The 57,671-nt window shown below is 67.4% G+C and carries 49 protein-coding genes (2 of these 49 cut by a window edge); 36 read left to right on the top strand and 13 right to left on the bottom strand.

The features are described from left to right. The 4 genes from ASE02_RS06385 to ASE02_RS06400 form a co-directional block, all read left to right on the top strand. Window positions 1–72, top strand: the 3' end of a protein-coding gene (locus ASE02_RS06385) for an NAD-dependent succinate-semialdehyde dehydrogenase (RefSeq protein ID WP_304438353.1). The gene continues 1,410 nt to the left of window position 1, outside the view; only the last 72 of its 1,482 coding nucleotides appear in the window; its start codon lies off the left edge, out of view; its stop codon occupies window positions 70–72. Window positions 73–189: 117 nt separating this feature from the next. After that, window positions 190–2,088, top strand: a complete 1,899-nt coding sequence (locus ASE02_RS06390; protein ID WP_200957619.1) for an NAD(P)/FAD-dependent oxidoreductase — start codon at window positions 190–192, stop codon at window positions 2,086–2,088. Window positions 2,089–2,282: 194 nt separating this feature from the next. Next, window positions 2,283–3,671, top strand: coding sequence for an amino acid permease (locus ASE02_RS06395; protein ID WP_056732313.1), 1,389 nt, complete (start codon window positions 2,283–2,285; stop codon window positions 3,669–3,671). Window positions 3,672–4,057: 386 nt separating this feature from the next. Further along, window positions 4,058–6,682: a TonB-dependent siderophore receptor gene (locus ASE02_RS06400; protein ID WP_200957620.1), complete on the top strand. Its 2,625-nt coding sequence runs from the start codon at window positions 4,058–4,060 to the stop codon at window positions 6,680–6,682. Between the two features lie 110 nt (window positions 6,683–6,792). Here the strand turns inward: ASE02_RS06400 and ASE02_RS06405 are convergent, their stop codons facing one another. After that, window positions 6,793–7,827, bottom strand: coding sequence for a LysR substrate-binding domain-containing protein (locus ASE02_RS06405; protein WP_056732317.1), 1,035 nt, complete (start codon window positions 7,825–7,827; stop codon window positions 6,793–6,795). Window positions 7,828–8,182: 355 nt separating this feature from the next. Between ASE02_RS06405 and ASE02_RS06410 the strand changes: the two genes are divergently transcribed. The 10 genes from ASE02_RS06410 (at window position 8,183) to ASE02_RS06455 (ending at window position 20,415) form a co-directional block, all read left to right on the top strand. Continuing rightward, window positions 8,183–9,496, top strand: a complete 1,314-nt coding sequence (locus tag ASE02_RS06410) for an aspartate aminotransferase family protein (protein WP_056732319.1) — start codon at window positions 8,183–8,185, stop codon at window positions 9,494–9,496. Between the two features lie 149 nt (window positions 9,497–9,645). Further along, on the top strand, window positions 9,646–11,601 hold the full coding sequence (locus ASE02_RS06415) for an FAD/NAD(P)-binding protein (RefSeq protein WP_056732762.1): 1,956 nt from the start codon (window positions 9,646–9,648) through the stop codon (window positions 11,599–11,601). A 160-nt stretch (window positions 11,602–11,761) separates the two neighbouring features. Next, window positions 11,762–12,877, top strand: a complete 1,116-nt coding sequence (gene ald / locus ASE02_RS06420; protein WP_056732321.1) for an alanine dehydrogenase — start codon at window positions 11,762–11,764, stop codon at window positions 12,875–12,877. A gap of 26 nt (window positions 12,878–12,903) precedes the next feature. Next, on the top strand, window positions 12,904–13,440 hold the full coding sequence (locus ASE02_RS06425; protein ID WP_056732322.1) for a hypothetical protein: 537 nt from the start codon (window positions 12,904–12,906) through the stop codon (window positions 13,438–13,440). A 61-nt stretch (window positions 13,441–13,501) separates the two neighbouring features. Beyond that, window positions 13,502–15,001 carry a CoA-acylating methylmalonate-semialdehyde dehydrogenase gene (locus tag ASE02_RS06430; protein WP_056732324.1) on the top strand — a complete coding sequence of 500 codons (1,500 nt, stop codon included), beginning with the start codon at window positions 13,502–13,504 and terminating at the stop codon, window positions 14,999–15,001. A 225-nt stretch (window positions 15,002–15,226) separates the two neighbouring features. Continuing rightward, window positions 15,227–16,642 carry an aldehyde dehydrogenase family protein gene (locus tag ASE02_RS06435; protein ID WP_056732764.1) on the top strand — a complete coding sequence of 472 codons (1,416 nt, stop codon included), beginning with the start codon at window positions 15,227–15,229 and terminating at the stop codon, window positions 16,640–16,642. A gap of 104 nt (window positions 16,643–16,746) precedes the next feature. Then, on the top strand, window positions 16,747–18,453 hold the full coding sequence (locus tag ASE02_RS06440) for an MFS transporter (RefSeq protein ID WP_056732765.1): 1,707 nt from the start codon (window positions 16,747–16,749) through the stop codon (window positions 18,451–18,453). 262 nt (window positions 18,454–18,715) lie between these two features. After that, on the top strand, window positions 18,716–19,300 hold the full coding sequence (locus ASE02_RS06445; RefSeq protein ID WP_156405933.1) for a TetR/AcrR family transcriptional regulator: 585 nt from the start codon (window positions 18,716–18,718) through the stop codon (window positions 19,298–19,300). 64 nt (window positions 19,301–19,364) lie between these two features. Next, on the top strand, window positions 19,365–19,763 hold the full coding sequence (locus tag ASE02_RS06450; protein ID WP_056732328.1) for a hypothetical protein: 399 nt from the start codon (window positions 19,365–19,367) through the stop codon (window positions 19,761–19,763). A gap of 10 nt (window positions 19,764–19,773) precedes the next feature. After that, complete coding sequence (locus ASE02_RS06455; RefSeq protein WP_056732330.1) at window positions 19,774–20,415, top strand: histidine phosphatase family protein; 642 nt, start codon at window positions 19,774–19,776, stop codon at window positions 20,413–20,415. 19 nt (window positions 20,416–20,434) lie between these two features. Here ASE02_RS06455 and ASE02_RS06460 read toward each other — a convergent pair whose 3' ends face one another. The 3 genes from ASE02_RS06460 to ASE02_RS06470 all read right to left on the bottom strand — a co-directional run bounded on the left by ASE02_RS06460 (window position 20,435) and on the right by ASE02_RS06470 (window position 23,445). Next, on the bottom strand, window positions 20,435–21,718 hold the full coding sequence (locus ASE02_RS06460; protein ID WP_056732768.1) for a D-serine ammonia-lyase: 1,284 nt from the start codon (window positions 21,716–21,718) through the stop codon (window positions 20,435–20,437). Window positions 21,719–21,823: 105 nt separating this feature from the next. Further along, window positions 21,824–22,171 (bottom strand): hypothetical protein, encoded by a 348-nt coding sequence (locus tag ASE02_RS06465; protein WP_156405935.1) that lies wholly within the window; start codon window positions 22,169–22,171, stop codon window positions 21,824–21,826. A 383-nt stretch (window positions 22,172–22,554) separates the two neighbouring features. Further along, window positions 22,555–23,445 (bottom strand): LysR family transcriptional regulator, encoded by an 891-nt coding sequence (locus tag ASE02_RS06470; protein ID WP_056732333.1) that lies wholly within the window; start codon window positions 23,443–23,445, stop codon window positions 22,555–22,557. A gap of 116 nt (window positions 23,446–23,561) precedes the next feature. Here ASE02_RS06470 and ASE02_RS06475 point away from each other — a divergent pair, with 116 nt between their 5' ends. Genes ASE02_RS06475 through ASE02_RS06490 form a run of 4 tightly spaced genes read left to right on the top strand, consistent with a single transcriptional unit; the run spans window position 23,562 to window position 26,628 of the window. Then, the gene (locus tag ASE02_RS06475) at window positions 23,562–24,554 is read left to right on the top strand and encodes an aldo/keto reductase (protein WP_056732335.1); all 993 of its coding nucleotides are present in this window, start codon (window positions 23,562–23,564) and stop codon (window positions 24,552–24,554) included. A 4-nt stretch (window positions 24,555–24,558) separates the two neighbouring features. Further along, entirely contained in the window at window positions 24,559–25,656 is a 1,098-nt protein-coding gene (locus ASE02_RS06480; RefSeq protein ID WP_056732770.1) for an alpha/beta fold hydrolase, read from the top strand. After that, entirely contained in the window at window positions 25,649–26,134 is a 486-nt protein-coding gene (locus ASE02_RS22250; RefSeq protein ID WP_200957621.1) for a carboxymuconolactone decarboxylase family protein, read from the top strand. The genes ASE02_RS06480 and ASE02_RS22250 overlap by 8 nt, the downstream gene beginning before the upstream one ends. Further along, window positions 26,131–26,628, top strand: coding sequence for a cupin domain-containing protein (locus ASE02_RS06490; RefSeq protein ID WP_056732337.1), 498 nt, complete (start codon window positions 26,131–26,133; stop codon window positions 26,626–26,628). Before ASE02_RS22250 ends, ASE02_RS06490 begins: the two co-directional genes overlap by 4 nt. 3 nt (window positions 26,629–26,631) lie before the next feature. Here the strand turns inward: ASE02_RS06490 and ASE02_RS06495 are convergent, their stop codons facing one another. Beyond that, complete coding sequence (locus tag ASE02_RS06495) at window positions 26,632–27,501, bottom strand: DUF2189 domain-containing protein (protein WP_056732339.1); 870 nt, start codon at window positions 27,499–27,501, stop codon at window positions 26,632–26,634. 267 nt (window positions 27,502–27,768) lie between these two features. On the opposite strand from ASE02_RS06495, the gene ASE02_RS06500 reads away from it, so the two are divergent. The 3 genes from ASE02_RS06500 (at window position 27,769) to pobA (ending at window position 33,826) form a co-directional block, all read left to right on the top strand. Then, a complete protein-coding gene (locus ASE02_RS06500; protein WP_056732342.1) occupies window positions 27,769–30,303 on the top strand; it encodes a TonB-dependent receptor in 2,535 nt (844 codons plus the stop codon). Window positions 30,304–30,442: 139 nt separating this feature from the next. Continuing rightward, a complete protein-coding gene (locus ASE02_RS06505) occupies window positions 30,443–32,200 on the top strand; it encodes an amidohydrolase (RefSeq protein WP_056732344.1) in 1,758 nt (585 codons plus the stop codon). Between the two features lie 423 nt (window positions 32,201–32,623). After that, window positions 32,624–33,826, top strand: coding sequence for a 4-hydroxybenzoate 3-monooxygenase (pobA, locus tag ASE02_RS06510; protein WP_056732345.1), 1,203 nt, complete (start codon window positions 32,624–32,626; stop codon window positions 33,824–33,826). A 5-nt stretch (window positions 33,827–33,831) separates the two neighbouring features. Here pobA and mhpT read toward each other — a convergent pair whose 3' ends face one another. After that, window positions 33,832–35,073 carry a 3-(3-hydroxy-phenyl)propionate transporter MhpT gene (gene mhpT / locus ASE02_RS06515; protein ID WP_082601900.1) on the bottom strand — a complete coding sequence of 414 codons (1,242 nt, stop codon included), beginning with the start codon at window positions 35,071–35,073 and terminating at the stop codon, window positions 33,832–33,834. 244 nt (window positions 35,074–35,317) lie between these two features. Here mhpT and ASE02_RS06520 point away from each other — a divergent pair, with 244 nt between their 5' ends. Then, window positions 35,318–36,133 carry a helix-turn-helix transcriptional regulator gene (locus ASE02_RS06520; protein WP_056732347.1) on the top strand — a complete coding sequence of 272 codons (816 nt, stop codon included), beginning with the start codon at window positions 35,318–35,320 and terminating at the stop codon, window positions 36,131–36,133. Between the two features lie 42 nt (window positions 36,134–36,175). Here the strand turns inward: ASE02_RS06520 and ASE02_RS06525 are convergent, their stop codons facing one another. Then, window positions 36,176–37,060: a helix-turn-helix domain-containing protein gene (locus ASE02_RS06525; protein ID WP_056732349.1), complete on the bottom strand. Its 885-nt coding sequence runs from the start codon at window positions 37,058–37,060 to the stop codon at window positions 36,176–36,178. Window positions 37,061–37,286: 226 nt separating this feature from the next. On the opposite strand from ASE02_RS06525, the gene ASE02_RS06530 reads away from it, so the two are divergent. The 9 genes from ASE02_RS06530 (at window position 37,287) to ASE02_RS06560 (ending at window position 44,003) form a co-directional block, all read left to right on the top strand. After that, entirely contained in the window at window positions 37,287–38,228 is a 942-nt protein-coding gene (locus ASE02_RS06530; protein WP_056732351.1) for a Gfo/Idh/MocA family oxidoreductase, read from the top strand. Beyond that, complete coding sequence (locus ASE02_RS06535) at window positions 38,228–38,926, top strand: 4-carboxy-4-hydroxy-2-oxoadipate aldolase/oxaloacetate decarboxylase (RefSeq protein WP_056732353.1); 699 nt, start codon at window positions 38,228–38,230, stop codon at window positions 38,924–38,926. The genes ASE02_RS06530 and ASE02_RS06535 overlap by 1 nt, the downstream gene beginning before the upstream one ends. Beyond that, entirely contained in the window at window positions 38,923–40,017 is a 1,095-nt protein-coding gene (locus ASE02_RS06540) for a 4-oxalomesaconate tautomerase (RefSeq protein ID WP_056732355.1), read from the top strand. Before ASE02_RS06535 ends, ASE02_RS06540 begins: the two co-directional genes overlap by 4 nt. Beyond that, window positions 40,014–40,626 (top strand): NAD(P)-binding domain-containing protein (locus tag ASE02_RS21950; RefSeq protein ID WP_235536629.1); only part of this gene is annotated, 613 nt, incomplete at its 3' end. The genes ASE02_RS06540 and ASE02_RS21950, both read left to right, overlap by 4 nt. A 24-nt stretch (window positions 40,627–40,650) precedes the next feature. Beyond that, window positions 40,651–40,866 (top strand): DUF1932 domain-containing protein, encoded by a 216-nt coding sequence (locus ASE02_RS22895; protein WP_235536637.1) that lies wholly within the window; start codon window positions 40,651–40,653, stop codon window positions 40,864–40,866. Next, entirely contained in the window at window positions 40,863–41,885 is a 1,023-nt protein-coding gene (locus ASE02_RS06545; RefSeq protein WP_056732777.1) for an amidohydrolase family protein, read from the top strand. Before ASE02_RS22895 ends, ASE02_RS06545 begins: the two co-directional genes overlap by 4 nt. Continuing rightward, window positions 41,882–42,775: an amidohydrolase family protein gene (locus ASE02_RS06550; RefSeq protein ID WP_056732357.1), complete on the top strand. Its 894-nt coding sequence runs from the start codon at window positions 41,882–41,884 to the stop codon at window positions 42,773–42,775. Before ASE02_RS06545 ends, ASE02_RS06550 begins: the two co-directional genes overlap by 4 nt. Next, a complete protein-coding gene (gene ligA / locus ASE02_RS06555) occupies window positions 42,772–43,158 on the top strand; it encodes a protocatechuate 4,5-dioxygenase subunit alpha (protein ID WP_056732358.1) in 387 nt (128 codons plus the stop codon). Before ASE02_RS06550 ends, ligA begins: the two co-directional genes overlap by 4 nt. After that, entirely contained in the window at window positions 43,158–44,003 is an 846-nt protein-coding gene (locus tag ASE02_RS06560) for a class III extradiol dioxygenase subunit beta (RefSeq protein WP_056732360.1), read from the top strand. The genes ligA and ASE02_RS06560 overlap by 1 nt, the downstream gene beginning before the upstream one ends. Before the next feature lie 194 nt (window positions 44,004–44,197). On the opposite strand, the gene ASE02_RS06565 is transcribed toward ASE02_RS06560, so the two are convergent. Together ASE02_RS06565 and ASE02_RS06570 are read right to left on the bottom strand one after the other, a co-directional pair. Next, complete coding sequence (locus ASE02_RS06565; RefSeq protein WP_056732362.1) at window positions 44,198–48,232, bottom strand: hypothetical protein; 4,035 nt, start codon at window positions 48,230–48,232, stop codon at window positions 44,198–44,200. A 10-nt stretch (window positions 48,233–48,242) separates the two neighbouring features. Continuing rightward, on the bottom strand, window positions 48,243–51,674 hold the full coding sequence (locus ASE02_RS06570) for a hypothetical protein (protein WP_056732364.1): 3,432 nt from the start codon (window positions 51,672–51,674) through the stop codon (window positions 48,243–48,245). Window positions 51,675–51,757: 83 nt separating this feature from the next. Between ASE02_RS06570 and ASE02_RS22255 the strand changes: the two genes are divergently transcribed. Both ASE02_RS22255 and dusA read left to right on the top strand, forming a co-directional pair. After that, window positions 51,758–52,033 carry a hypothetical protein gene (locus ASE02_RS22255; RefSeq protein ID WP_156405937.1) on the top strand — a complete coding sequence of 92 codons (276 nt, stop codon included), beginning with the start codon at window positions 51,758–51,760 and terminating at the stop codon, window positions 52,031–52,033. Window positions 52,034–52,217: 184 nt separating this feature from the next. Beyond that, window positions 52,218–53,246 carry a tRNA dihydrouridine(20/20a) synthase DusA gene (gene dusA / locus ASE02_RS06575; RefSeq protein WP_056732366.1) on the top strand — a complete coding sequence of 343 codons (1,029 nt, stop codon included), beginning with the start codon at window positions 52,218–52,220 and terminating at the stop codon, window positions 53,244–53,246. On the opposite strand, the gene ASE02_RS06580 is transcribed toward dusA, so the two are convergent. The 3 genes from ASE02_RS06580 to ASE02_RS06590 all read right to left on the bottom strand — a co-directional run bounded on the left by ASE02_RS06580 (window position 53,190) and on the right by ASE02_RS06590 (window position 54,470). Then, the gene (locus ASE02_RS06580; RefSeq protein WP_056732368.1) at window positions 53,190–53,696 is read right to left on the bottom strand and encodes a TIGR02281 family clan AA aspartic protease; all 507 of its coding nucleotides are present in this window, start codon (window positions 53,694–53,696) and stop codon (window positions 53,190–53,192) included. The two genes, dusA and ASE02_RS06580, sit on opposite strands and share 57 nt — an antisense overlap. Window positions 53,697–53,826: 130 nt before the next feature. Continuing rightward, the gene (locus tag ASE02_RS06585; protein ID WP_056732370.1) at window positions 53,827–54,045 is read right to left on the bottom strand and encodes a DUF1289 domain-containing protein; all 219 of its coding nucleotides are present in this window, start codon (window positions 54,043–54,045) and stop codon (window positions 53,827–53,829) included. Between the two features lie 2 nt (window positions 54,046–54,047). Then, a complete protein-coding gene (locus ASE02_RS06590) occupies window positions 54,048–54,470 on the bottom strand; it encodes a PaaI family thioesterase (protein ID WP_056732372.1) in 423 nt (140 codons plus the stop codon). Between the two features lie 174 nt (window positions 54,471–54,644). Between ASE02_RS06590 and ASE02_RS06595 the strand changes: the two genes are divergently transcribed. Next, entirely contained in the window at window positions 54,645–54,962 is a 318-nt protein-coding gene (locus tag ASE02_RS06595) for a hypothetical protein (protein WP_056732375.1), read from the top strand. Between the two features lie 160 nt (window positions 54,963–55,122). Next, window positions 55,123–56,580, top strand: a complete 1,458-nt coding sequence (locus ASE02_RS06600; protein ID WP_056732380.1) for a phospholipase D-like domain-containing protein — start codon at window positions 55,123–55,125, stop codon at window positions 56,578–56,580. On the opposite strand, the gene ASE02_RS06605 is transcribed toward ASE02_RS06600, so the two are convergent. Further along, window positions 56,567–57,298: an endonuclease/exonuclease/phosphatase family protein gene (locus ASE02_RS06605; protein ID WP_056732383.1), complete on the bottom strand. Its 732-nt coding sequence runs from the start codon at window positions 57,296–57,298 to the stop codon at window positions 56,567–56,569. The genes ASE02_RS06600 and ASE02_RS06605 overlap by 14 nt on opposite strands. A gap of 129 nt (window positions 57,299–57,427) precedes the next feature. Here ASE02_RS06605 and ASE02_RS23305 point away from each other — a divergent pair, with 129 nt between their 5' ends. After that, window positions 57,428–57,671: the 5' portion of a TonB family protein gene (locus ASE02_RS23305; protein ID WP_369818528.1), read on the top strand. 137 nt of this gene lie beyond the right edge of the window; 244 of the gene's 381 nt are visible here — the first part of the coding sequence; its start codon is at window positions 57,428–57,430; the stop codon falls past the right edge of the window.

The following is a 57,671-nucleotide window of genomic DNA, read 5'->3' on the forward strand; positions in this document are numbered from 1 at the left end:
GAAGGCTCGCTGTTCGGCATCCGCGACTATCTCGACACCAAGACGGTCTGCATCGAGGTGGAGCCGGGCTGAACGGTCAGGCCATCGGCCTGCTGAAGAATTGGCGTGTTGCCTGCGGCGCCGACCGCGACGGCTTTCGCATCTGCTCGCCGGCGTGGGGCCGCCGAGGTTGCTTTTGGGGTGATGACGATGAAACGAGACGACAAGAACCTTGGAATGGACCGGCCGATCGCGCGGCGGGACTTTCTGGCCGGCGCGGCGGTGGCCGTGGCGGCCTCGACGACGTTCCAGCCCGGATCGGCCGCGGCCCAGGTCGCCGGCGGGGCTGGCGCTCCGGCCGGCGGTCCTGATCCGGCCTATTATCCTCCCAAGCTGACCGGCTTGCGCGGCCAGCATGTCGGCTCGTTCGAACAGGCGCACCAGGCGCGCGACGGCGGGTTTTCGCCGGGCGCCGCGGCCGCCGACACCGGCGAGAGCTATGATCTGGTCGTCGTTGGCGGTGGGATCTCGGGCCTGTCGGCCGCCTATTTCTATCGCGAGATGATGGGCGAGAACGCCAGGATCCTGATCCTCGACAACCACGACGATTTCGGCGGTCACGCCAAGCGCAACGAGTTCCGTCACGAGGGCCGGGTCTATCTCGGCTACGGCGGCACGATGAGCATCGAGACGCCCTATCCCTACAGCTTCACGGCGCGGTCGCTGATCAAGGACCTGGGGATCGATGTCCCGGCCATGCAGCGCAAGGTCAACAAGGACCTCTACAAAGGCCTGGGGCGCGGCACCTTCTTCGACAAGGAGCACTTCGGCGTCGACCGTCTGGTGGTCGGGCAGGGGGTCAAGCCGTGGCCGGTCTTCCTGAAGGAAGCGCCGCTGAGCGCCAAGGTGCGGGCCGATCTGCTGCGCCTCCACACCGACAAGATCGACTACATGCCCAGCCTCGACCCGAAGGGGAAGGCGGCCGCCCTGAAGGCGATCAGCTACCAGCAGTTCCTGATCGACCATGTGGGGATTACGCCGGCGGCGCTGCCCTTCTTCGCCGGCCAGGGTTTCCGCAACAACATGCGGGTCGACACCTGCCCGGCCTATATCGCCTCCAGGTCGCGGGCCCCGGGCTTCGCCGGCATGGTGATCGACGGCGAGCCGGCCTTCGAGACCGAGTATGACGCCCACTTCCCGGACGGCAACGCCACCATTGCGCGTCTGCTGGTCAACCGGCTGGTCCCGGAGGCGCTGCCAGGAGTCCTGGACGCCGACAGCGTGGCGACCGCGCGGGTCGACTACGCCAAGCTCGACCGCGCGAACCAGCCTGTCCGCATCCGGCTGAACAGCACCGTGGTCCTGGCCGAGCATGAGGGCGACCCCGCCACCGCCCGATCGGTGAAGGTGGTCTATTCGACCAATGGCGAACTGCGCAGCGTGCGCGGGGCCAATGTGGTGATGGCCTGCTTCAACAATATCATCCGCTTCATCGTGCCTGGCTTGCCGGAGCCCCAGAAGCAGGCCCTGGCCTACGCCTCCAAGGTGCCGATGCAGTACACCAACGTGTTCCTGCGGAACTGGAAGGCGTTCAAGGCGCTGGGCATCCAGAGCGTCTCGGCCCCGACCGGCTATCACAGTAATTTCGGCCTCGACATCCCGGTCTCGATGAAGGGCTACGACTTCGCCTCGAACCCCGATCAGCCGATCGTCGTCCACATGGGGCGCAACCCCAACACCCCCGGATTGCCGCGCAAGGAGCAGCACCGGCTCGGGCGGATGGACATGCTGGCCACGCCGTTCGAGACCATCGAACGGGAGATCCGCTCGCAGATGGCGCGCAGCCTGGCTGGCGGCGGTTTCGATCCGGGCCGGGACATCCTGGGGATCACCGTCAACCGCTGGCCGCACGGCTATTCCTACACCTACGACACCCTGGGCGATCCGGCCTTCGCCGAACACGAACGGCCGCACGTCATTGGGCGCAAGGCTTTTGGACGGATCGCCATCGCCAACGCCGACGCCGGCGCCGCGGCCTTCACCAATGAGGCAATCGACCAGGCGCAACGCGCGGTTCACGACTGCCTCTACAGTCGCGGCCTTGTCTAAAGCTTGGGCCCCGCTGACGGCGCCGCCGGATTGATCAGTTCAGGTCGGTGGCGCCCAGGCGGCGCGCTGGTGACGGTCGGTCACCGGGACGCTTGCAATTTGGCGTCTTGGGCCAGCCGGCGGCCTTGTCATGAATAGGATCGACCATCTGGCCGTAGTGGGGACCGGAGGCGACCCGACGGAGGAATTGCGTGATGAGCGGCTCGATCAAACCTGAGGAGGGGGACGGCCTCGGCCGTTCGCTGAAATCGCGGCACGTCTCCATGATCGCCATCGGCGGGATCATCGGCGCGGGTCTCTTCGTCGGCAGCAGCACCTCGATCGCGACGGTCGGTCCGGCGGTGGTGATCAGCTATGCGATCGCCGGGCTGCTGGTCCTGCTGGTCATGCGGATCCTCAGCGAGATGGCCATCTCCGAGCCGGGCGTCGGCTCGTTCACCGAGTTCGTGCGCCTGGGCCTCGGGGACTGGGGCGGGTTCGTCACCGGTTGGCTCTATTGGTATTTCTGGGTGGTGGTCGTCGCCATCGAGGCGATCGCCGGCGCGGTCATCTTGCGGCAATGGCTGCCGTTCGAGACCTGGCAGATCGGGCTGGTCCTGCTGACCGCGCTGACCGCGGTGAACCTGACCTCCACACGGTCCTATGGCGAGTTCGAGTTCTGGCTCTCCTCACTCAAGGTCGCCGGCATCATCGCCTTCATCGCCATCGCCGGCGCCTACGCCTTCGGTCTCAACGGGACCGGCGCCATGACCTTCTCCAACCTCATCGCCCACGGCGGGTTCGCGCCCTCCGGCCCGGTGGCCGTCCTGGCCGGCGTCACCAGCGTGATCTTCGCGCTGACCGGCGCCGAGATCGCCACCATCGCCGCGGCCGAGGCCGATGAGCCGGAGAAGACCATCGCGCGCATCACCAGCTCGGTCGCCGCGCGGATCCTGCTGTTCTATGTGGTCTCGATCTTCCTGATCGTCTCGGTGGTGCCGTGGACCTCGATCCAGGCGGGGATCTCACCCTTCACCACGGCGCTGGAAGGCATGAACATCCCGGGCGCGGGCGTGATCATGAGCGTGATCGTCCTGATCGCCGTGCTGTCCTGCCTCAACTCCGGCCTCTATGTGACCTCGCGGGTCCTGTTCGTCCTGGCCTCGCGAGGCGACGCGCCGCAGTTCCTGGTCGATGTGAACAGCCGCCGCGTCCCGGTCCGCGCGATCCTGGTCGGCAGCCTGTTCGGGTATCTGGCGCTGGGCGCCTCGGTGCTCTCTCCGCAGGTGGTGTTCAGCTTCCTGGTCAACGCCTCGGGCGCGATCATGCTGTTTATCTATGTCCTGCTGTGCCTGGCCTATCTCAAGCGCCGCAAGCTGCTGGATCAGGCCGGCGTCGCGCCGCCGGCGATCAGGATGTGGTTCCATCCCTGGTCGACCTACGGCGTCATCCTGGGCATCGGCGGGGTGCTGCTGGCCATGGCCGGCACGCCGGAACTCGCCAGCCAACTCTATTCCAGCCTGTTCGTCATGGCCCTGGTCGTGGCGTGCTACCTGGTGGTTCGGCGGCGCAGGGCCCGGTTGACGGCGCTCGCCAGTCGCTGACGCAGCGCGGTCAGGCCGGCCCTTTGACCTTGGCCTGACCGCCGCTCCTGAGATCGGAAGCTCCCGCGTCATGGCGTTCGCGCCGTGATGAGGGCGCCTGCGGCCTCGCGGGCCGTTCCTCGCGCCAAAGCTGTCTGCGCGGCCAAGTAGAGTGGTGACGACATAGCACCGTCCAGCCCTCTTTTTGGCTCCTTCTCATAAAGTTACAGGACGGCAACAGTCTAAAAGCCAACGACGTGGCGTGTCTTGAATTGATCCGCGTCGAGGTTGGGGACCGTAAGCTTAAAAACTGTGCGATGTCGCGCCGGACGGCTGCCGATTGGGCGCCGCGCGTCGGTCTAACACTGTATTGGCTTTTCCATATGCTCAAAAACTGGGGGATCGATTTGCGCAATTATAGAAACACATCCTGCTATCTGGCCTTGGCCACGGCCTTGATGTTCGCCGACAGCGCATCTGCGCAGCAGGCGTCGAACGCGGCCGGGGGTGAGACCGACGTCGAGACCCTGATCGTCACCGGCACGCGCCGGACCGACCGCTCGGTCGCCGACAGCGCGGTTCCGATCGACGTCCTGTCGGCCAGCGACCTGGCCCAGCAGCCGTCTGGCGACATGAACGTGATGCTCCGCAACCTGGTGCCGTCGTTCAACGTCGGTCGCTTCGTCGGGATCAATTCCGACGGCTCGGCCTTCGTGCGACCGCCCACCCTGCGCGGCCTGCCGCCGGACCAGATCCTGGTGCTGGTGAACGGCAAGCGCCGTCACCGCTCGGCCCTGGTGCAGATCAACGGCGGCGCGCTGGCCAGCGGCGCCCAGGCCGTCGACCTGGCGCAGATCCCGTCCATGGCTATTGAGCGTGTCGAAGTGCTGCGTGACGGCGCCTCGGCCCAGTACGGCTCGGACGCCATCGCCGGGGTGATCAACTACAGCCTCAAGCGCAACAACAGCGGCGTCGAGATGGCTGCGAAGTATGGTGAATATTACAAGGGCGACGGGGGCTCGACCCAGCTGTCGGCCAATATCGGCCTGCCGATCACCGACCGGGGCTTCATCAGCGTCAGCGGCGAATATCTGCGCAGCCTGGAGACCAGCCGCGGCGGCGACCGGCCCGGCGTCCTGGCTCTGCGGGGCACCCGGCCCGACATCGCCTCGCACATCAAGGATCCCGCCCAGCGGATCGGTGATCCGGACGTCGAAGCCGGCCGCGTCTTCATCAACAGCGCCTTCGAGATCTCCGAGGCCGCCGAGCTCTACGCCTTCGGCAACTACGGCAAGAGCCACCAGGAGTCGGAGTTCAACTTCCGCCAACCCTATTCGGCGGTCGGCGTCGCCCAGAGCGGCGTCGGAACTCAGCTCTATCCGGCCTCGTCGGTGTTCAACACCATCTATCTCGACCAGCTGCCGAACGGCACATACGACGTCTCGGGCAAGACCTTCAGCTTCCTGTCGGTCTTCCCCTACGGGTACAATCCGCGCTTCATCGGCGACATCAAGGACATGTCCCTGGCGGGCGGGATCCGGGGCACGCTCGGCTCGGGCCTGCGCTACGACATCAGCGCCAGCCGTGGGCGCAGCGAGGTCGTCTATCACATCAACAACACGCTGAACCTGTCGCTCGGCCCCAACTCGCCGACCAGCTTCTACGCCGGCAAGCTGGTCGAGGAAGACACCAGCTTCAACGCCGACTTCTCCTATCCGCTGGAGATCGGGCTCGCGAGCCCGGTGACCCTGGCGGCCGGGACGGAGTACCGCAAGGAGCGCTACATCATCGGCGTCGGCGATCCGGCGTCCTATGCGGTCGGACCCTACGCCTTCCAGCGGCTGAGCAACGGCGGCACCGCCACCCAGGCGCCTTCGTCCAACGGCTTCCCGGGCTTCGCGCCGAAGTTCACCACCGACAGTTCGCGCGACAGCTACGCCATCTACGGCGACGCTGAAGGCGACATCACCGATGCGTTCTCGCTCGGCGTCGCCGTCCGTTACGAGCACTTCTCCGACTTCGGCGGCACCACCAACGCCAAGGTGTCGGGCCGCTACGAGTTGAGCGACACCTTCGCGGTTCGCGGCGCGGCCAGCACCGGCTTCCGGGCGCCGACCGCCGGGCAGCTCTACACCGCCGCCGGCGTCACCGGCTTCGTGGGGCCGAACCCAACGGAGAACGTGACGCTGCCGCCCACCGACCCGGCCTCGATCTTCTTCGGCGCCAAGCCGCTGACGCCTGAGAAGTCGGTCAACCTCAGCGGCGGCATGGTGTGGCAGCCGTTCCCCTCGGTGACGGTGACGATCGACTACTACAACATCAAGGTCACCGACCGTCTGGGCCGCTCGCAGCAGTTCCAGATCATCAACACCGCCAACCCGGCGGCGGAGGCGGCCACGCGTGAGAAACTGCGCGAGCTGGGGGTCACCAACTGGCAGACCATCGGCAATCTGGCTTACTTCACCAACGCCTTCGCCACCCGCACCCAGGGCCTGGACGTGGTCGCCAGCCATCGGCTGACGACCGACTTCGGGCGGTTCAACACCACGCTCACCGCCAACTACAACCAGACCAAGGTGATCGAGCGTAATCCCCTGATCATCAACGACGTCTCCAAGGGCAACCTGGAGAATTCGCTGCCCACGCTGCGGGGGTCGCTGACCGAGAACTGGAGCAATGGGCCGCTGTCGATCACGGCGCGGGCCAACTACTACGGCTCGTACGTCAACTACGCGCTGCCGGTGAACGGCGGGGTCCTGAAGTTCGGCGAGGAGATCACCCTCGACCTCGAGGCCCGCTACGAATTCGCCAATCACTACTCGGTGGCCATGGGCGTCGAGAACCTGCTCGACAACTATCCCGACCGGAACGCCAGGGCGCGGGGCTTCTATGCGCCGCAACCGGCCGGCGCGGCGGTGTCCAACTGGTACGAAAGCACCCAGTCGGCCGTCGACGGCGCGCGCTACTCCGACTCCGCGCCCTTCGGGTACAACGGCGGCTTCTGGTACGCCCGGGTGACCGCGAAGTTCTGACGCCTAGTCTCCGGGGCGACGCCCCGGAGACACTACAAGTCATGCGAACAGGGGCCTTTTCAGGCCCCTGTTTTGCGTTCTGAAGGCGCCGTCTTCGCGGCCGGCGCCGGCTACTGGACGGAGAGGGCCGCGTGCGCCAGGACGGCGCGCTCAATCGGCGGCTCGGCCATCTCCCGATCCTGCAGGAACGCCCCGGCCCGGGCCGCGAGCCAGTCGCGGAACTTGCGCATAGCCGGGCGGGCGACGGCGTCCTCGCGGGTGGCGAACACATAGGCGCCGATCTTCGCGCCGACCTCGCGGCCAGGCTGCTGGCCGACGACTTTCAGGAAGCCTTCGGAGATGTCGTCGGCGATCAGGAACGGATTGGCCAGGGCCACGCCCTGACCCCGGCGGGCGGCGTCTAGGGTGAGGTGGGCGTGCCAAAGCCGCGGGCCCAGCAGTCGTGCGCCGACGGCGAGGTCATGGGCGATGAACCAGGCCCGCCACTCCTCGTCGCTCTCTTCGTGCAGCAGGCGCAGGTCGACCAGGTCCCAGGGGGTCTTGATCGGCGGATGGGTCGCGATCCAGTCATGGCTGGCGACCGGAACGACGCTGGGTCTGGCGAAGGTCAGCCAGTCGACGCCGGGCGGGGGGCCGCCGCCGCCGATGTCGCGCACGAAGCGGATGTCGCCGTCGGCCTCGTCGGACCCGAACGCCGGGCTGGTGTCGGTCGGCCTCAGTTCGATCTCGATACCCGGATGCAGTTGCGCGAAGAGGTCGAGGTTGGCGGCCAACCAGCGGCTGGCGAAGCCCGGCACGCACCAGATCAGCAGCCGCTCGCCCTTCTGGGAGCCCACCACGTCACGGGTGGCGCGGGCGATGTCGGTGATGGAGGCGGCGATGGACTGGTGATAGTGCCGCCCGGTGGCGTTCAGGCGCGGGACCGAGGAGCTGCGATCGAACAGCGCCACGCCGAGCCACGCCTCCAGGGCGCGCAGGTGGCGGCTGACGACCGCGTGGTCGACCGAGAGCTCGAGCGCGGCCTTGCGGATGCCGCCCACCCGTCCCACGGCCTCGAAGGCGCGCAAGGATGCGAAGGGCGGGATAGCCCGACGGTCGGCGACGATGCTTGGCGCGCCAGGGCGCGGCGATTCGACGTCACTCATTATTGCGGCCCTCCCCAGGCCGGCGCGGAGCCCAACACAGGCGGTATTCCTTGTCAAAGGCGCTAGGGGGCTACAGTCGCATAGACCGTAATTCGCCTGTGGGATGTGCAGTTCGCACCACGGTCCGGCGCGATGCTCAGACGTCCCGCGCCGAGGTGTCGCCCGGTCACCAGACGGCGTGGCGTAAGCACCTCCACGGAATGGGCGGAACTTCCTACGTCAACAGTGACGCCGAAGCTCGCGCGGCGAGTTGCTTCCTGCGGAGGCCCGGCGCGCGGCCCAGGCCGATGTAAACCTACCCCGAGGCCTTCAGCCGGCGACGGCGAGGCCCTCGGCGCGCATTTCAGGAGCGGCAGTGACCATACCCAACGACTTGGAGGCCTACTGGCTTCCGTTCACCGCCAACCGCGCCTTCAAGGCCGCGCCCAAGATGCTGATGTCGGCCGACGGCATGTACTATCAGACCAACGACGGACGGCAGATCCTCGACGCCGTCTCGGGACTCTGGTGCTCAAATGCTGGGCACAATCGCCGCAAGATCGTCGAGGCTATTCAGAAGCAGGCCGCGAACCTCGACTTCGCCCCTCAGTTCCAGCTCGCCCATTCGATGGCTTTCGAGCTGTCGTCGCGGCTGGTCGCGATGGCGCCCGCCGGGTTCAGCCAGGTCTTCTATTGCAACTCGGGCTCCGAGGCCGCCGACAGCGCCCTGAAGATCGCGCTGGCCTATCATCGCGCGCGCGGGGAGGCCGGGCGCACCCGGCTGATCGGCCGCGAGCGCGGCTATCACGGGGTCGGGTTCGGCGGCATTTCGGTCGGGGGAATTCCGGCCAACCGCCGAACGTTCGGCACCCTGCTTCCGGGCGTGGATCACCTGCGCCATACGCTGGACATCGAGCGGAACGGCTTTTCGCGGGGGCTGCCCGAGCATGGCGTCGAACTGGCGGACGACCTTGAACGGCTGGTCGCCCTGCACGACGCCTCGACCATCGCCGCGGTGATTGTCGAGCCTGTCGCCGGCTCGACCGGGGTGCTGCCTCCGCCGGCCGGCTATCTGCAGCGCCTGCGCAAGATCTGCGACCAGCACGGCATCCTGCTGATCTTCGATGAGGTGATCACGGGCTTTGGCCGTCTGGGGACGCCGTTCGGCGCCGACTGGTTCGGCGTGACGCCGGACATGATCACCATCGCCAAGGGCGTCACGAACGGCGCCGTGCCCATGGGCGGCGTGATCACCCGGGAAGGGATTTTCGATGCGATCGCCGACGCCTCGAACGGGGGCATCGAGCTCTTCCATGGCTATACCTATTCGGGACATCCGTTGGCCTGCGCCGCCGCCATGGCGACCCTCGACGTCTATGAGGAGGAGGGCCTGTTCCAGCGCTGCGCGGACATCTCGCCCCACTTCGAGGACCAGGTGCACTCCCTGCGGGGCGTCGCCCACGTGACGGATATTCGGAACCTTGGATTGATGGCCGCGATCGAGCTGGCGTCGAGGCCTGGCGCGCCCGGCGCACGCGCAACCGAGGTGTTCAACCGTTGCTTTGATAAGGGCGTCCTGGTGCGGGTGACCGGCGATGTGATCGCGCTTTCGCCGCCGTTCATCGTCGAGCTCGCCCAGATCGACCACATCGTCGAGACCCTGCGCGAGGCGATCGGGGCGGTCGCCTGACCGTCCCGGTGATCGAAGCACACCAGCCCCGGCGCTGCTTGGCAACTTCACCGGACGCCCACCGGGCCCAAGATGGGGCGGCGCGCTGACGGGGCGTCCCAACGCCCGGGCGCGGCGTCTCACAAGACCCAACCGAACGGATCATGACGATGTCCAACGATCGCAGCCTTGGAATGGACCGGTCGATCAGTCGCCGCGACTTCGTCAACGGAGCGAGCGTGGCGGTCGGCGCGCTCGGCGTCCCCGGCGCGGCCTCGGCCGCTGCGGCGAAGCCCGCGGCGCAATCGGCCTATCCGCCGGCGCGGACCGGAATGCGCGGCAGCCATCCGGGCTCGTTTGAATCCGCGCACGCCTTGCGGGACGGCACGCTCGACATCGCCTCGGCGCGCGAGACCGACAAGACCTACGACCTAGTGATCGTCGGCGGGGGGCTGAGCGGCCTGGCGGCCGCCCACTTCTTCCTGAAGGACGTCGGCCCGGACGCCCGCGTGCTGATCTTGGAGAACCACGACGACTTTGGCGGTCACGCCAAGCGCAACGAGTTCCGTGTCGACGGCAAGCTGCTGGTGATCAACGGCGGTACGCTGAACATCGAGTCGCCTGAGCGCTACAATCAGTGGGCCAAGACCGTGCTCGACGACATCGGCGTCGATGTCGAACGCTATGAGCGCGCCAACAAGGACAACGACGCCCTCTATCGCTCGCGCGGCCTGGGCTCGGGCTACTTCTTCGACAAGGAGACCTGGGGCAAGGATCGCCTAGTGGTCGCCAAGCCCGGCGGCCGACGCGGAATGACCCCGGAAACCCTCGCCGCCACGCCGTTATCGGCCAAGGCGCAGGCCGACATGCTGCGGCTGATGAGCCCCGATCAGCCGGACTATCTGCCTGGCCTCACCGGCGCGCAGAAAATGGAGCGCCTGGCCCGCACCTCCTACAAGGACTACCTGCTCGAGATCGCGAAGGTCGATCCGCAGGTCTACTGGTTCTACCAGAACTCCGGCAGCGGGACGTTCTGCGTCGGGGCCGACGCCATGCCGGCCCTCTATGCCTGGGCGAACGGATCGCCCGGCTTCGCAGGCCTGAAGTTGTCGGCCCTGCCCGAGGGATTGTTCGCCGACCTGCCAGGCGGCCAGCACGGACGCCAGAAGTCCGGCGAGCGCGAGGTCCACTTCCCGGACGGCAACGCGACCGTGGCGCGGCTGCTGGTGCGCAAGTTGATCCCGGGCGCGATCGACGGCGCCAGCCAGGAGGATATGGGCCTGGCCATGGTCGACTACGGCAAGCTGGACGTGGAGGGGCAATCCACGCGGATCCGCCTGAACAGCACCGTCGTCAACGTCAAGCACGACGGGGACGTGGCCAAGGCCACCGAGGCCCTGGTGACCTATGTCCAGGCCGGCCAGCTGCAACGGGTTCGAGGCAAGGCGGTGATCATGGCCTGCTGGAACATGTTCATTCCGTACCTGGCGCCGGAGCTGCCGGCCGCCCAGCGCGAGGCCCTGGCCTATGGGGTCAAGGGGCCGCTGATCTACACCAGCGTCGCGATCCGCAACTGGCGCGCCTTCGACAAGCTCGGCGTCGCGCGCATCTCCAGCCCGTCCAGCTTCCACGAGTCGGTGGAGCTGACCGAGGCCGCCAGCCTCGGCGGGCTGCAACACGCCAAGACGCCGGACGAGCCGATCGCGCTGCATCTGGTCAAGGTCATGAACAAGCCTGGACTGCCCAAGCGCGACCAGCACCGCGTCGGCCGGGCCGAACTGTTGGCCACGTCGTTTGAGACCTTCGAACGGAACATCCGCGATCAGCTGGGCCGCACCCTGGGCGCGGGCGGTTTCGATCCGGCGCGCGATATCGCCGGCATCGCGGTCAACCGCTGGCCGCATGGCTACGCCTATACCTACAACAGCCTCTACGACCCGATGGAGTGGGCCTACACCCAGAGCCCGGAGCGTCCTTGCGTGGTCGGTCGCCAGCCTTACGGCCTGATTTCCATCGCCAATTCCGACGCCGCGGCCAGCCCGCACACCGACGCCGCCTTCCTGGAGGCTCACCGCGCGGTGAGCGAGGTGGTGGAGAAGCGCGTCTATCCGTTCGGTCGGCTCTGACTCCGAAACTGGTGCTCTGCGCGCACCAGTTTGCGGGTCCGAAGTCATCTAGGCGGGGCGAGCTCAAACGCCCATAGCAAAGAGGGGCGGGGGCGAGACTATCCGCACGTTCTCCAGAGTATCTCGGCGATGGCCGGTGGTGAATATCAGAGGATAGGCGATGCGTATTGGCGTCCCCAAAGAGATCAAGCATCACGAATATCGCGTCGGTCTGACGCCTGGCGCGGTTCGCGAGTATGTCGCGCGCGGCCATGAGGTTCTGATCGAGACCGGCGCGGGCCGAGCCATCGGCGCCCATGACGAGATCTATCGCCGGGCGGGCGCCGATATCGTGTCGAGCCCCGACGAGATCTTCGGCGAGGCGGAGATGGTCATCAAGGTCAAGGAGCCGCAGCCCGTGGAGTGGGCGCGTCTGCGCTCGGACCAGATCCTGTTCACCTACCTCCACCTAGCGCCCGACCCCGAACAGACCCGGGGCCTGATCGAATCCGGCTGCTCGGCCATCGCCTATGAGACGGTGAGCGACGGACGCGGCGGCCTGCCGCTGCTGGCGCCGATGAGCGAGGTCGCCGGTCGGCTGGCCATCGAGGCCGCGGCGTCCGCGCTCAAGAGCGTCAATGGCGGGCGCGGCCTGTTGCTGGGCGGGGTGCCGGGGGTTCCGGCCGCCCGGGTCGTGGTGATCGGCGGCGGCGTGGTGGGAACCCATGCGGCCCGCATGGCCGTGGGCCTCGGCGCCGAGGTCACCGTGATCGATCAATCCATTCCCCGGCTACGCCAGCTCGACGAACTGTTTGGCGGACGGGTGAGGACCTGTGTCTCGACCATGGAGGCCATCGAGCGCGAGAGTTTCGAGGCCGACGTGGTGATCGGGGCGGTGCTGATCCCCGGAGCCAGCGCGCCAAAGCTGATCACCCGCCAGATGCTGGGCCGAATGCGGCCAGGCGCGGTGCTGGTGGACGTCGCGATCGACCAGGGCGGCTGCTTCGAGACCTCGCGCGCGACCACGCACGACGCGCCGACCTTCGAGGTCGACGGGGTGATCCACTACTGCGTCGCCAATATGCCAGGATCAGTGCCGGCCACCTCGAGCGTCGCGCTCAACAACGCGACGCTGCCATTCGGCCTGGCGCTGGCCGACCGCGGGATGCGCGCGCTGGCGGACAATCCGAATCTCGCCGTCGGCCTGAACATCCATCAGGGGCGGATCACCAATCAGGCGGTCGCCGCCAGTCTGGGCCTCCCGTGCCGGCCCCTCGAAACAGCCTCGCTCCATTGACCGTAACGCCAGCCCGGAGATCAGACATGCGCAAGATCCACGCCTTTAGCGGGGCCGCCGTTGCGGCTGTCTTCCTTCTGACGGCTAGCGCCGCATCAGCCCAGGCCGCGCCGGCCGCGAGTTGCCAAGCCGACCCGAACTTCCGGCTGCAGGACTTCTCGGTCGGGACCTGGGACGTCTACAACAAGGACAAGCGCACCGCCGAGGCCAAGCTCGAATGGGCGCTGAACGGCTGCACGATCGTCGAGACCTGGACGCCCGCCGATCCGGCCTCAAAGGGCCATGGCATGGGCCACTTCACCTATTCGAAGCTGCTGAAATCCTGGCACTATTTCTGGGTCTCGGACACCGGCAGCACGACCTACTTCAAGGGCGAGCTGATCAAGCCCGGCGAGATGCGCTACGTGACCACCGCGCGCACCGCCAGCGGCGGCGAGCGGCTGCGGCACTGGACCCTGTTCGCCCAACCTGACGGCGGCGTCCGCGAGCTTTCGCTGGCCACCGAGGACGGCGGCAAGACCTGGGTCACTGAGTACGACCTCTACTGGCGCAAGAAGAAGTAGGCGCGGGGTGAGCCCCGCCTGACACCCTCCAAATTCGACTGACGAGATCAAGGACCACCACATGCGTACGATCACGCACTTCATCGATGGCGCGCGCGTCAGCGACGAGAGCGGCCGCCGGCAGGACGTATTCGATCCGTGTCTGGGGCGGCCGCAGGCGCAGGTGATCCTGGGCGACGCCGGGGTGGTGGATCGCGCCGTCGCCTCGGCGAAGGTCGCGCAGAAGGCCTGGGCGGCGGTCAATCCGCAGCGCCGGGCGCGGGTGATGTTCCAGTTCAAGCGGCTGATCGAGGAAAACATGGCCGAGCTCGCCGCCCTGCTGGCGTCCGAGCATGGCAAGGTGATCTCCGACGCGGTCGGCGATATCCAGCGCGGTCTGGATGTCGTGGAGTTCGCCTGCGGCGTCCCGCATCTGCTGAAGGGCGAATATACCGACGGGGCGGGGCCGGGGATCGACGTCTATTCGATGCGCCAGCCGCTGGGCGTGGTGGCGGGCATCACGCCCTTCAACTTCCCGGCGATGATCCCCCTGTGGATGCTGGCGCCGGCCATCGCCTGCGGCAACGCCTTCATCCTCAAGCCCTCGGAACGCGACCCCTCGGTCCCGGTGCGCCTGGCCGAACTGCTGATCGAGGCGGGGCTGCCGGCCGGGGTGCTGAACGTCGTCCATGGCGACAAGACCGTCGTGGATGCAATCCTCGATCATCGCGACATCAAGGCGGTGAGCTTCGTCGGGTCCTCGGATATCGCCCAGTATGTCTATGGGCGCGGGGCGGCGAACGGCAAGCGCATGCAGTGCATGGGCGGGGCCAAGAACCACGGCGTGATTATGCCCGACGCCGATCTCGACCAGGCGGTCAGCGACATCCTGGGCGCGGCCTACGGCTCGGCCGGCGAGCGGTGCATGGCGCTGCCGGTGGTCGTGCCGGTCGGCGAGGCGACGGCCGAGGCGCTGCGGGCCCGGCTGATCCCGGCGATCGAGGCCCTGCGGGTCGGGGTCTCCTCCGACGCCGAGGCGCATTACGGCCCGGTGGTCAGCGCGGCTCACAAGGCGCGGATCGAAGACTACATCCAGATGGGGGTCGATGAGGGCGCCGAGCTGGTCATCGACGGGCGCGGGTTCCAGCTTCAGGGCCATGAGGAAGGCTACTTCCTCGCGCCGACCCTGTTCGATCACGTGACCCCGAACATGAAGACCTACGAGGAGGAGATCTTCGGCCCGGTGCTGCAGATCGTCCGCGTGGCGACCAGCCAGGAAGCCATCGAGATGGTCTCGCGCCATCAGTACGGCAACGGCGTCGCCATCTTCACCCGCAACGGCGCCGCGGCCCGCGAGTTCGCCGCCGAGATCGAGGTCGGGATGGTGGGGATCAACGTGCCGATCCCGGTGCCGGTCTCATATCACAGCTTCGGGGGCTGGAAGCGGTCGGGCTTCGGCGACCTCAACCAGTACGGGATGGACGGCGTGCGGTTCTACACGCGCACCAAGGTCGTCACCTCTCGTTGGCCCAACGACGGCGGCGTGGTCGACCAGAGCTTTGTCATTCCGACGATGAACTGACCCGCCAAGACCACGGCCGGTGGCGGCCGGCCGTGGAGATTCGATTGACCGGCTCGCGCGATCAAAATTAAATCCGCACCCAAAGGGCGCGGGGCCAGGTGACCCCGTTCAGCTAAACCATTGGGGTGATCGGAAACGTCGCGCGGATTGCAGGTCCAAGCCAGCGAACCTGGCCGACCTGACGCGCGCGCAGTCATCCGGTCGATCGAAGAGGGAACCGCCGCCATGAACTTCCAAGCTGACTACACGATGACCATCGACGGCCAGGCGGCGCGCACGCAGGCCACGATCGACGTGGTCAATCCGGCGACCGGCCAGGCCTTCGCCGCGGCGCCCGACTGCAGCCGCGATCAGCTCGACGCCGCGGTGGCGGCCGCCCGCAAGGCCTTCAAGACCTGGCGCAAGACGCCGATCGAGGAGCGGCAGGCGCTGGTGCGCAAGGCCGGCGAAACGCTCCTGGCTCACGCCGAGGAACTGGGCCGGTTGTTCACCAAGGAGCAGGGGCGTCCGGTCGACGCCGCCAAGCAGGAGATCCAGGGCGCGGGCGCCTGGCTGCAGGCGGTGTCGAAGATGACGCCGCCGGTGCATGTGTCGGAGGACTCGGCGACCCAGTTCATCGAGACCCGCTACGCCCCGCTGGGCGTCGTCTGCGCGATAGCCCCGTGGAACTTCCCGGTCACCCTGGCCATGTGGAAGGTCGCCCCGGCCCTGGTGGCCGGCAACACCATGGTTCTGAAGCCCTCGCCGTTCACGCCGCTCTGCACGCTGAAGATCGGCGAGCTGTTCCGCGACATCTTCCCGCCCGGCGTGTTCAACGTCATCAGCGGCGGCGACGACCTTGGCCCGTGGATGACCAGCCATCCGGGCTTCGACAAGATCTCCTTCACCGGCTCCACCGAGACCGGCAAGCGGGTGATGGAGAGCGCGGCCAAGGATCTCAAGCGCGTCACCCTGGAACTCGGCGGCAACGACGCGGCCATCGTGATGCCGGACGTCGACCTGGACGAGGTGGCGCAGAAGATCTTCTTCGGCGCGTTCTTCAACACCGCCCAGATCTGCGTGGCGACCAAGCGCCTCTATGTGCACGAGGACGTCTATGACGGCCTGCGCGACCGGCTGGCCGGCATCGCCGCGGCGGTGAAGGTCGGCGACGGCGGCGAACAGGGCACGGTCCTGGGGCCGATCCAGAACAAGCGCCAGTACGACCGGGTGATGAACCTGCTGGACGACGCCAAGGCCAACAATCTGACCCTGATCCAGGGCGGCCCGGTGCCAGAGGGCGGCTATTTCGTACCGGTGACCATCGTCGACAATCCGCCGGAAGGCTCGCGCGTCGTGCAGGAGGAGGCGTTCGGTCCGATCCTGCCGATGCTGAAGTTCGCCGACATCGACGAGGTGATCGATCGCGCTAACGACAGCGAGTACGGCCTGGCCGGGGCGGTCTGGTCCAAGGACCTGGACCAGGCGATGTCCATCGCCCGTCGCATGGAGACCGGCACGGTCTGGATCAACCAGAACCTCAATCTGCGTCCCGACACCCCGTTCGGCGGCCGCAAGAACAGCGGCCTGGGCGTTGAGAACGGCATGGACGGCCTGCTGGAATACATGGCGCCCCAGGCTGTCTACGTCGCGAAGGGCTGAGCGAGGCCGGCGGCGACATTTAGCGAAGGCTAGTCGCCGCGCCTCTGGTATCCAGGGTGTCTCGTTCCCGGATGTCCTCAGAAGCCCAGGATCAGCCTGCCCTGATGAAATGGCGCGACCGTTCGTCTAGCTCCCCGCCATCGGCGGCCGATCCGGGCTCCAAGCCTGCAGCACCGTCGCTTCTCGCCTCGCTGGACAGCCCGATCTTCCGAGCCGTGTGGTTCGCCAGCCTGGCGTCGAACTTCGGCGGGTTGATCCAGTCGGTCGGCGCCTCGTGGATGATGACCTCGATCGGCTCGGCCGGAATGGTGGCGCTGGTCCAGGCCTCGGTCACCCTGCCGATCATGCTGTTGTCGCTGCCGGCCGGCGCCCTGGCCGACACCTTCGACCGGCGCAAGATGATGCTGGCGGCGCAGGGCTTCATGCTGACGGTGTCGGTGTCCTTGAGCCTGTTCGCCTGGCTGGGCTGGATCACGCCCTGGGTGTTGCTGGGCTTCACCTTCCTGATCGGCTGCGGGGCGGCGATGAACGGCCCCGCCTGGCAAGCCTCAGTGGGGGAGATGGTGCCGCGGCGCGATCTCGCCGGCGCGGTGGCGTTGAACTCGATGGGCTTCAACCTGGCGCGCAGCGTCGGGCCGGCCGTGGGCGGCATGATCGTCGCCGCCGCCGGCGCGGCCGCGGCCTTCACCGTCAACGCCTTCACCTATACCGGCCTGCTCTTCGTCCTGTCCCGATGGAAGCCGGAGCGTGATGTCCGGACCCTGCCGCGCGAGGGGCTGGGCGTGGCGATGTGGACCGGGCTGCGTTACGCCGCCATGTCGGGCCGGATCGGCTCGGTGCTGCTCCGCGCGCTGGTGTTCGGCTTCGCCGCCAGCGCCGTGCAGGCGCTGATGCCGCTGGTCGCGCGCGACACCATGGGCGGCGGCCCTCTGGTCTTCGGACTGCTGCTCGGCGCGTTCGGGGCCGGCGCGGTGGGCGGGGCGGTGCTCAGCACGCGGCTGCGCAGCAAGATGTCCAACGAGCTGATCGTCCGCTGGTCCTGTGTGGTGTTCGGCGTGGCGACGATCGCCCTGGCGTTCAGCAACTGGCTGGCGGCAGGCATGGCGGCGCTGGTCTTCGGCGGCGGCGCCTGGGTGCTGGCGCTGTCGACCTTCAATGTCACGGTCCAGATGTCGGCGCCGCGTTGGGTCGTGGCCCGGGCGCTGGCCCTCTACCAGATGGCGGCGTTCGGCGGCATGGCGCTGGGCAGCTGGACTTGGGGGATGATCGCCGAGCGCGAGGGGCTGTTGCTGACCCTGTGCGTGGCCGGCGCGGCCCAGCTCCTCTGCGCCCTGATCGGGCTGCGGGTCCCGCTGGCATCCACCTCGGGCCTCAACCTCGATCTCATCGGGGCCTGGACCGAGCCGGACCTGGCCCTGTCGATTGAGCCGCGCAGCGGGCCGATCGTCATCACCATCGAGTACATCATCGACGAGAGCGACATCGACGAGTTCCTGGCCGCGATGGCCGACCGCCGCCGTATCCGTCGCCGCGACGGGGCGCGTCACTGGACGCTGCTCCGCGACCTGGCCGATCCGCGCGTGTGGATCGAGCGCTATCACACCCCGACCTGGGTGGACTATGTGCGCCACAATCAGCGGATCACCCAGGCCGACCGGACGATCACCGACCACGTGCGCGCCCTGCATCGCGGCGACGAACGCCCTCGCATCCACCGCATGATCGAGCGCCCGACTCGCGCCGCGGCGATGGAGCCGCTGACCGACCAGGAAATGGCCGAGACCCTGACCGATCCGACGCGCGCGTCTTGACGCCGCTCTGGGCGATCGGGCCGGGCTGAAACGAACAACGCCCGCGCCGGGGGGAGGGCGCGGGCGCTGACCTTGAAGACGCGGGGGCCGAGGGGGGAGGCCGGCTGATCCCGCTGTCGAGATATAGATTGGGAGCCGATCGAAGCTTCGCAATGGTTCGAATAAGGCCATTTCGGGTCGAGGGTCGTTTTCGGTCCCGCGGACCTTCGCGCCGCCTCGGGCGGCGTTGACTTGGCGCCGGTTCAAGCTCCATGACCTGTTGATGCCGAAAACGGACAAAGCGCCGCGCCGATGGTCCGATGCGACCCGCGCCAGCCTGCTGGAGGCGGGGATCGCGGCGTTCGGCGAGCACGGCTTCGACGCCTTGAGCGAAGACGCCATCGCCAGGACGGCGGACCTCACGCGCGGGGCGCTGCAGTATCAGTTCGGCAGCAAGCGCGGACTTTTCGCCGCCGCCTTCAGCCATGTCCTGGCTGAGACCGCGCAACTGATCGCCGACCAGACAATGGAGCGCGCCCACTCGGTCGCTGAGCTCGGGGAGGGAGTCGGCGTCCTGATGGACCTGGCGTTGGATCCCCATCGGCGGCGGCTGCTGTTCGTCGACGCGCCGGTGGTGCTGGGCTGGAACGAATGGCGCGAGGGACTGCGCGGGGCCTTCGAGCCGCTGCTGCATCACGCGCTCGGCCACTGGGTGTCCGATGACCTGATCTCAGACCATGAGGTGTCCGGCTACGCCGAGGTGATCCTGGGCGCGGGCGTCCAGGCGGCGCTGGCTCAAAGCGCCGGCGATCCAGGCCCTCGCCGGGCGTTGGAGGCGATGATCAAGCGCCTGGCAACGCGCCCCTGAGTCAGCAGTTGCCGCCGGGACCCATTTCATGCACGGTGCATGTAATAGGTTTTTGGAGGTCGCGATGTCCCCTGCCGCCCGTTTCGCCGTCCCGTCGGCGATCATCCTTGGCGTCCTGTTCCCGGTCCTTGAGACCGTTCGCCGCGGGTTCGGCGCTTGGCTCCACACGCCGGTGACGCTGCTGGAGGACTATGTCGCCGGCGGCTTGCTGCTGTGGGCGGCGGTGGCCGTGGTCCGGCGGTGGCCTGCCGGATGGATCATCATGCTGGTGGCCAGCGCCTACGCGACCGGCATGATGTCATCGAGCTTTTGGAACCAGCTGGAGGCGCAGTTCAAGGGCGTCAGCTGGGAGGCGAACCAGACGCTGATCATTGCGATCAAGGCGATCCTGTGGGGATTGCCGCTGAGCATGACCATCCTGTCGGCCAAGGTGCTGCGCGCTCGCAGCTCGGCCAGCGCCTAAAGGGAGCGTCATGGCCAAGGACATCTACCTCGTGGCTCACGGCCAGTCGCAACACCATGTCGAAGGCCTGGTGGGCGGCTGGTACGACAGCGAACTCACCGAGCTTGGCCATCGTCAGGCGGCGGCCATCGCCAAGCGGATCTCCGAGCTGGTCGGTGATGCATCGCCCATTGAGGTCTACTCCTCAGACCTTCGTCGCACCGCGCAGACGGCGGCGCCGATCGCAAAGGCTCTGCGGGCGGAGGTGACGCACTGGAGCGACCTGCGCGAGCGCAGCTACGGATCGGCGGGCGGCCGGCCCGAGGCGTGGCTGGAAGAACGCATGGTCTATGCGCCCAAGGAGGGGAACCGGCTCGATCATCGCGACGGTATCGAGGACGCCGAGACCAAGCGCGAGTTCGCCACGCGCATCTACCGGGCCATGGACCAGATCGCGCGAAGTCCCTGCGCCACCCAGGTCGTGGTGACCCACGGCTACGCGGTCACCTTCGCCATCGCCGCCTGGATCCGGATGCCGCTGGACGCCGTGGGCTGGGTGAATTTCAGATCGAGTTCCGGCGGTATCAGCCATCTCCGAGAAGACGATCAATGGTTCAATCGCTACCTGCTCAGCCTCAACGACTGCGCCCATCTGGCGGAGCTGTCGGCCTGAGGCCGAGCCCTCCAGATAGTCAGGCGGCGTCGCTCGCCAGCAGAGCGGAGAACTCCGGCTCGGGCAGGAGGGAGCCGCCCGTAGCCCAGACCACATGGATCGGCGTGGCGGTCGGGTTGATCAGGCCGGCGACGCGCGCCCGTTCGATAAACAGAGCCAGCGCGGCGAAACCCGAGGCGCCCGAGGGCTCCAGCCGTAGGCCGGCCTCCGCCCAGGCTCGGCGAACCCATTGGACCATGGCCTGATCGGTGACCGCGACAGCGGCGTCGATGTTGCGGCCGATGGCTTGGAGAACGAGGGGCGAAGCCGAGGGCACAGCGAGGCCGTCGGCTATCGTGTCGTTGTCGAGCCCGAGGTCGTAGACGCTGACAGGTACGCCCTGGCCGGCGGCCAAGGCGACCAAGACACAGGGCGAGGCGACCGGCTCGACGAAGACCGCCAGCACGTCTTGACCGTAGATCTGCTTCAGGCCGGCGGTGACGCCGCCTGGCGCGCCACCCACCCCGCAGGGCAGGTAGACGATCAGCGGGCTGTCGGGTCCGACCGTGAGGCCGCGCGCCGAGAGCTGGCCGGCCAGTTCGGCGGCGGCGGCGGCGTAGCCGACGAACAGCCGGCGGGAGTTTTCATCATCGATGAAGTAGGCGTCTTCGGCCTCCGCCGAACTCCGTGCGCGGGCCACGGCGCCGGTGTAGTCGCAGGCGTGCTCGATCACCGTGGCGCCGATCGACTTCAGTCGATCCTTCTTCCAGGTCTTGGCGTCATGGGACATATGGATCTCGGCCTGAAGGCCCAGCGCCCGAGCCACCAGGCCGACCGCGAAGCCCAGATTTCCGGTGCTGGCGACGACGATCCGACGCGCCTCAAGGACCGCAAGGCTCTCTGGCGTCAGCAGGGCCTCCAGGGACTGTCCGGGTGAAATGAGCGGACGCCGCAGGGCGAGTTCCTCTACGTGGCAGAGCAGTTCGTAGACGCCGCCGCGCGCTTTCACCGACCCGGCCATGGGCAAGGCGTGGTCGCACTTCACCAGCAGGTTCGGGGCGCCGGACCCCGGGTAGGCGATCAGCTCCGAGCGGATCTGGCCGTCCCAGCCGCCCGATGGGAACAGGGTGCTGAGCACAGGTTCGAACCTTATGAACCTGGCGCGCGCGTCTTCCACCTCCTCGATCGTCAGGGGCGCGGCGTCGACGGCCAGACCAAGGCCGGGCTCGCGCAGCCAGACGGCGGCTTCTCCACGAACCAGGGAGGCGATCGCTGCAAGGCTGTCGCGTGGGCGGCCCGCGGCCGAGGTCTGATCATCGCTCATGAGATACTGGAGCCGCATTGGCGCGTCGGAGGCAAACCCGAAACTTGACGCACCCGCGCCGGGAGAGCAGCAGGGGGGCTTCTAGCGGCCCGGCGGATACGGGGCTCAATCCCAGCCGGGTTGCTTCTTGCGGCGGGGCGTCAACAGGCCGGGGTAGGGGCCCTTGCCGATCTTGTACTCACACCAGACATCGTCCTTCGGGCATTCAAACACGCCGTCGAACGCCTTCTTCAGCTTGGGGCTGACGACGGCGTAGGCGCGGGCGTCCTTCGCGCCGGCGGCCAGCTTTTCGTCGCAGGCCGCTCGCTCGGCCTTGGTGAGCGAAAGGAAGTTCGCAGATCGACAGCCGACGCCGGTGCGCAAGGATCGACGCACGCCCTCCTGCTCCGGCGGTCCAGCTTCGCGCACCTGCCAAGCGCCGCTGTTCGGCGCCGCCTGGGGCGTGACTTTCACCGCGGGCCCGGCGGGCCCCGCTGGGCGTGACGGTCGTTCCGAATGGTGTTCGCTGACCGGCGTCGGCGGGCGCTTTTGCTTCTCCGGCGCCGACGGCATGGGCCGCCGCCACGGCGGCGCTAGCATCACGTCGACGACGGTCTCCCGGCGCGCGGGTTCCTCAGGCGTCCGGAGCAGCCCGATAACCAGAAATCCATGCAGAGCCATCGCCAGCAGGACCGCCAGGGCGGACCGTGGACCGGACCTCTTGTGCAAAACTGAACCTTCAAGCGTGACCAGACGGCCCCCGCCGCCAATCGAGACGGGCGGTGCGGCGGGACTATGGCGCAAGCCTGTCGCGCGCCAGGGATCCCGCAATATTCTTCGCCGGACGACGCCTGCGATCAGCGGTGTCGCAGCGCGTCCAGGAGGATGGCGAACGCGGGCGTGTGCTGTCGCCGGCTGGGGTAGTACAGATGATATCCGGCGAACGGCGGACACCAATCTTCGAGCACGCGAACCAGGCGGCCGTCCGCCAGATGCTCCAGGACGTGATCTTCCAGAACGAAGGCCAGGCCGAGGCCGCTGCACGCCGCCCGGACGATCAGGCGCGTCTCATTGAACGTCAGCTGGCCTTCCACGCGGACGTTCAGCTCGCGGCCGTCCTTCTCGAATTCCCAGGTGTAGAGGCTGCCCAGGGTCGGAAAGCGCAGGTTGATGCAGTTGTGGCCGGTCAGATCGTGGGGCGTCTGCGGTCTCGGGTGTCGCTCGAAGTAGGACGGCGCGCCCACCAGCGCCATGCGCAGGTCCGGGCCTATGCGCACGGCGATCATGTCCTTTTCGACCCGCTCGCCCAGGCGAACCCCGGCGTCGAAACGATCGGCGACGATGTCCCGAAAGCCGGTGTCGACGGAAAGCTCGACGTTCACGTCCGGGTAGTCGGGGAGCAGCCGCTCAAGGGCCGGGAACAGAACCGACTCCGCCGCGTGGTGGCCGGCGGTGATGCGGATCGTGCCGGTGGGTTTGTCGCGCAGTTCGCTCAGCGCGACGAGCTGGGTGTCGATCTCGTCGAAGGCGAAGCGCACGGACGCCAGCAACTGCTCGCCAGCCTCGGTCGGCGCGACGCTGCGGGTGGTGCGGGTCAGCAGCCGCACGCCCAGACGGGCCTCGAGCCGCTTGACCGTCTGGCTCAGGGCCGATTGGGACGTTCCCTGTCTTGCGGCGGCGCGGGTGAAGCTGCGCTCCTCGGCCACGGCGACGAAGGCGGCCAGACCGCCAAGATCCTCGCGGCGCATTCATAAGCTCCCAATATAGGTCCATGCACATCTTAGCGGCTAATGCGCGAGATGCGCGCGCCCTAGTTTGTCACTCGTCGCAGGATCCGCCCGGCGATCAGATGGCAGGAGCCAACATGCAAAAGCGCAAGCTGGGAGACCTTGAGGTCTCCGCCCTCGGATATGGCTGCATGGGCCTGTCGTCCGGCTATGGCGAGCCGACGCCAAGGCCCGAGGCCGTCCAGATGGTCCGCGCGGCGTTCGAGCGTGGGGTGACTCTCTTCGATACGGCCGAGGCCTATGGTCCGTTCGCCAACGAGGAGGTTCTCGGCGAAGCGGTCGCGCCGTTCCGTGAAGAGGTGGTGATCGCCACCAAGTTCGGGTTCGACATCGACCCGCAGAGCGGCGCTCGGCTTGGCGGCCTGAACAGCCGCCCCGAGCACATCCGACAGGTGGTCGACGCCATGCTGCGGCGCCTGCGGACCGACCGTATCGAGCTCCTCTACCAGCATCGGGTCGATCCCGACGTTCCGATGGAGGATGTCGCCGGGGCGGTGAAGGACCTGATCGGGCAGGGGAAGGTGAAGTTTTTCGGACTCTCCGAGGCCAGCATCGCCTCGATCCGCCGGGCGCACGCCGTGCAGCCGGTCACCGCTCTGCAGAACGAGTACTCGTTGTGGACGCGGGACGTCGAAGCCAATGGCGTCCTGGATGTTTGCGGCGAGCTGGGGATTGGCTTCGTGCCGTTCAGCCCGCTCGGCGCCGGCTTCCTGACGGGCAAGATCGATCCCGCGACCCAATTGGCGCCCACCGACTTCCGCACCATCTCCCCGCGCTTCACGGCCGAGGCGCGCGCCGCCAACATGGCCGTTGTCGAGCTGCTCAAAACAATCGCCGAGGGCAAGCAGGCGACGCCGGCCCAGGTCGCGCTGTCCTGGCTGCTGGCTCAGAAGCACTGGATCGTCCCGATCCCCGGCACCACGAAGCTAGGCCGTCTGGAAGAGAACCTTGGCGCGGTGAACGTCGACCTTTCGCCCGAAGATCTCCGCGCGATCGATGACGCCGCGTCGAAGATCACCATCCAGGGCGCGCGGCTGCCTGAGGCTGTCCTGGCCCAAACCAATGGTTGATCTGATGAGCGCCCTGACGCGCCGCTGGCCTGCTTGTCTTGCGGCCCTGATGGTCTGCGTCGCCCCCTTGGGCGCCACCGCAGCTACAGCCAAGCCGGCGGTCGTGAACCAGCCCTTGGCGATCCAGAGCCAAGGCAGCTTCGCGGTGGGTGGGACGATGTCCACCGCCCCGGGGACGTTCAATCCGTTAAAGCCGCTGGAGCCTGCGGGACAGACCTATCGCGGCGACCACGTCTACGCCTTCTACCAGGTCCCGGTGAACGCGCGCCGCTATCCGATCGTGATGTGGCATGGGGCCGGGCAGTCAGCGAAAACCTGGGAAACCACCGCCGACGGGCGTGAGGGCTTCCAGACGATCTTCCTGCGTCGCGGCTTCTCGACCTATCTGATCGATCAACCGCGGCGAGGCGACGCCGGCCGCAGCATGGTCGCAGCGACCCTTGCGCCCACACCGGACGAGCAGCTCTGGTTCAACCAGTTCCGCGTCGGGCTCTGGCCCGCCTATTTCGAGGGCGTCCAGTTCGACCAGGGGCCCGAGGCGCTCAACCAGTTCTTCCGGTCCATGACCGCCAACACCGGACCGTTCGATATGGAGGTCGTATCGGACGGCGTATCGGCGCTGTTCGATCAGATCGGTCCGGGCGTTCTGTTCACCCATTCGCAGGGCGGCGGTCCGGGTTGGCTCACCGCCGTCAAGAACCCGAAGGTCAAGGCCATCGTGGCCTTCGAGCCGGGGAGCAGCTTCGTCTTCCCCGAGGGTGAGGTTCCGCCTCCGATCCCGAGCGCCTTCGACACGGTGGCGGGCGCCTCCGTCCCGGCGGCCCAGTTCATGGCGCTGACTAAGATCCCCATCCTGATCCTGTACGGCGACAACATTCCTGATCGGCCTGTGGAAATGCCGGCGCAGGACAGTTGGCGCGCGCGCCTGGAGATGGCGCGTAAGTGGGCCGATACGGTCAACAAGCACGGCGGCCAGGTGACCTTGGTGCACCTGCCCGAGGTCGGCGTTCGGGGGAACACCCACTTCCCCTTCTCAGACCTCAACAATGTTCAGATCGCCGACCTTGTCTCGACGTTCCTGGAGGAGAAGAAACTTGACTGATCCGACGCTGAACCCCGTGCGCAGCTTCGTCTGGCCCCTGCTTCTGGCGGGCGGCGCTGTCTTCGCCGCCGCGGCCCCGGCTCAAGCCCAACAGCGCGACGCCCCGCCGCCGGTCCAGAGCGTCGCCGCCCAGCAACCGTCCAGGGCCCAGCAGCTCATGGGCGACATCGCGCCGAAGCTGGCGGAGCTGACCGACGAGGTGCTGCTCGGCGATGTCTGGGAACGCCCGCAACTCTCCAAGCGCGACCGCAGCCTGGTGACGGTCTCCGCCCTGGTGGCGCTCAACCGCCCTGATCAGCTCCGCTCCCACATCAGGCTCGCGCGTCAGAACGGCGTCACCGAGGTGGAGATCGTCGAAGCGATCACCCAGCTGGCTTTCTACTCCGGCTGGCCCAACGCGATCTCGGCGGTGGGTGTCGCTCGGGAGGTTTTCAAATCTGACGTCGGCGCGCCGCCGCAAAAGGAGAACGGAAAATGAGAACCATCGCCGCGCCTGTCGCTTGCATCGTCTTGGCCGCTTCGGCCGCCAGCGCCCAAGCCATGCCGATCACGATCGACCGCTCAAAGTCCGAGCCGCCCGTCGCCGGCGCTCCCAACTTCACCGGTGCGGTCAGCGTGAGTTCCCGCTTCCAACGGCAAGGACCGGCGCGCGTCGGCGGCGGGGTTGTCCGCTTCGAGCGCGGCGCGCGGACGGCCTGGCATACCCATCCGCTGGGCCAGACCCTCTTCGTGACGACAGGCGTCGGACAGGTTCAGAAGTGGGGCGGTCCGGTCGAAGAAATACGCCCCGGCGACGTGGTGTGGATTCCGCCAGGCGTGAAGCACTGGCATGGCGCCACGCCCTGGTCGGGGATGACCCACATCGCCGTCTCGGAGACGCTGGACGGCCGGTCCGTCGTCTGGATGGAGGCCGTCTCCGACGAAGATCGCAGCGCTGATCCCGACGCCGGGTACGGCCCGTCCAAGGGGTGAGGGTCAGGTCGGCGCCACCGCCTTGCGGTAGAGGTGCCAGGAGGCGTGGCCGAGCACTGGCAGGACCACGATGAGCCCTACGAGCGCGGGCAGTGATCCGATCACCAGGGCGGCGACGACGACCAGGCCCCAGAGCGCCATCGTCACCGGATTCTGGGCGACGACCTTGAGCGAGGTCTTGATCGCCACGTCCAGGTCCACGTGCCGGTCGAGGAGCAGCGGGAAGGAGACTACGCTCAAGGCGAACGCGGCGACCGCATAGAGGAAGCCGACGCCGATCCCGACCCCGATCATCCACCGTCCTTCGCCAGTGGCGAACACCTGCCGCACGAAGCCGTCCACGGTGGCGGGCGGTCCGTTCGCGAAAGCTATCAGGCTGATCTCGTAGGCTGTGGCCAGCCACAGGACAAAGAGGGCGACAAGGATTAGGCCCATCCCCACGATGGAGCCGATCGCGGGCGAGCGAAATACGCCGACGGCGTTCACCCAGCTTACCGTCTCGCCCCGTTCGCGGCGGCGGCTGACCTCATAGAGGCCGACGGCGGCGACCGGTCCGAGCAGCGCGAAGCCGGAGAGGAGTGGGAAGATCATCGGCAGCAGGTCGTAGCGCGAGGCGAAGGTCGCCAACGCCAGCCCGGCCAGCGGATAGATGATCACGATGAAGATCACGTCGTCGCGCGCGGCGGCGAAGTCGGCCAATCCCTTTCGCAATGAATCCCATAGGTCGGCCGCCTCGATGCGGCGGACCTGGGGCGTCACGCGGGCCGCCGCACGGGCGGCCGGATCGCTACGTCGATGTTCCCCAGCGAAGGGCCAAGTCAGCCCCTTCAGCAGATACTCGAATGGATTTACGATATGATTTCGGGTCGCCATTGCATATCTCCGGCCCCATCAGGGGGCGCGGCCGGCGCAAGACTCCCGCTAGTTGAGCCGGTGTCTGACACGGGCCGTCACTCTGCAGATCGTAACCTCAGCCTACCACGAAGCAGCGCTTGGGCGCTATCCATGACACGCCGATCAGGGCGCGCCGCAAAAACGTCGCCGCATCAGCGACGGAACATCCTCGCCCGCTCGTTTTAGCCCATAAGCCGTGCGGTCAAGCCGCCGCCTCCCTCGTGTCCAGACTCCAGGATTGTTGTTTTGAGTTTCGCTCCCGCCATCGGCCGCGTTCCGGCCGGCCTGATCCTTCGCCTCCTGGCCGGCGCTGCGCTTGCAGCCCTCGCAGTCGGGAGCGCCCAGGCGCAGACCTCCGACCTTGGCGATGAGACCGAAGTCGAGGAACTGGTGGTCACCGCCGGGCGCACCCTGCCTGGCCAGGTCATTGGCGACATCGCGCCGGAGCTGTCGATTTCGCCTCGCGAGATCCGGGCCTATGGCGCGGCGAGCGTCACCGAGCTGCTCGACGCCCTGGCGCCCCAGACGACCAGCGGGCAGGGCGGGGGCGGGCGGCCGGTCGTCCTGATCAACGGCGCGCGGACCTCCGGCTTCTCCGAGATCCGCGATCTGCCCACCGAGGCCATCGCCCGCGTCGACATCCTGCCGGAGGAAGTCTCGCTCAAGTACGGCTATCCGGCCGATCAGAAGGTGGTCAACATCGTGCTGCGCCAGCGCTTTCGCGCCTGGCTGGCCGAGGGCGCGGCGACCACGCCCACGCAGCCTGGCGGCGGCGCGACCACGGGCGCGCATGGCGGCCTGCTGAAGATCGGGCAGGGGCGTCGCCTGACGCTCGACGCCAAGGTGACGCAGGTCGAACCCATCCTGGAAAGCGACCGCGACGTGGCCGGCGGCGAGGGCGCGTTCCGCACCCTGCAGCCCGGCTCGACCGACGTGACGCTGAACGCCGTGCTGGCCCAACCGCTGGGCCGCGGCGTCTCGGGAACCATCAACGGGACCTTCCAGTCCACCGAAAGCCAGGCCAGGCTCGGCCGGTCGTCTCTTTCGGGCGAGCCGCTGATCCGGCGATCGGACGTCGACGACAGCCGCCTGGCCGGCGTGCTCAGCGGCGCCTATGCGGGCTGGCAATGGTCCTACACCGGCGAGCTGGCCTACGACGTGGCGAAGTCGACGACCGACCGCGCCTTGAGCAGCCTGGCCTACACCGACCGCACGCGGGCGGTCACGACCTCGGCGCAGTCCGACATCGTGCTGAACCGGGCGCTCTGGTCCCTGCCGGCCGGCCAGGTCAGTTCGACCCTGACGGGCCGCGTCTCAAGGATGGAGCTCGAGAGCGACGCCCTACGCGCCGGCGCCAGCCAATCGAGCGACCTGACCCGCAGCATCGGCCAGGTGCAGGCCAGCTTCGACGTTCCGATCACCCGGGCCGGAGAGGGCCTGGGCGAGGCGCTTGGAAAGGTCTCTGGCAATCTCAACCTCGGCGTCCAGAACCTGTCCGACTTCGGCGAGCTGGCGAGCATCGGCTATGGCCTGAACTGGACCCCGGTGAAGCCGCTCCGGGTGATGGCTTCGTTCAGCCGCACCGACCAGGCGCCGACCATGAATCAGCTGGGCGACCCCGTGACCGCGACGCCCGGCGTGCGGGTGTTCGACTTCGAGCGGGGCGAGACCGTGGAGGTGATCCGCGTCAGCGGCGGCTCGGCCGACCTCGACGGCGGCCGCCGCGACGTCCTGAAGCTCGGCGTCAGCTACAAGCCGTTCGACAAGACCAACCTGTCGTTCCAGGCGAACTACGTCTCGACCCGTACCGAAGACGCCGTCGTCGCCTTCCCATCGGCCTCGACCCAGGTGGAGGCCGCTTTTCCCGATCGGTTCCGGCGCGACGCCGACGGGGTGCTGGTGCAGGTTGACGCCCGGCCGGTGAACTTCGCACGCCAGTCGCGCGACGAGCTCCGCTGGGGCTTCACCTATTCACGGCCTGTGGGGCCGACCCCCAGTCCCGAGGCTATCGCCGCCATGCGGCGGCGGGCGGCTGGAGGCGGCGCGCCCCGCGCCGAAGGCCAGCGAGGCGCCGAGGATTCATCGACGAGCGGACGTCCTGCGGCTGGCGAGCCCCAGCCCGGCGCCGCGCCGGCGGAGGCCCCTCGGGAAGGGGCCCAGGCGGCGGCGCGTCCCGGCGAAGGCGCCGGGCCGCCATCGGCCGGAGGGCCGGCCGGCGGACCGGGCGGCTTCATGGGCGGTCCGGGCGGCGGCGGGCGGCCTGGCGGCGGGTTCGGGGGCTTTGGCGGCGGCGGGCCACGCGGCGGCGTCTTCCAGATCGGCCTCTATCATACGGTGGCGTTCCGCGATGAGGTGCTGATCCGGCCCGGCTTGCCGGTGCTTGACCTGTTGGACGGCGGCGCTCTTGGCTCTGGCGGCGGATCGCCCCGCCACCAGGTCGACCTTCAGACGAACTTCACCCGCGCCGGGCTCGGCGTGGCGATGAACGCCAAATGGAAGAGTGCGACCTACGTCGATGGCGGCGCGAGCGGCGAGAACCTGGAGTTCGAGGACTTCGCCACCGTCAACCTGCGTCTGTTCGCGGACCTGGGCGCCCAGCCGATCGCGCGCGAGCATCGGTGGCTGCGCGGCGCGCGCGCCACGCTGTCGATCGACAATCTCTTCGACGCACGTCAGGACGTGCGCACGCCGGCCGGGGTCACGCCGATCAGCTACCAGCCCGACATCATGGATCCGGTCGGCCGCTCCGTGCGTCTGACCGTGCGCAAGCTGATCTTCTGACCGCCTTGCCCCTGGTGGCGGGTGTCTTCCGGTCACCACCAGGGATTTGGTTCGCACCTCGCCAAGGTCCGGCAACTGCGGACATTGGGCCCCAGGCGAAATGTCGTCGTCCGCACAAGCGGGCCGGGGGAGGCTGGATATGTCTGTTTTCAAGCACGGGGTCCGGCCGTTGTCGCGTCGCCATAGCCTCGCCGCGATGTTCGTTGCGGGAGCTGGTCTAACTGCGCTCCTCGGGGCGCCGGCCTTCGCGGCCGAGGCTGACCTTGTCCTGTTCAACGGCAAGGTCATCACCGTCGACAAGGCGTTCTCGGTTCAGCAGGCCCTGGCTGTTCGCGGCGGCAAGATCGTCGCCGTCGGGGGGGCTGAGGTGGCCGCCGAGTACACCGCGCCGGTCAGGATCGACCTGAAGGGCCGGACGGTGATGCCGGGCTTCATCGACACTCATCTCCACGTCATTCCGCTGGCGCCCCGACAGGTCGATATCCTCGGCGCGAAATCGATCGAAGACATCAAGGCTTTGGTCCGCGCGAAGGCGGCGGCGCTTGGCCCCGGCGAGTGGATCACCGGCTACGGATGGGACGAGGCGCTCTTCACCGAGAAGCGCAATCTTGTGAAGGCCGATCTCGATCAGGCCGCGCCCAACAATCCCGTGGCCCTCACCCGCGCCGGCGGCCACTCGATCGCCGGCAACAGCTTGGCCCTCAAGATCGCCAAAATCGACAAGGTCACCGCTGATCCACCCGGCGGACTGATCGAAAAAGGGCCGGACGGCGAACCGAACGGCATTGTTCGCGAGCGCAACAGTCTCTTCCTCGACCATGTTCCGGCTGAGACCTGGGCGGAAATGAAGGGCCCCTACATCGCCGCGATGCGCAAGCTGCCGCCGCTGGGCATCACCAGCTTCCATTCGGCGAGCACCTCGATCGACGACGAACCGGTCGGCGCCGGCGGGCTGGCCAATTCCGGGGCCGGCCTGACCATTCGGCGGTTGCAGGAAATTCAACGCGACACCGACCACACCCTGCCGCGGGTCACGGCCTACATCGCCTTCCCGGGCGAGGCGCGGATGAAGGCGTTCGGGCGCAAGAGCGGCGACGGCGACGAATGGGTCCGGGTCGGCGGGATCGGCGAGATGCCCGTCGACGGCGGGTTCACCGGCCCCACGGCCTGGACGCTCGCGGACTACAAGGGGTTGCCTGGCTTCCGGGGGAAGGGCCGCTACACCGACGCCGAACTGCAGGCAATCGTCGACGCCTCGGCACGTAACGGCTGGCAGATGGCCATGCACGCCATCGGCGACGCCGCCATCGTCCAGACGGTGAACGCCTACGCCAAGGCGCTCGACAGCTATCCCGAGGTCCGGGCGCGCGATCACCGGTGGTTCCTCGATCACTTCACGATCATGCCGGCGGACGCGACCATGACCAAGATGGCGGACTACAAGGTCCGCATCGCCCAGCAGCCGAACTTCCTCTACAATCTGGAGGGGCGCTACCGCTCGACGCTCGACGACTGGCGTCTGGAGCACAACAACTCCGTCGCAACGCCGTCGAAGAAGTTCGGCATTCCGGTCGCTTTCGGCTCGGACAACCTGCCGATCGGTCCGATGGTCGGCGTCTACGCCGCGGTGACCCGCAAGGGGATGTCGGGCGAAGTGATCGGACCGCAGGAAGCCGTCAGCATCCAGGAGGCGATCCGCGCCTACACCGAGGTCGGCGCCTACCTCTCCTGGGAGGAAAAGCTGAAGGGGACCCTCGAGGTCGGCAAGCTCGGCGACATGATCGTGCTCGACGCCGATCCGCTGACGGTCGACCCGGGCGGCCTGCGCGACATCAAGGTCGACCTCACGATCATCAACGGCAAGGTCGTCTACGAGCGCGGTCTCTCCCGTCCGTAGTCTTTTGCGGCGCCGCGCCGCTACGGCGGCGGGCGCTTGAGCGAGGCCCGTCACCGACGCCTGCGGCCGGTCGCTGCGCCGGTCTGCTTCGGGGGCCTTGCGCCTGCGCGCCGGGCGATCGCGTGGCCGTCACCGCGCGTAATTGCGTGGAGCAGGTGATCCTCCACCATGCCTGTACGCCCCGGCCGGCTTTGCGGACCCTGTCCCATGGCGGGGCGATCATCTGATCAGCCTTTCCGCAGGGCGCCGGCGCCTCCACGCCGGGCCCCGTAGCAATGTCGTGCGACAGACACCCTACGGACCAAAGGCGATGATCATCCTGGATCGGAGTTGTCCCCAAGACGCTTGGGAAGCGGCGTCTTAGGTCGGCAAACGGCGGCCGTCGTTGGGCGTCGCCTTGGGGCGCTCGGTTCGGGCCTCAGAATGAAGACGAGGGAGACGACGCGGTTGTCACGTACGCAGGTCGCCATCATCGGCGCGGGCCCCGCGGGGCTGCTCCTGCAACAGCTGCTGCACGTGGCGGGCGTAGAGAGCGTTGTCCTCGAGCAGCGCAGCCGCGCCTATGTGGAATCCAGAATACGCGCAGGCGTTCTGGAGCAAGGCGCGGTGGATCTCCTTGATCGTATCGGTGTGAACGCCCGGATGCGCCGAGAGGGCCTGGTCCATGACGGCTTCAGTCTCGTGGCGGACGACGACCGCTTCCGCGTGAACCTCCGCGATCTTACCGGCGGGATGAACGTCATGGTCTACGGCCAGACGGAAATGACCAAGGACTTGATCGAAGCTGCGGAGTTGCGCGGAACCCCGGTGATCTTCGAAGCCGAAGGGGTCGCTCTGCACGGCGTCGACGGGGATCGTCCCTTCGTCACCTGGCGCAAGGACGGACAGGAAGGGCGCCTGGTCTGCGATTTCATTGCAGGTTGCGATGGTTTCCACGGCGTCAGTCGCCAGTCCATCCCGCAGAGGGATCTGACGACGTACGAACGCGTATACCCGTTCGGCTGGCTTGGAATCCTGGCCGACGTTCCGCCGTGCGATCACGAGCTGATTTACGCAAACCACGAGCGGGGGTTCGCGCTGGCGTCGATGCGGTCGGAGACCAGAAGTCGCTACTATCTCCAGGCGCCGATGGATGTGAAGCTTTCCGACTGGCCCGACGAGCGCATCTGGGACGAACTCGCCGTGAGGCTGGGGCCGGCCGCGGCCGCCAATATGCGTCGAGGGTCTTCCATCGAAAAGAGTGTCGCCGGGCTTCGCAGTTTTGTCGCCGAGCCCATGCGTTGGCATCGGCTGTTTCTTGCGGGCGACGCCGCTCATATCGTTCCGCCGACCGGCGCCAAAGGGCTGAACCTCGCCGCCTCCGACGTCCATTTCCTGTCCGAGGCGCTCTTGGCCTACTACGGTTCAGGCTCGACGAGCGCGCTCGACGCCTATTCGGGACGCGCCTTGAAGCGGATCTGGAAGGCCGAGCGGTTTTCCTGGTGGTTCACGGGCTTGACGCATCGGTTTCCCGACACGGATGCGTTCAGCCGCCGGATGCAGATCGCCGAGCTCGACTACATCAAGGAATCCAGGGCGGCCCAAGTGACCATCGCTGAGAACTATGTTGGGTTGCCCCTGAGCTGATAAGCCTAGGCCTCATCACTCGGCGCGCCCACTCGCCAGACCAGGAGCAGGGCGGCCGAGCCTCCAATGATAACCACGGGAAGCAAGCCGGTCAGTACTTCGGCCGGACTCCGACCAGCACCGATCAGGACGGCCGCGACCAGTGGTCCGGCGGCGGAGCCCATGCGCCCGGCGGCGACAGCCGCGCCGACGCCCATCCCTCGGATGCGGGTCGGATAGCAGCTGGGCGCCGCTGAATAGAGTATCGCCTGGGTCGCCATGACCGCCCACCCCAAGAGGGCGCCCACCGCGGCCGACAGCCCAAGGGTGGACGGGGTCGCGGCAAGGAGGGCGAGGCAGCCGGCGACGCCGGCATAGGACAGCAACACCGATGGGCGGCGCCACCGCCCGTCCATCAAGGCGCCGGCCGCAACCGCCCCGGCGGCGCCGGCCAGATTGAACACGATCTGGACGATCGAAGCCTCAGGCTTGCTGAGCCCCCGGGCGACCAGAAGCGAGGGCAGCCAATTGAGCAGCAGGTAGAGCACCAGGAGGGTGAAGGCGAAGCTCAGCCACAGCAGCAGGGTGTTGGCCGCGCGCCGCTCGCCAAGCAGCGCCTTGGCGAAACCCTCGCGCGGCGGGCCGCTTTCTGCGGCAAGCGTCTTGAACTGCCATGACTCCGGCAGGAAAAACGCCAGCAGGGGCGCGGCGACCAGGGGCGCGAAGCCGCCGATATAGAAGACCATGCGCCAGTCGCCGCCCTCGGCGCCAAGCAGGGTTGAGAGGCTGGCCAAGGCTCCGCCGAGCGGCATCCCGCAGTACATGAGCGAGACCGCCAGGTTGCGACGATTGGCGGGAACGTTTTCGGCGACGAGCGCGATGAGGTTCGGCAGCGCGCCGCCCAATCCGACGCCCGTGAGAAACCGCATTCCGAACAGCACCTCGACGTTCGCGGCGTGGGCCGTGCCGATCGAGAACAGTCCAAATACGACGACGGCGCAGATCAGGACGATCTTGCGCCCGTAGAGGTCGGCGAGCGCTCCACCGAAGGCGGCTCCGAGAATGAGCCCGAACGTGCTCGCACTAAAGAACCAGCCGAGTTCGCTCGGCCCCATGCCGAAGAGCGGCGCGATCTTCGGCGCGGCGACGCCGGCGGCCTGAAGATCGATTCCCTCAAATATGGTCACCAGGAGGCAGAGGGCGACGGTCCGCAGGGCTTTGGACCCAGTGTCGCTCGCCCCGCTGTTGGCCAGTGGGATTGTGGGCATTCCAACTCCTCGTCGCGGCAGGTCGCGACTCATCTGGCTCCACCCTGGATAATGGCATGCGGGTCGAGGCGTCTGTCCCACGAGATAGCGACAGCTCGCGCACGGCGTGGCGACCTGGACGAAGGCTCCGCGGCGCCTTGAGTCTTCGCAATCACCACGACGTGCCGGGGCGTGGCGTCTGAGGCGATCTCGTCATAGTGTGGGGGACTAAAGTCATGTGAAAATGGCTGTCGGGGGAGACGATATGCTCGCAGGCGATCGCGCGGCTGGCGGCGGGTTTGCGCGCGCCGCCCACTTGGTTCTCGATGTGGGCAAGCCGACCTTCGCCGCCGCCTTCTCCACCTATCTGCGGCAGAGCGCCAATATCCAAGACTACATGATCGTGGCCTATCCGCGCTCGCCAAACCAAGCGCCGGGGTGCCTGTTGAGCGCCAGTCCCGCCGCGCCGCAGTTGGCCCACCTCTATCGGGAGGCGTTCTACAAGCTCGATCCGAACCGCTCGATCATATTCAACGATCTCGACGAGGACGAGGTGTGCACCCTTCCTGCGTTGGGAGATGAGCACTACGATCCATCTTATAGAGAGGCGATATTTCAGAGTAATGGCATAATAGACAAGTTCGCCACGGCGTTCTGGCGCAATGATATATGCTATTACGTCAACTACTATAGAATGAACGGGCAGAGTTCATTTTCGATCTCGGATCGAGATGAACTTTCCGAAGTCGGAAATTTGCTGTCAAAGATTGTGGCGAGGCATTTTGAAAGCTTCGATACCGGCCGTCGCTCTCCAGGATCTCCGATGTCCCATGAGAGCCTCTGCAGGATGGTTCAGGAGCTCTCGTCGGCCTCCCCACTGACGACACGCGAGGCGCAGGTCTGTGCTCTCATTCTGATGGGCTGCAGTTCGGAGGCGATTGCTCTGCGGCTCGACATCGCGGTCAACAGCGTCCTCACCTATCGGCGGCGCGCGTATGAGCGCCTATCGATCACATCGCAAAACGAGCTCTTCGCGAAAGTGCTCACACGGCTCAGCGCCTCCCAACTCGGCGCGTCATGAGGCATCGCCAGGATGGGCGAGGGACGCGGCGGCTGGCGCGGATCACGGTTCGGCCGTTCGGCCGTTCGGATCAGATCGGAAGGCCCGGGGCGAGCGCCCGCAGTTCTTGGTGAAGGTCCGTGTGAAATAGGCGGGATCGTCATAGCCAAGATAGTAGGCCGCCTCGGCCACGCTCATATTTGTGTAAAGCAGGATGCGCTTGGCCTCCAATAACCGCCGGTCCTGGATCATCCGGCCCGGCGTGGCGGCCGCGGCCCGCAGGCAGGCGGCGCGCAGGCGTTTGGCGCTCACCTTCAGCGCCGAAGCATAGCCTTCCACCTGCACTTCCGAACGATAGCGCTCCTCCACCAGGGCGCGGAACCGGGCGACCAGGCCAGCTTGACTGTCGACGAGGGGCTCGTCGCCGACCTCGGCGTGGTGCGTGAGCCGAAGTGTCTCGACAAGCAGGGTGATGAGCAGGGCTTCAACCGCCGCGGCGTGCCCCGGGGCGCTCCAAGCGAGTTCACGTCCCAACCGCTCCAGCGCCTCGGTGAAAACCTGCTCCTCCGCGAGCGCAAGTATCCGTGGTTGGGCGAAGACGCGCCGTAGTTCGGTTTCCCGGCGAACGAGCTCATCGCGATACACGTCGGAAACGGTGAGGACCGCCCCGCGGGTCTCCAGTTCGTATGCGAACCCGTGGACCACGTTGGAGGGCACGACCATCAGGCAAGGGGCCTGGAAGGGAAGCCTCAGGGCGTCGGCCGACATGACACCGCCACCGTGGGTGACGTGGAAGATATGGCTCAGTCCGGTGTGGGTGTGCGGGCGGATGTTCCAATCCGCGGGCCGTGTTCGGTCCTCGATCGCCTCGAGGTGGAGGAACCGTTCGCCAACCGACCGGGGCGCCTCCCCGTAGAGGAAGAAGCGCGGAATTTGCGCGTCCTGCATTCGTTATCGCTCTCACATGGGTAGCCCGGGGGCAATCGCGTGTGGGCGAAAAGTCCAACTTTTTCGGTCATTGGTCCATCGCTGCCCAGGCCGCCCCGGCGCACATTGACGCCGAACATGGGGCGGCGGGAGGTCGGCATCCGCACGCAACCCACCATCATCACGGCCGCCCAGCAGGCGCTGGCCGAGAACTACGTTGGACTGCCGTTGCAATGAGGATGCGTCGATGAAGATCGTACTGGCCGGGCAGGGCGCCTTCGGGGTCAAGCACCTTGAGGCCATCCAGAACATTCCGGACGTCGAGGTGGTGAGCCTGGCGGGCGGCGGCGCAGACTCGACCCGTGAGGTCGCCGAACGGTTCAAGATCCCGCACTGGACCCTTGATCTCGGCGAGGCCCTGGCCCAGCCCGGCGTCGAGGCCGCGATCCTGGCCACGCCCACCGGACTGCACGCGGCCCAGGCCATCCAGTGCCTGGAGGCCGGCAAACATGTGCAGGTCGAGATTCCGATGGCCGACAACCTGGCCGACGCCGAGCGTCTGGCCGTGGTCGCCCAGCAGAGCGGCCTGGTCGCCATGGCCGGCCACACTCGGCGGTTCAATCCGTCCCACCAGTGGGTGCACAAGAAGGTCCTGGCCGGCGAGTTGAACATCCAGCAGATGGACGTTCAGACCTTTTTCTTCCGCCGCAAGAACCTGAACGCGCTCGGTCAACCGCGCAGCTGGACCGACCACCTGCTCTGGCATCACGCGGCCCACACCGTGGACCTCTTCCAATATCAGACCGGCGAGACCGTTTCGGTGGCGCGCGCGGTGCAGGGGCCGGCGCACCCGGAACTGGGCATCGCCATGGACATGTCGATCCAGCTCAAGGTCCCGTCCGGCGCGATCTGCACGCTCTCGCTGTCGTTCAACAACGACGGGCCGCTGGGGACCTTCTTCCGCTACATCTGCGACAACGGCACCTACCTCGCCCGCTACGACGACCTGGTCGATGGCAAGGAGCAGCCGATCGACGTCTCGAAGGTCGATGTCTCGATGAACGGCATCGAGTTGCAGGATCGCGAGTTCTTCGCCGCCATCCGCGAAGGCCGCGAGCCGAACGCCTCCGTCGCCCAGGTCCTGCCGGCCTATCGCGCCCTCGACCAGATCGAGCGGAGCCTGCTCTGATGGGCCTGGTCGTTCGCAACATTCCTCGCGCCGACGCTACGAGCATCGACGCGCTCGCCGGCTTCGGTGTCGCCACCGCGCACGAGGCGCAGGGCCGCAAGGGGCTTCTCGCGTCCTACATGCGCCCAATCTATCGGCCGGCCGCGATCGCCGGCTCGGCGGTCACCTGCGAGGTGGCGCCGGGCGACAACTGGATGATCCATGTCGCCGTCGAGCAGTGTCAGCCAGGCGACATCCTGGTCGTGGCCCCGACCAGCCCCTGTGAGGATGGCTACTTCGGCGACCTGCTGGCGACCTCGCTACAGGCGCGCGGGGTCCGCGGCCTGATCATCGACGCCGGCGTTCGCGACATCGCGGTGCTGACCCAGATGGGCTTTCCGGTGTGGTCGAAGGCGGTGTTCGCCCAGGGCTGCGTCAAGGAGACTATCGGCAACGTAAACCTGCCGCTGGTCTGCGCGGGCCAGCTGGTCAACCCGGGCGATGTGATCGTGGCCGACGACGACGGGGTCTGCGTGGTGCGGGTCGGGGAGGCCGCGGCGGTCGCCGAGGCCGCCGCCAAGCGCGAAGCCCTGGAGTTGGGCAAGCGGACCACCCTGGCTTCGGGCGTCCTGGGGCTCGACCTTTATAAGATGCGCGAGAAGTTGGCCGAGAAGGGTCTGCGCTACGTCGACGAGGCTCCACAGAGCTCGGGCCGATGACCCAGACCGCCATCCCTTGCACAGTGATGCGCGGCGGGACCTCGAAGGGCCTCTATTTCCGCGCGTCCGACCTGCCGGGGGACATCGCCTTGCGCGACGCGGTGCTGCTGGCGGCGATGGGCTCTCCCGATGCACGCCAGATCGACGGCATGGGCGGCGCCCATCCGCTGACCAGCAAGATCGCCGTGGTGGGACCTCCGACCCATCCAGATGCCGACGTCGACTACCTGTTCCTCCAGGCGGTGGTGGACGAGGCGCGGATCGACGCCGGCCAGAACTGCGGCAATCTGCTGGCCGGAGTCGGCCCCTTCGCGATCGAGGAGGGCCTGTTTCCCGCTCAGGACGGCGTGACCCAGGTCCGCATCCACATGCTCAACACCAAGAGCATCGCGGTGGCCCAGGTCCAGACTCCGGGCGGCAGGGTCCGCTATGATGGGGCGGCCCGGATCGACGGCGTGCCGGGAACCGCGGCGGCGGTTCCCATCGACTTCCTCGACGTCGCCGGATCGAGCTGCGGCGCCCTGCTGCCGACCGGGAAAGCCCGCGACGTGGTGGGCGGGATCGAGGTCACCTGCATCGACAACGGTATGCCGGTGGTGGTGATGCGCGCGGCCGACTTCGGCAAGAGCGGCTACGAGACGCCGGAGGAGCTTGAGGGCGACGCGGGCCTGAAGGCGCGGGTCGAGGCGATCCGCTTAACGGTCGGCCCGCTGATGAACCTGGGCGATGTCGCCCGCAAGACAGTGCCGAAGATGTGCCTGGTCGCGCCGGCCCAGCATGGCGGGGCGATCTGCACCCGTAACTTCATCCCGCACCGGGTCCACGAGGCGATCGGCGTGTTCGGCGCGGTCAGCGTCGCCACCGCCTGCGTCACGCCCGGTTCGATCGCCGCCGAGGTTGCAGGGATCGCCGACGTGGAGGCCGTGAAGGAACTGGAGGTCGAGCACCCCACCGGCTTCTTCACCGTCGCCATGGACGTAACGCTGGACGGCGGGCAGGTGCGGGTGAAGCGCTCGGCGCTGCTGCGCACGGCGCGGCGGCTTATGCGCGGCGAGGTCTACGTGCCCGCTGCGATCTGGGGCGGGTCATGAAGATCGCTCTGATCGGCTTTGGCGAGGTCGGCCAGATTCTGGCCGCCGCGCTCGTGGGACAGGGCGAACTGTCGGTCTATGATCGCCTGTTCGAGCAGGAAGACAGCGCTCCGAGCCGTGCGTTGCGGCTGTTCGAGGTTCGCCCCGGCGCCGACGCGGCCGACGCCGTCCGTGACGCGGATCTGGTGATCAGCGCGGTCACCGCCGCCCAGGATCTGGTCGCCGCTCTCTCGGTGGTGGCAGGGCTGAAGGAAGGCGCCTTCCTCCTCGATCTCAACTCAGTGTCGCCAGGCCAGAAGAGCGCCTCGGCCGCGGTGATCGGCCCGGCCGGCGGGCGCTATGTCGAGGCCGCGGTGATGAGCCCGTTCCCGCCCAAGGGGATCGCCTCGCCGATGCTGCTGGGCGGGCCGCATGCGCGCGCCTTCCTCGAAGACTGTGGCGCCCTCGGCTTTTCCGGGGCCCAGGTATTCTCGCCGACGCTGGGCCAGGCCTCGGCCGCCAAGATGTGCCGCAGCGTGATGATCAAGGGGATCGAGGCCCTGGTTACTGAATCCATGCTGTCGGCCCGCCGCTACGGGGTGGACGCCACGGTGCTGGCCTCGCTGGGCGNACTGGTCCGCAACGGCCCGATACATGATCTCTCGCTCGATCGAGCACGGCGTCCGCCGGGCCGAGGAGATGGACGAGGTCGCCCAGACGGTCCGCGAGGCGGGCCTCGATCCGCTCATGAGCCGCGCCACCGCCGAGCGGCAGGCCTGGGCTCCCCAGTTCGCCGACGCCCTGGCCGAGGAAGACCTCGGCCGCATGCTCGACGCCATCTTGCAAGACATCGACGGAAAGAGCCGATGATCATCGACTGCCACGGCCACTACACGACCGCGCCCGCGCCGCACGACGCCTGGCGCGACGCCCAGAAGGCGGCCTTCAAGGCCGGCGGGGATATCGATCCGGCCTATCCCGACATCTCCGACGACGAGATCGCCGAGACCATCGAGACGAACCAGCTGCGCCTGCTCAAGGAACGCGGTGCGGACATGACGATCTTCTCGCCACGCGCCTCGACCATGGCTCATCACATCGGGAACGAGGCGGTCAGCCAGGCCTGGACCCGTCGCTGCAACGACCTGATCAAGCGGGTGGTCGAGCTGTTCCCCCAGACCTTCGTCGGGGTCTGCCAACTGCCGCAGTCGCCGGGCGTGTCGGTGGCCAATTCCATCGCCGAGCTGGAGCGCTGCGTGCTGGAGCTGGGCTTCGTCGGCTGCAACCTGAACCCGGACCCGTCGGGCGGCCACTGGACGGCGCCGCCGCTGACCGACCGCGCCTGGTATCCGTTCTTCGAGAAGATGGTTGAACTGGACGTGCCGGCGATGGTCCACGTCTCGGGCTCGTGCAACGCCAACTTCCACGCCACCGGCGCCCACTACATCAACGCCGACACCACCGCCTTCATGCAGTTCCTGGAAGGCGACCTGTTCGCCGATTTCCCGACCCTGCGGTTCATCATCCCGCACGGCGGCGGGGCGGTTCCCTACCACTGGGGGCGCTACCGGGGCCTGGCCGACATGCTGAAGCGCCCGCCGCTGCGCGAGCACGTGATGAAGAACGTATTCTTCGACACCTGCGTCTACCACCAGCCGGGCATCGACCTGCTGTTCAAGGTCATCGACGTCGACAACATCCTGTTCGGGTCGGAGATGGTCGGCGCGGTGCGGGGGATCGACCCGGAAACCGGGAACTATTTCGACGACACCAAGCGATACGTCGACGCGCTGGCTATCTCGGTCGAAGGCAAGCGCAAGGTCTTCGAGGGCAACGCGCGCCGGGTCTATCCGCGTCTGGACGCGATCCTGAAGGGCCAGGGCCGATGAGCGCCTTCGTCATGGATCCCGGCTGGCGGGTCTGGCACCCATCGCCCGCCAAGCCGCGTTTTCAGGTTCCGCCGGGCGCGGTGGACGCCCACTGCCACGTCTTCGGGCCGGGGGACGTGTTCCCCTATGCCCCGGGCCGCAAGTACACGCCGTGCGACGGGGGCAAGGAGCAGCTCTGGCGGCTGCGCGACCACCTGGGCTTCGCCCGCAACGTCATCGTCCAGGCCACCTGCCACGGCGCCGACAACCGGGCCTTGCTGGACGCCATCGCCCATTCGGACGGCCGGGCGCGTGGCGTGGCCACGGTAAAGCGGGACGTCAGCGACGAGGAGCTCCGGCGCCTACATGACGGTGGCGTTCGCGGCGTGCGCTTCAACTTCGTGAAGCGGCTGGTGGACCGGCTGGACCCCGACGAGTTGAGCGAGATCGCGGCCAGGATCGCGCCGCTGGGTTGGCACATCGTCCTCTACTTTGAGGCCGCTGAGCTGGAGGAGCTGTCCGACTTCTTCCTGGCCCTGCCGACGCCGCTGGTCATCGACCATATGGGCACGCCTGACGTAGCGCAGGGGGCGGGCAGCGCGCTCTTCGAGCGTTTCATGGCCTTCATGGCCGCGCGGGAGGACATCTGGTGCAAGGTCACCTGCCCGGAACGGCTGTCGAAGGAAGGGCCGCCGTTCTATTCGGACGTGATCCCGTTCGGCCGCCGGGTGGTGGAAGCCTTTCCCGATCGCGTGCTCTGGGGCACCGACTGGCCGCATCCAAACATGCGCACCCACACGCCCGACGAGGGGCAGCTGGTCGACTTCATCCCGCAGATCGCAACGACCGCCGACCTGCAGCGCAAGCTGCTCGTGGACAATCCGATGCGCCTCTACTGGCCGGACCAATGACCGAGAACCCCTTCAAGGACATTCCCGGCACGACCCTGTTCGACGCGCAGCAGTCGCGCCTCGGGTTCCACCTCAATCAGTTCTGCATGTCGTTGATGACGGCGGCGAACCGCGAGGCCTTCAAGGCCGATGAGCGCGCCTATCTCGACCAGTGGAAGATGTCCGAAGTCCAGAAGCAAGCGGTGCTGGACCGCGACTGGAACGGCATGATCGCGCTGGGCGGCAACATCTACTTCACCGCCAAGATCGCCGCGACGGACGGCCTATCCTTCCGCCAGATCGCCGCGACCATGAGCGGGGTCACCGAAGATGAGTATGCGGAAATGATGCTGAACGGCGGTCGTTCGGTCGAAGGCGTTCGTTCGAAAAAGGACCTGCGCTGATGGCCAGGATCACCGCCGGCGTCGCCACCAGCCATGTGCCGGCCATCGGCGCGGCCCTCGACAACGGCAAGGCGGCCGAGCCCTACTGGGCGCCAGTGTTCGCCGGCTATGAAGCGTCCAAGGCCTGGATCGCGGCGGAAAGGCCTGATGTCGTCATCCTGGTCTACAACGACCACGCCTCGGCCTTTTCGCTGGAGCTGATCCCGACCTTCGCGATCGGCTGCGCCGACGAATTCGCCCCGGCTGACGAGGGCTGGGGGCCGCGTCCGGTGCCGATGGTGCAGGGCCATCCCGAGCTGGCCTGGCATCTGGCCGAACGCCTGATCCTCGATGAGTTCGACATGACCATCGTCAACAAGATGGACGTCGATCACGGCCTGACCGTGCCGCTATCGCTGATGTTCGGCCAGCCGGACGCCTGGCCGTGCAAGGTGATTCCGCTGGCGGTGAACGTCGTCCAGTACCCGCCGCCGACCGGAAACCGGTGTTTCAACCTGGGCAAGGCGATCCGCCGGGCGGTCGAGAGTTATCCCGAGGATCTGAAGGTGGTGGTGTTCGGCACCGGCGGCATGAGCCACCAACTGCAGGGACCCCGCGCCGGCCTGATCAACCGCGTGTTTGACAACGCTTTCCTGGACCGGCTGGTCGATGATCCCGCCGGCCAGGCCCAGGTCCCGCACATCGACTATGTCCGTGAGGCGGGCTCGGAGGGGATCGAACTGGTGATGTGGTTGATCATGCGCGGGGCGCTCGACGACAAGGTCCGGGTCGTTCACCGTTTCTATCATGTGCCGGCGTCCAACACGGCGGTGGGGCATCTGGTGCTTGAAAACGCCGGAGGCTGACAGGCAGCCCTTTTTGCGCCGGCGCTGATCCACCACGACCGAAATTGGCGCGGTCTTGGGGAGCAAGCGGCATCGCGCCAACTGCTGGCTGAATGTCGCCTTTGCGGACGCTTTTCAAAGACTGGTTGTGGCGCCAAGAGGCCGCTCACAGGCTGGCTGAGTGAAGGTCTGTTTCCCGCCGCCTCGGGTCGCGGTCAGACGTTCATGGCCGTTGCGTAGACGACGCGCTCGCGGACCTCAGGTGAGTTGAGGCCGCTCTCGGCCTCAGTGCTGTATTGCTCGGTCTCAACGATCAACAGGCGCAGGCGATCGCCGTTGGCGGCCGGCAGCTGGATCGTCTCCTCGTGGATCAACGGCGGCAGCATCAGCGCCAGCATCTCTGGCCGGGCGAGCAGGTCGTCGAACCGGCCGGCGTTGACCAGGGTCAGGCCTTCCTTGGCGATCAGGCGTTGCTGCTCGGTGAGGGCGCCCCGGGCGATATTGAAGGTGCTGGTCGTGCGCGCGATGGTCGCGAAGGGCAGGGGATCGCCGATGTGCGGGCGCTGGCCTTGAGGCGTGTCACGCCAATCGAGGTCGGGGTCGCCGCCTTGAGCCAGGCGCTGCAGGCGGATGGTGATGTTGCCGGCGTTCGGGCGGACATAGCCCGCGGCCGGCAGGGCGCCGTAGACCGAGACGCGCCGGCCGCCGAGCACCGTCGGCGTGATCGTCGCGACACGATCGGGAGCGAGTTGCTGGAAGGCGGCCATTGCGACGGACGACAACTCCAGGCCGCTGACGCTGTGCGGCTGATACCGCGCCAGCGCCAGGCGGATGAAGGGGAAGTAGGCTCCGCCCGGACGCACGACGATGTCGCAATACCAGAGCTTGCGCTCGGCGTCGTAGGCGACCGCGTGGGGCACGGCGTGGACGCGCAGTCCGTCGGGCGCGCCCTGCGGCGTCAGGTTCTCCAGCGGGAAGCCGTCGCCCGCGACGGCGCCTTCGGCCACCGCGCCGGGGTCGGTCGGACCCTCGCCGCCAAAGTCGTAAGGGACCGGCCCCTTGTCGAGGCGTTTGGGGAAGGCGCCTCGGGCCGGCGCGATGGTCTTGACCTTGGGGCCGGCCCAGATCGGGTCGGCGCCCCATTGGGTCACGAAGTCCTTGGCCGCGGACAGGGTCGGGTCCTCGGTTCCGGCCGGCAGCAGGACCGCCAGCATTTCGTTGCTGCCGGAGGCGAACCAGGGGCGGTCCAGATAGACGCGTATGCCGCCGCCCTGGCGCCAGCTCCGCTGCTCCTGTCCAGGTTCTCCGCCGCCGGACCAGCCGAAGGTCGGCACGACGTAGCTGATGACGGGCGCCGGCGGAGCGCTGGAGCTCGGCACCCAGACCCCGGCCTCGGGGCTCTTGCGGGTCAGCAGCGAGGCGTCGTTGCGCACCGGCGCCGGCATGAACTCGCGGAACCGGGTGGTCGCCGTCATGGCGTAGTTGACCCATCTGGCGCGGGTGTCGGTGAAGACGTGCTCGTCGAACAACCGCTTGGCGGCGAGATCGGGGTGATCCAGGCGCGCGAAGTTACGTCGGAAGGCCTGGGCGTTCTGAGTTCCGGTGATCGGTCCGTCCGGACCGTGATCGTCGATCTCGAGCCAGCGCGCCTCCATGTCGATGCGCGTCGTGCTCTTGCAGTGGATAGGCGTCGCATAGCCGATGGACGCCTTGATCTCTCCGGCGCCCCGCCCCGCGAACAGCGACAGGAACTGGGGCGTGATCAGCGGTCGTTGCACGGCGTGCACCAGGTCCACCGTTCGCCAGGGCGTGAACATCCAGTGCTGACCGGCCCGCGCGCGATTTAGGGCGTTCTGATAGCGCATGGCCGCTTCCGCGCCTGGGCTGGCCTCGGCCAGTTCACGCAGGCGGTCCAGCAGCTTCAGGATCGCCAGGCCCCGGCTGGGGATCAGGGCGCTCATGCGGATGCGGGCGCGCTCACCTGGGGCCAGCACGACGCGAAACGTCCGGCTGGCCGGGTCCCAACCGGTCACCCCGGTTTCCGAGGCCGTCAGGCTGAACCCCAGCGCGTCCGGCCACTTGGTCGCCGCGTCGGGATCCCAGCTGTCGCCGACGAAGGGCACGCGCCAGATCTTGGCGGGATTGACGCTAGGGACACCTGCGATACGCAGCGCCGCGCCGCCCGCCAGCGGGTCGTACAGGTAGGGTGTGGCGGCGGCCTCCGGTCCTGTCGCGAAGGTCGTCTCGACCACGGCGGCCGGCGCGCCCTCAGGGCGGAAGGCGGGGGTGTCGACGGTGACCTTCGGATAGTTCGCGTCGCGGGACTTGAGCAGACCGTAGACGCTGGGATCGGGGCGTCCGCCACGGTCGAGCGCGCCATGGAGTTCGACGAAGCGTATGCCGACGCGCGGCGGGACGATGTTGCGGCGGGCCTCGATGTCGTTGTCGGCGACGACGTCCATGGTCCGAAGGGCCGCGCGGGCCATGCTCTCGCCGTCCTTGGGGAGGGGATCTCCATCGATCAGGGTGATGACCGGACTTTCGACAGGCTCATAGCGGCCGAAACGATAGGGCGCGCTGACGCTCGCCGCGGGACCGGCGTCGTCCGGTGTCCAGGCCAGTCCTCCGCCGGCGATGTCGGCATAGCGCATGCGGACCCGATAGCTTCGGCCGAAGCGCAGCAGCGGCAAAGATCCCCGTCTGGTCGTCGGGGTTACGCGGAGCGGCAAGCCGACGGGGGTCTCGTTGGGCGCGACCTCGTGGCTGATGTCGTCGGGCATGATCGCCAGGCCCGGCTGCGGCGCGGCCAGGCTCCAGCCGCTCCAGGCGAAGAGCGCTTCGCTCGCCTTGAGCAGTTTTGGGGCGCTCCCGTCCACGGCCTTGCCGACCGCGAGGCGCAAGGTGGCCTCCTCGTCGGCGGAGTCCAGGGCCTGGCCGCCGTGGAGCAGTTCGTAACGGCCGTCGAAACGCAGCAGGGACTGCCAGCGCCCCGTCCGGTCGTCATGGATATCGGCGCGCCATCCCCGGATCAGATCCTCGGCGAACAGCGCCACCTTGCCGGTTGAAACCACGGATGCGTTCAGGCCGTGGGATCCGGTGAAAAGCCCGCGGATCGCCTGATCGCGGCGGGTCTGGGCGAGCTGGATGCCGGCGGTCCGCAGGCGCGGCGCGCCGGCGCGGGCCACCTTGTCGGTGTTGAAGGCCTCGTCGTCGAACCGCTCGTCGGTCATTCCGGGCAAGTTGATCGAGAAGTTCTTCAGCCCAAGGCCGGCGCCGTCGACGTCCATGGCGACAAGGTTGAACACGCCGGGGTCCATCCGAAGCCAGGCGCCGGTGAGATTGGCCGGGTTCTTCGGTCGCGCGCGGAAATCGGCGGCGTCGCGGCGTGCGTGGGTGACCGGCAGCACGTCGGGCTCGGTCGCGGTCCCCGCGTGCGCCCAGTCCACTTCGATCTGCACGTCGACGTCCCCGAGCGGCACGAGGTCCAGATCGATTTCCAGCGGAACGACCAGACCGCAGGCGACCATCAGCACCGGGTGTTGGCCAATCGCGCTGACAATCCGGTGGAAGTCGAACTGGGCCGTCAGCTCCGCCGGCGTCGGCATGGGCTGGCGCTTGTGGGCGCGATAATCGGCGTCCTCGTGCGGGTCGTCGGGGCCGGACTTCTTCGCCGTGAAAATTTCTTCCTGGTTGAGGGGGCGGTGGTACTCGGCCAGCAGGGCGATCGCCACGTCCCGGTTACGGACCGCCTCGGCGCTGGTGGTGGTGCGCAGGCGTTCGATGAGGCTGCGGCGGTCATGCTGACGCCCTGGGGCGTAGCGGATCTGCTTCTCAAGCTCGGCGACCCTCGGCAGGTCGTCGCCGGCGGTTCCGGCCAGGTTGACGTAGTCGGTCTCGATGGCGCGCGCGAGGTCGGCCAGCGGGTAGCTGAGGACGTCATGGTCCCGCAGATCCTCAAATTCGTGAGTCTGCACCGGCGTGGTTTGCGGAAAGAGCGCGGCCCATATCTGCGGGTCCGCGGCGGTCATGCGGTCAGGCCTGACCGTCTGCTGATTGATCCTGAGAGTCAGGCCCGCGCCGTTGATCGTCCTGGCCCAGTCGCGCCAGGCCGGGAACTGGCTGAGGTCGGCGGGGGCGACGCCGGCGACCAGCGACAAGCGTGGCGCGATATGAAGATTGAGCCGGGCGCGGCCGCCCGAGACCCCGTTCGGAATAATGGTGAAGATGACCCGTTGGGAGATGTCGGCCATGCTGAACCCCTCAGGCGTAGGCGGCGCAGTACTCGTCCCAGAGCGCTGGCTCGGGAACGAAGTCGAGGAAGGTGGGATCGGCCTCCGAGCCGATGAACGTCTTTTCGACGCTCACGCTGACCGAGGTGGAGAAGAACAGGATCTCGATCTCCACCACCAGACTTGCCTGGCCAAAGAGCTTGGAGCTGCGCACGCCGTTGTTGGCGGACTTCTCCAGCAGCTCGTAGGTCAGCCCCAGATGGAAGGTCATCGAGACCGAGACCAGGCCTAGGACCGACAGGCGCCCGCCCATCTCCACGAAGCCTTCGAACTCGATCTTGTCGCCGGCGTAGTGGAAGTAGAAGCCGCCCTTCACATAGACCGAGCCGGACGCGACCCCCAGATTGATGGCGATCTGGGCGCCGAAATCGAGTTGAGCCTCGATCTCCCGCACGCCGCCGGTGTCGGCCACCAGGGCTACGAAGCCGCCGCCGCCGAACATCGAGACCGTCAGGTTGAAGGTGTTCTGGCGCTCGGCGAAATTGAAGCGGGCGGTCGGCGGACCGCCCGTGAACGGCAGACTGAAGGCCGCGCCCAGCGAGATGTTCGAGAGCGCCAGGATGCCAAGCTGCACGGTCGGCAGGCCCAGCGAATAGCCGGCGGTGATCCCTGCCGGGGTCACGTCGAGGTTGGGCGGATCGGAGAAGCCGTTCGCCGGAATGAAGTCCTTCAGCCTGTTGATGAACTCCAGCGGCCCGCCGAAGGTGACGCCGGTCTCGGGGTTCAGGTCCACATCCACGTCCGGCTTGCGGCCGTCGACGGTGCGGAAGTTCAGGCGGTCGAAGTGGAGGATCAGCGCGCCGACCAGGCTGATCTTGAAATGGGTGAGGACGCCGGTGACGGTGGTGCTGGCCGGCTTGCCGTCGAGCGGGGTGTCGATCTGGGTGGCCAGGCTGAAGACCGTGGGGCCGCCGGCGCCGGTGATCAGTCCTGGAAGCGCCTGGCCGGAATCCAGCGTCTGGGTGATCGCAAAACGGGTGCGCACCAGCTTTAGATCTGGGATCTCGGCCGTGGTGATCTTCGGGGTGTCGCCCGTGTCGCCCAAGGGCAGGGCCTTGAGCAGAGTCTTCAGGGAGAAGAAGCCCAGCAGCTTGGCGTCTGGAAAGAAGTCGCTCGGGTTGAAGCTGTTGGCCCCGAAGCTGGCCAGCGGGCCGCTGGCGACGCCGTGTCGCGCCGACAGGCCCGAGGGCGTTATGTCCGGCGTGGCGATGGCGCCGACGGCGTCGCTGGGCGCGGAACTCCCAAAGGACAGCTTGGCCGGGCCGACAATCCTGGCGAACAGATCTCCCGCGCCAAGGCCGGTCGCGAGGAAGGGTTCGTAGAAGGCGATCTTGTCTTCGCGTGGCTGCCCGATCAGGCGTTCGATGGCGGCGAGCTTGGCGGTTGATTGGCCAAAGCGTGGAAACTGCTGGAGCTTGGCCGCCGGTGTCGCGCCGATGGCGCTGGTGGGGGCGATGGCCCGAATTTCGGCGTCGATCAGCGGCACGTCGACATCGGCCGCCTCGGCTGAGGCCGGTGCCATGCGGACGCTTTGGCCGCCGAGCGGGGCGACGCGCCGGGTCGCCGAGGCCGCGCCGTTCCAGTGAACGGCGACCTTGCCGATGTGGGGCGAGCAGTTGCGCAGCTCCGACATGAAGATGAGCGGCATGTCGAAGGCGATCTTGCGGCCGGCCTGATCGGTCCCGACCATCGGGAAGCGGTAGTCGACCCCGCCGCCGCGCGAGGGCCAGAACGCCTGACGGAATTCGGCTTCGATCTGTTCGGAATAGAAGTCAGCGGGCAGGCGGTCGGCCGGCGCGCTTCCGGGCGGCGCCAGGTCGGGCGTGACGTCCACCGCGCAGGCGACCTGGACGAAGGGCAGGGAGCGTCCGGCGTGCGGCTGGGGCGAGCCGCCCGGATAGTCGATCACCTTGTCCCGGACGACGATGAAGAACCGTTGGCGCAGGAAGGCGACGCGGTCGTCCTGCTTGGCTGGATCTCGCCATTGGAACTTGCGTTCGGTCAGCTTCACCAAGGTGGCCCGGTGGCCGAACGGGAACAGGAAGCCGGAGTATTCGACACGCACGAAATAGTCGCGGCCGATGGCGGCGCGGTGCGTCCAGGCCGACAAGTCGACGCCCTGGGGACGGGGATCGAACTTGCGGTGGGCCTCCAGGTCGCCGCCGAGCGCCGTCAGCATGAGGCGGCGGACATAGGCGGCGCGCGGCGTGAAGGGCGTGACGCCGTCCTGCCGCTTCTCGTCGTAACCGGCGGTCAGCTTGACCAGCATCTGGCGGTCGAGCTTGTCGAGCGGTTTGCGGAAGCCGTCCTGAGTGTCCTTGCGATAGTCGGGCGACCAGATGAAACGGAGCTTTTCGCCCTTCCAGCCGCCGCTGTCGGTCGGTGCGCCGGGGCGGTCGTCTACATGAACCTGGCCGTCGCGGAGCAGGCGTGTCCCCATCCGGCTGTGCCAGAGTTCCGTGCGACCCCCATGGGTGACGGGCGCCAGGGCGTGGGTGAAGCCGGCGGTCTTCAGCGGCGAGGCGATCAGCCGGTAGGGCATCTCCAGCGCGGTCTCGTGCTCGCCGGGCGGGTCGGGCTTGAGGAAATCTATGAAGATCTCTGGCGGAAGGCGGGCGAGGTCGAAGACGCCGGAGACCCCGCCGCGCTGCACGTCGATCAGCGCGCGTCGGCTGGCCTGGGCGCGGACATAGATGGCCGCCGCCACATGGTCGACGCGCCCTTCCTCCTGCTGACCGGAGACGGGGAGCAACTGTCGGATGGCGGCGCTGGCGCGGCGCGCCAGTAACCCGCTCTGGTTCGGCGCCGCGTCGCGCGCCGCCGCAAGGCCGCTGCGCGCCAGTTCGGCCGCGACCCGATCCAGGGCGGCGCGCCCGTCGGTGCTCAGCCGCTCGCCGAGGGCTTCGCGGGTCAGGATTACAGTTGAGCGCAGGTCGCGCGAGATCCAGCCTAGCTTGACGACGCCGTGATAGCGCAGGTCGCCAGGATCGGGCTGGGCGCTGCCGTCAAGGAAGAGCGGCCAGGTTCGGCAGGCCTCCAGCAGGGACGGCAAGGTCCAGTCCAGGCCGTCGACCCCGGCGGGCGCCTCATAGACCAGCCGGCTTGATCCGGCGGCGCGGACCTTGGCCTGGGGGGGAAGGTTGGCGGGCGTGACGCCGGCGCTTTGCGGCGGGTTCTTGCGGCCCTTCAGGTTCTGGTCGGCCTCCATCTTGGTCTGGTTGGCGCCGGTGATCTCCGGGAACGCCTCCTCGCCGACCGACTGAAACTGATGGGTGGCGATCAGGTAGGCCGGGCGTCCGGCGTTGGCGCGGATCAGCCGCGCGCCGCTGCGGTGCAGGTTGATGAACTGAAACTCAAGGACAAGAAGGTCGGCGGGGCGAATGACCTGAAGCGGGGGCGCCAAGGCGAAGAGGCGTCCGGCCTCCTCGACGGTCCTGCCCGTAACCTTGCCTGCCGTGAGTCGCGTCGTGGCGACCCATGAGCGTAATGCGACAGCCGATCCAGCCACTGGCACCCTCCCGTGATGGTGGGACGCTCAGCCCAAGAAAGTGGGCCAACATTCATCGGCCGCCATCTTTCCTCCTCGTCGGACGTTTCATCAATCTCAAATTGAGCAATTTGAAAATTCAGTTGTCGGTAGATTGGTTAACGGCCCGCGTCAGTATCGCTGTGTCGGATCATGTCGATCGCGAGGGCGACCGACTGATCAAGGCTCCGACGCTCCATTTCATGGACAGCGCCTTACTTGCCGGCTTGATCTGAGGGGCTAGGAGCCAGGTGCGACCCTCGCGGCGAACCGGGGCGTGCCAGCGGCCGGACTTCTGTTTGCGGATGGGGGCCGTTTCGGGTGCAAAACCGGTGCGGTGAGTTGGCGAAAAGGGGCGAATTCCGTCGAAAAATGGCGTAGAAGCTCGCACCCGAATGTCTGACTAACCTACTGAAGTGTATGCTGAAAGACGTGAAATTTCAAGCGCATAGGCTGTCTGTTGCACCGATGATGGACTGGACGGACCGGCATTGCCGTGTCCTGCACCGGACGCTGTCGGCCCATGCGCTGCTCTATACGGAGATGCTGACCACGGGCGCGATCCTGCATGGCGATCGTGAAAGGCTTCTGGCCTATGACCCGGCCGAGCATCCGGTGGCCCTGCAGCTTGGCGGCTCGGACGCGGCCGATCTTGTGGCTGCGGCGCTGATCGGCGAGGCCGAGGGCTATGACGAGATCAATCTCAATGTCGGCTGCCCTTCGGACCGGGTGCAGAGCGGCCGGTTCGGCGCCTGCCTGATGCGTGAGCCCGAGCTGGTGGCCGAGTGCATGGCGGCGATGGCCGCGGCGGTGAAGGTCCCGGTGACGGTCAAATGCCGGATCGGCGTCGATGACCAGGAACCGTCGGATAGCCTGTTCCGCCTGGTCGATCTCTGCGTCCAGGCCGGGGTGAGCAGCTTCGTGGTCCACGCCCGCAAGGCCTGGCTGAAGGGCCTGTCGCCCAAGGAAAACCGCGACGTGCCACCGCTGGATTATCCGCTGGTCTACCGGCTGAAGCGCGAACGGCCGGACCTGACCATCGTCATCAATGGCGGGATCGCCTCGCTGGACGAGACGCTGGCGCATCTGGAGCAGGTGGACGGGGTGATGCTGGGCCGCGCGGCCTATCACGACCCCGCCATCCTTGGGCAGGTCGACCGCCGGGTGTTTGGACGAGGCGAGGATATCGACGCCTTCCAGGCCGTCGAACTCTACCGGCCCTATGTCATGGGGCAGTTGGCCAAGGGCGTGCACCTGGCCGCCATGACCCGCCACATGCTGGGGCTGTTCCACGGCCTGCCGGGCGCGCGGAGCTGGCGCCGGATCCTGACGGTCGAAGGCGTGAAGAGCGGCGCCGGGATCGAGGTGATCGACGCGGCGCTGGCGGCGGTGTCAGGGGCGCAGGATGAGCGCCGTCTGCGTCGCCTCGAAGCTGGCGAGGCGGCCTAGATAGCTCATGCCGAGCAGGGAGCTTTCCAGCCCCTGCTCGATGACCAGGGCCTCGACATTGTCCAGCCGGGCGCCGGCCACCGATACGCGGCCGAGCTTCACGGCCGCGGCCCGGGTCTGACCTGAGGCGGTGACGACCTTGTAGGTGTAGTCGAGCTTGTCGGTGGCGATGCCCAGGCGTTGGGCGTCGGCCACGGTCAGGGCCACGGCGCTGGCGCCGGTGTCGACCAGGAAGCGCACGCGCGAGCCGTTGACGTCGGCCTCGGCCCAATAGTGGCCGTCGCGGCCCTTGGCGATCGAGGCCGCCTGCGTCGAGACGGCCTGCGGCGCCATGGCCACCGCTGCGCGCAGTTCGGGGGGTTGATTGCCGCCGCTGATCGAGGCGAGCGTTTCCGCAGCACCGACCGCCGAGACCGCGCCCATGAGCGCCAACACCGCCAATTTCAGCATCTCGATACCTCGCCGTTTCGGCAGACCCGTGACCGTTCTCGGTCGTGTTCGGGGCGCAGATTAGGCGGGTTGGGTTTGCAACCCGTGAATCGAAACTTGCCGAAATCCTAACAAGCACAAGCGGTTAAGGTTAAAACATCGCCAACTTTTCAGGGCGGATGCGGCTGCGGCGCTCGGGCAGTTCGGCCATGATGCGGGCGCGATCGTCGTCGGTCAGCTTGGCCCAGCCGGCGACTTCGGAAAGTTGCCGGTAACAGCCCATGCACAGTCCGCTCTCGCCATCGACGACGCAGACCTTGATGCAGGGCGTCTTGATCGGGGCGGGCGGGCGAAGCGGTTGGTCGGTCATGATCAGGGGATAGCGTAGGTCACGGTGGCCTGGGCCGCCAGTCGATCTGGCCCCTCGGTCCATAGCCGAATGTCGCAGACCGCGTTGCGGCGACCCAGGCGCAGCAGCCGGCCTTCGGCGTGGACATCGCCCGGCTTGGCGCCGCGCAGGAAGTTCATGACCAGCGAGCTGGTGACCGCCATCAGCTCCTCGCCGACATGGCAGAGCACCAGGGCGTAGGCGGTGGTGTCGGCATGCCCCATCAGGGTCGGCCCCGAAACCAGGTTGCCGGGACGCAGCATCCCCTCGCGATAGGGCAGGAGGGCGTGGACGCGCCCCGGTTCAACTTCCGTGATCCGTGGAAACAGCTCCAGCGTATTTCCCGGGAAGGCGTTGAAGATAAGGGCGTTGACGCGGGCCGCGTCGAGTTTGAGCTCTGGGGTCATTGGTCAAGCTTTGCGGAGCGCGGCGAACATTACAAGATGTTTATGTTATTGGAGTAACGGTGCTATTTCATGACAGTATTTTAATGCCCGAATACTGATTGTTGCCGGGAATTCATTTGAGTCATCGCGGTCTCGCGAGCAGTTTCCCCTCCAGGATCTCGAGGGAGTTACACCATGAAACTGATCGCCATCGCATTCGCCGCCACCGGTATGTTGGCCGCCGCTGGTTCCGCCGCCGCCGCTGTCAGCGACGTCGATTTCATCCGGGCCAATCGTTGCCGCGCGCTGGCCGAGGCCAATGTCGCCGAGGTGGACACCGCAGCCATGCAGTCCTTCCTCAAGACCGAACAGCGCAGCCGCTCGGCCTATGTGCTCGAGCGTGGCAAGGCCGAGTACGACAAGGCTCGTCGCGAAGCCAAGAGCGACAGCGCCGAGCGCAAGGCGCGCCTGGCCGCCGAGCTGACCGGTCCCTGCCAAGTCTACAAGAGCTGACGGCTCCCAGCCCTAACCGCCGTCACCTTGATTGCGCGCCCGGCTCCCCCCGGGCGCGCTTTTTTGTTTCGATCTTGCGAAGACCGGCGCTCGCACGGAACCAGCCTTGGCCGTAGGCTTTCTGACTCGGGGTGCGTGGCAGCGGGGCTTGGGTCTGTAGATGAGCTTCTTGAGGCCTGGCGACACCTGCTGGCGGAAGGCCCGGGCCGCTCGCGCCGCCTTCCTGGTCGATACGGAAGCCTATTTCACCGCGGTTTTCGAGGCGCTGCGCAAGGCGCGTCGCTCGGTGACCCTGCTGGGCTGGGGCTTCGATCCACGGGCCAGGCTATTTCCCGATGGCTTCGACGGCCCGGCCGACCCCGATGAGGTCGGGCGGATCCTGGTGGCCCTGGCGCGCGCCCGGCCGGACCTGGAGATCCGGCTGCTGATCTGGAAATCGGCCCTGCCGATCGCCGCCAGCCAACAGTTCTTTCCGCACAAGGCTCGCGCCTGGTTCCGGGGAACCGGCGTGCAGTTCGTCCTCGACGACCATGTGCCGTTCGGCGCCTGCCATCATCAGAAGGTGCTGGTGATCGACGACGCGCTGGCCTTCTGCGGCGGCGGCGACATCAGCGTCGACCGCTGGGATACAGCCGGGCATCTGGAGCACGATCCGCGCCGGATCATGCCCGATCAACACCATCATGCGCCCCGCCACGAGGTGATGATGATGGTCGACGGCGAGGCGGCCCAGGCCCTGGGCGACCTGGCGCGCGAGCGCTGGCGGCGTGCGACTGGGCAGGTGCTGCCGGTCCCAGAATCCGTGCCGCCCGAAGATCCCTGGCCGGCGCACATTCCGGCCCACCTGCAGGACATCGACATCTCGATCCAACGGACCGAGCCGGAGTGGGACGGGCGGCCGGGCGTCACCGAAATCCGCAAGCTGATGATCGCCTCGGTGCTGGAGGCGCGCTCGACCGTCTATCTGGAGAACCAGTACTTCACCTCGCCGCTGGTGGCCGAGGCCATCGCCAAGCGGCTCAGCGAGCCGGACGGGCCCGAGGTGGTGCTGATCTCCACCGGCCAGAGCCCGAGCTGGTTCGACCAGCTGACCATGGACCGGGCGCGTTCGAACATGCTGTGGCGGCTGCGGGCGGCCGACGTCTTCGGCCGCTTCCGGGCCTGGTATCCGACCACGCCGGCCGGCACCAAGATCATCGTCCACTCGAAGGTCACGGTGATCGACGACAGCCTGGCCCGGATCGGTTCGGCCAATATCAACAACCGCTCCGGCGGGTTTGACACCGAGGTCGAGATCGCCGTGGAGGCCGGCACCGAGACGCAGGAGCTGTGCATCGCGGCCCTGCGCGACCGGCTGGTCGGTCACTTCCTTGGTCACACCGGCGACGCGGTGGCCAAGGCGCGCAAGGAGCGGGGCGGCCTGATCCCGGCCATCGACGCCCTGAACCGCGAGGGGCGGCTGTCGCCGATCCTGCCGATGAAGCAGACGCCGCTGGGCGAGATCATCGCGACCTACCACCTTGGCGACCCCTACAACGTCACCGACTCCTGGAAGGCCACACGCCGCCGCGACCTGCTCTACAACGAGCCGCGCCGCCGCCGCTTCATGCCACGCTGAAGTCCATCACCAGCGGCAGGTGATCGGACGCGATGCGGGTGAGGGGATCGAAGGGGGCGAAGACGTCCAGCACCTTGATCTCCGGGCTGACGAAGATGTGGTCGATGCGCAGCACCGGCAGGGCCGAGGGGAATGTCGAGGTCGGCGACTTGTTGGGGGCGAGCCGCCGCGCCGCCGCCAGCTTGGCGCACAGGGTGCGGTAGACCACCGAGCTGCCGGTGGCGTTGAAGTCGCCCAGCAGGATGCTTGGGCCCTCGCGCATCGGGTGGCCGAGCCACGAAGGCCCGGCCAGCCACGCGGCCTGGATCTGCTGTTCCTTCGGCACCAGGCCCAGGTGGGTGTTGATGATCTGAACCGGCTTGCCGTCGATCTCCGCCGCCAGCCACACCGCGCCCCGTGGCTCCAGCCGGGGGATGGCCGGGTGGCCGGGCAGGGGGCCGGTCTGGATCAGGCGCTCGGGATAGGTGGTGAGGATCGCGTCGCCATAGAGCTCCTCTTCCACCCGCAATGCCGGATGGAAGTGGAAAGCCATCTTCAGGCGCCGGGCGATCTGGTGGGCCTGGTCCACCCCGCCGGTTCGGGCGCGGCCGACATCCAGCTCCTGCAGGGCGACGATGTCGGGCTGCAGCCGGGCGATCACCTCGGCCACCCGCCCGACGTCCAGGCGGCGGTCGGTGCCGACGCAGCGATGGACGTTGTAGGTGATGATGCGGGGCATGGGGCTCAGCGATGCACGCCGCAGGCGCGCGGCGCAACGGGTCGAACGCTGGCGCACGGCGAAGGTTCGCGAGATATCTGTTCAGGCAGCATGGAGGGAGCCGCGATGTTGAGCTTGGCGATAGGTTTAATGGCCGCGGCCGTTCAGGCGCCCGGCGTTGTTGAACCGTCCGCAGCGCCTGAGACGTTTCAGATTACAGCGCCGCCTTGGCGCAGCCGCGCGACCGGTGAAGATGTTGCAAGGGTCTATCCGCCAAAGGCACGCCGAGAGCGCGTAGATGCCCGAGTCACGATGGAGTGCCGTGTTGTCGCCGATGGTCGCATGAACGCCTGCGTCATTCTGACTGAGGAGCCGCCTGGCTACGGCTTCCGGG

Origin of the sequence: Phenylobacterium sp. Root700 (assembly GCF_001429025.1) — a bacterium.
In the GTDB taxonomy this organism is placed as follows: domain Bacteria; phylum Pseudomonadota; class Alphaproteobacteria; order Caulobacterales; family Caulobacteraceae; genus Phenylobacterium.

Coding starts and splice junctions, on each gene's coding strand:
- ASE02_RS06580 (WP_056732368.1), bottom strand. CDS start 53,696: ATGCTGAAATTGGCGGTGTTGGCGCTCATGGGCGCGGTCTCGGCGGTC.
- ASE02_RS06475 (WP_056732335.1), top strand. CDS start 23,562: ATGCAAAAGCGCAAGCTGGGAGACCTTGAGGTCTCCGCCCTCGGATAT.
- ASE02_RS06445 (WP_156405933.1), top strand. CDS start 18,716: ATGCCGAAAACGGACAAAGCGCCGCGCCGATGGTCCGATGCGACCCGC.
- ASE02_RS06440 (WP_056732765.1), top strand. CDS start 16,747: ATGAAATGGCGCGACCGTTCGTCTAGCTCCCCGCCATCGGCGGCCGAT.
- ASE02_RS06560 (WP_056732360.1), top strand. CDS start 43,158: ATGGCCAGGATCACCGCCGGCGTCGCCACCAGCCATGTGCCGGCCATC.
- ASE02_RS06435 (WP_056732764.1), top strand. CDS start 15,227: ATGAACTTCCAAGCTGACTACACGATGACCATCGACGGCCAGGCGGCG.
- ASE02_RS06395 (WP_056732313.1), top strand. CDS start 2,283: ATGAGCGGCTCGATCAAACCTGAGGAGGGGGACGGCCTCGGCCGTTCG.
- ASE02_RS06520 (WP_056732347.1), top strand. CDS start 35,318: ATGCTCGCAGGCGATCGCGCGGCTGGCGGCGGGTTTGCGCGCGCCGCC.
- ASE02_RS06430 (WP_056732324.1), top strand. CDS start 13,502: ATGCGTACGATCACGCACTTCATCGATGGCGCGCGCGTCAGCGACGAG.
- mhpT (WP_082601900.1), bottom strand. CDS start 35,073: ATGCCCACAATCCCACTGGCCAACAGCGGGGCGAGCGACACTGGGTCC.
- ASE02_RS06550 (WP_056732357.1), top strand. CDS start 41,882: ATGAGCGCCTTCGTCATGGATCCCGGCTGGCGGGTCTGGCACCCATCG.
- ASE02_RS06415 (WP_056732762.1), top strand. CDS start 9,646: ATGTCCAACGATCGCAGCCTTGGAATGGACCGGTCGATCAGTCGCCGC.
- ASE02_RS06405 (WP_056732317.1), bottom strand. CDS start 7,827: ATGAGTGACGTCGAATCGCCGCGCCCTGGCGCGCCAAGCATCGTCGCC.
- ASE02_RS06495 (WP_056732339.1), bottom strand. CDS start 27,501: ATGGCGACCCGAAATCATATCGTAAATCCATTCGAGTATCTGCTGAAG.
- ligA (WP_056732358.1), top strand. CDS start 42,772: ATGACCGAGAACCCCTTCAAGGACATTCCCGGCACGACCCTGTTCGAC.
- ASE02_RS06545 (WP_056732777.1), top strand. CDS start 40,863: ATGATCATCGACTGCCACGGCCACTACACGACCGCGCCCGCGCCGCAC.
- pobA (WP_056732345.1), top strand. CDS start 32,624: ATGAAGACGAGGGAGACGACGCGGTTGTCACGTACGCAGGTCGCCATC.
- ASE02_RS06490 (WP_056732337.1), top strand. CDS start 26,131: ATGAGAACCATCGCCGCGCCTGTCGCTTGCATCGTCTTGGCCGCTTCG.
- ASE02_RS06450 (WP_056732328.1), top strand. CDS start 19,365: ATGTCCCCTGCCGCCCGTTTCGCCGTCCCGTCGGCGATCATCCTTGGC.
- ASE02_RS06390 (WP_200957619.1), top strand. CDS start 190: ATGAAACGAGACGACAAGAACCTTGGAATGGACCGGCCGATCGCGCGG.
- ASE02_RS06595 (WP_056732375.1), top strand. CDS start 54,645: ATGAAACTGATCGCCATCGCATTCGCCGCCACCGGTATGTTGGCCGCC.
- dusA (WP_056732366.1), top strand. CDS start 52,218: ATGCTGAAAGACGTGAAATTTCAAGCGCATAGGCTGTCTGTTGCACCG.
- ASE02_RS06460 (WP_056732768.1), bottom strand. CDS start 21,718: ATGAGCGATGATCAGACCTCGGCCGCGGGCCGCCCACGCGACAGCCTT.
- ASE02_RS06600 (WP_056732380.1), top strand. CDS start 55,123: ATGAGCTTCTTGAGGCCTGGCGACACCTGCTGGCGGAAGGCCCGGGCC.
- ASE02_RS06480 (WP_056732770.1), top strand. CDS start 24,559: ATGAGCGCCCTGACGCGCCGCTGGCCTGCTTGTCTTGCGGCCCTGATG.
- ASE02_RS22895 (WP_235536637.1), top strand. CDS start 40,651: ATGATCTCTCGCTCGATCGAGCACGGCGTCCGCCGGGCCGAGGAGATG.
- ASE02_RS06565 (WP_056732362.1), bottom strand. CDS start 48,232: ATGGCCGACATCTCCCAACGGGTCATCTTCACCATTATTCCGAACGGG.
- ASE02_RS06530 (WP_056732351.1), top strand. CDS start 37,287: ATGAAGATCGTACTGGCCGGGCAGGGCGCCTTCGGGGTCAAGCACCTT.
- ASE02_RS06590 (WP_056732372.1), bottom strand. CDS start 54,470: ATGACCCCAGAGCTCAAACTCGACGCGGCCCGCGTCAACGCCCTTATC.
- ald (WP_056732321.1), top strand. CDS start 11,762: ATGCGTATTGGCGTCCCCAAAGAGATCAAGCATCACGAATATCGCGTC.
- ASE02_RS06505 (WP_056732344.1), top strand. CDS start 30,443: ATGTCTGTTTTCAAGCACGGGGTCCGGCCGTTGTCGCGTCGCCATAGC.
- ASE02_RS06455 (WP_056732330.1), top strand. CDS start 19,774: ATGGCCAAGGACATCTACCTCGTGGCTCACGGCCAGTCGCAACACCAT.
- ASE02_RS06585 (WP_056732370.1), bottom strand. CDS start 54,045: ATGACCGACCAACCGCTTCGCCCGCCCGCCCCGATCAAGACGCCCTGC.
- ASE02_RS22255 (WP_156405937.1), top strand. CDS start 51,758: ATGCGACAGCCGATCCAGCCACTGGCACCCTCCCGTGATGGTGGGACG.
- ASE02_RS06425 (WP_056732322.1), top strand. CDS start 12,904: ATGCGCAAGATCCACGCCTTTAGCGGGGCCGCCGTTGCGGCTGTCTTC.
- ASE02_RS06535 (WP_056732353.1), top strand. CDS start 38,228: ATGGGCCTGGTCGTTCGCAACATTCCTCGCGCCGACGCTACGAGCATC.
- ASE02_RS06470 (WP_056732333.1), bottom strand. CDS start 23,445: ATGCGCCGCGAGGATCTTGGCGGTCTGGCCGCCTTCGTCGCCGTGGCC.
- ASE02_RS06525 (WP_056732349.1), bottom strand. CDS start 37,060: ATGCAGGACGCGCAAATTCCGCGCTTCTTCCTCTACGGGGAGGCGCCC.
- ASE02_RS06540 (WP_056732355.1), top strand. CDS start 38,923: ATGACCCAGACCGCCATCCCTTGCACAGTGATGCGCGGCGGGACCTCG.
- ASE02_RS06605 (WP_056732383.1), bottom strand. CDS start 57,298: ATGCCCCGCATCATCACCTACAACGTCCATCGCTGCGTCGGCACCGAC.